The organism is Allobosea sp. NPDC055353, from assembly GCF_053644975.1.
Genome location: NZ_JBSHMC010000002.1, coordinates 275,704 through 330,964, shown reverse-complemented (window position 1 = coordinate 330,964; position 55,261 = coordinate 275,704). Strand labels below are relative to the sequence as shown.

Below are 55,261 nucleotides of genomic sequence, written 5' to 3'. Positions count from 1 at the left end.
CCGGCCCAGTAGGACACCCAGAAGCCGCTGCCCGCGCCGAGCGAGGCCGCCAGCGCCAGGGGCACGAGATTGAGGCCCGAGGCGCCTGCGACGGCACCGAAGGTGGTGAAGAACACCGTGGCCGGGACCAGCCAGGAGAGAATCGCGACGCATTCGGCGAAGGCGACGGCGAAGACGATCGGCACGGCCCATTGCTGGTGGACCCGCATGAATTCGACGAGCGCCTGCATGGCTTGTTCGAGTTCGGCCATGGGATCGTGTCGGCTCCAGCGGTCGGGGTCGGCTGAGGCCATATGGCCGGGCCGAACGCGCGATGCAAGCGGTGGGCGGTCACAGGCCGGTCGTTGCCTTCCCCGGGCGATCGCCTATTAATTCCGGCAACGCGGAAAAGCTGGCGGCCCGGCACGGCGCCTGACGGGGAAACGGATTTCATGGAGTTGCAGGATCGCCCGCACCAGGGTGCGGGAGCAGGGACGGGTCCGTCGGGCGATCCGGCGGTCAAGCTCGGCGGTGTCGACATCACCTTCCATCTCGCCGATGGCGGCCGCTACCAGGCGGTCAAGGGCATCGATCTCAAGGTTCATCCCGGCGAGTTCGTCTCGATCGTCGGGCCGACCGGCTGCGGCAAGTCCACGCTGCTGAACGCGGCGGCGGGGCTGCTCTCGCCCTCGGCCGGTTCGGTCGGGATTTTCGGCAAGCCATTGTCCGGGCTGAACCGGCGCGCCGGCTATCTCTTCCAGCAGGATGCACTGATGCCGTGGAAGACCGCGCTGGACAACGTCAAGGTCGCGCTGGAACCGATGGGCGTGTCGAACCAGGAGGCTGACCAGCGCGCCCGCGAATGGCTCGGTCGCGTCGGCTTGAGGACCTTCGTCGACCGCTATCCCCACATGCTCTCGGGCGGGCAGCGCAAGCGCGTCAGCCTCGCGCAGATGCTGATCCGCAATCCCGAGATCCTGCTGATGGACGAGCCCTTCGGGCCGCTCGACGCGCAGACCCGGCAGATCATGGGCAATCTCCTGCTCGACCTGTGGTCGCGCGACCGCAAGGCGCTGATGTTCGTGACCCATGATCTCGAGGAGGCGATCGCGCTCTCCGACCGGGTCGTGGTGATGTCGGCGGGGCCCGCGGCGGGGATCGTCGCCGACTACAAGGTCGACCTGCCGCGCCCGCGCGACATCGCCGATATCCGGCTGGAGAAGGCTTTCCACGAAATCCATCGCGACATCTGGTCCTCGCTGCGCGTCGAGGTGCAGAAGGCTTATGCGATGGGCGAGGGCCGCGAACTCGTCGGGGGAGACGCATCATGAAGCGGGTGAAGCTCATCTCGCTCCAGATCCTGGTGATGCTGGCCTTCCTGCTGGTCTGGCATGTCGTGACGACCACGAGCCTGTTCGGCGACGTCAAGACGATGCAGTTCTTCTTCTCGACGCCGGTCGCGGTGCTGACGCGCACCTTCAAGCAGCTCACCAGCGCCGATATCTACTGGCATCTCGGCATCACCCTGACCGAGACGGTGCTCGCCTTCGTCATCGGCTCGCTCGCCGGCATCCTGTTCGGCTTCGCCTTCGCCCGGCGCGAGCTGCTCTCGGCCGTGTTCGACCCCTATATCAAGGCGGCGAACGCCCTGCCGCGCGTCGTTCTGGCGCCGATCTTCGCGCTCTGGTTCGGTCTGGGCATCTGGTCGAAGGTCGCGCTCGGCTTCACGCTGGTTTTCTTCATCGTGTTCTTCAACGTCTATCAGGGCGTGCGCGAGGTCTCGCCGACGATTCTGGCCAATGCCCGCATGCTCGGCATGAACGAGCGCCAGCTCTTCAAGCATGTCTACTGGCCGTCCGCGCTGACCTGGATGTTCTCCAGCTTGCACACCTCCGTCGGTTTCGCGCTGGTCGGCGCGGTAGTCGGCGAATATCTCGGATCGTCGGCGGGGCTCGGCTACAAGATTCACGAGGCCGAGAGCGTGTTCGACGTCACCGGCGTGTTCTCGGGCATGCTGATCCTGACGATCTTCGTCATCGCGATCGATGCGCTGGTGACGCTGGTCGAGAAGCGCTTGCTGGTCTGGCGACCCGGCCAGAGCTCGACCACGGCGACCTGAAGGAGGGGGCGATGCGGATCCCGGCGCTGCTCCTGTCCTCCGCGGTGGTGGCCGGCCTGTGCTGCGCGACGCTTCCGGCGCAGGCGCGGACGGAGGCGATGCTCCAAGTCAATTCCGACGGGCGCGCCAACGCCAAGCGCAACCGCCTCGTGCTGACCAGCAAGGCGAGCGGCGGCCGCGACGTGATGGTTGTAATCTCCTGCCGCGTCGACGACATGTCGACTTATGGCGTCGCGCTCGATTTCGGAGCGGGCGCCGTCTGGGCGGTCGAGGGCGAGGACGTTACGATCTCGCGCGACGGGGGCGAGGACATCGTCCAGCACATGGACAGCCGGGACGACTACCTGACGCTGGGCGGGAGCAAGGCGATCGGGCTCTTCCGGCAGTTGCTCGCCGGCAAGTCGATGGCGTTCGCGGTCAAACGCAAGTTCACCGCCTCCTTCGACCTCGCGCAGGTTGAGCGCCATGTCTCGCGCTTCCGCCAATTGTGCAATCCCCGTTAGATTTCGCTCGCTTGCCGTGGACAAATGATCTCGCCTATCGTTACGGCGAGTGCGCCATCGAGAAGCGCCTTCTTCATTCGACCGGAGGTTTCGCCATGAAGTTTACCCGCCGCGGCGCATTGGCCGTGCTCGCTCTTTCCACCGCTCTCGGCGCTGCGCCGCATGCCGCGCTCGCCCAGAATGCCGAGAAGCCGAAGCTCACGCTCGGCGTCGGCGGCAAGCAGCTCCTCTATTATCTCCCGCTGACGGTCGCGGAGAGGAAGGGTTATTTCAAGGACCAGGGCCTCGATGTCGAGATCAACGATTTCGGCGGCGGAGCGAAATCGCTGCAAGCGCTGGTCGGCGGCTCGGTCGATGTCGTGACCGGTGCCTATGAGCACACGATCCGCATGCAGGCGAAGGGCCAGGACATCCGCGCCGTGATCGAACTCGGGCGCTTCCCGGCCATCACCATCGCCGTGCGCAAGGACCTCGCCGACAAGGTCAAGTCGGCGGCCGACTTCAAGGGCCTCAAGATCGGCGTCACGGCGCCGGGCTCCTCGACGGCACTGACCGCGCAATATGCCATGGTCAAGGCGGGCCTGAAGGCGACGGATGCGGCGATCATCGGCGTCGGCGCCGGTGCCAGCGCGGTCGCTGCGATCAAGCAGAAGCAGGTCGACCTGATCTCGCATCTCGATCCCGTCACCTCGAAGCTCGAGGCCGATGGCGACATCGTCTCGCTGATCGACACCCGCACCGAGGCCGGCACCAAGGCGCTGTTCGGCGGCTCGAACCCGGCGGCGGTGCTCTATCTCAAGAACGACTTCGCCGAGAAGAACCCGGTCACGACCCAGAAGCTGGTCAATGCGCTGATGAAGTCGCTGAAATGGCTCGAGACCGCCAAGCCCGAGGATGTCGCGGCACTGGTGCCGGAAGAGTATCTGCTCGGCGACAAGGCGCTCTACATCCGCGCGGTCAAGAACTCGCAGGAGAGCTATTCGCGCACCGGTATCGCCACGCCCGACGCGATGAAGAGCATGTATGACTCGCTCAAGCTGCTCGACCCCGAGCTGACCAACTCGAATGTCGACCTGTCGAAGACCTTCATCGACAGCTTCGCCAAGAAGGCCGCCTCCGGCTCCTGATCGCATGCCTGAGCGCGGCGCCTGTCTTTTGACGTCGCGCTCGGTCTGCGTTCCGTGCATGGTGCGCGGATTCGCGCTGGGGGAATCACGTGAACGGCGAAACCGGCTTCCTGGACGGCGGCGGCGCGATGGCTGCTGCCATCCGGGCGCATGATTGGAGTTCCACGCCGCTAGGGCCGATCGCCGGCTGGCCTGCCGCGCTGAAGATCGCCGTCGGCATGATGGTCAATTCGCGCTTTCCCAAATGTATCGTCTGGGGCGCGGACCTGATCACGATTCACAACGATGCCTTCCAGCCGATCCTGGGCGACAAGCCCTGCGCGCTCGGCCGTTCGTTCCGCGACGTCTGGTCGGAGGTCTGGGACGATATCGGGCCGCTGATCGACAATGCGTTTGCGGGCGAGGCGATCTTCATCGAGGATTTCCCGCTGACCACCGATCGCTACGGCCACCCGGAAGAGGTCTGGTTCACCTTCTGCTACAGCCCGATCCGCGACGAGAACGGCCGGGTTCTCGGCATCATCGACACGGTGATGGAGACGACCGGCAAGATGGAGGCGGAGCGCAATGGCCGCCTGCTCAATGCCGAGCTCGCCCATCGCATGAAGAACACGCTGGCAATGATCGCGGCGATCGCCAGCCAGACCTTCCGCTCGGCGGAGACGCTTGAAGAGGCGCAGTCGATCCTCAGCGACCGCATCGCGACCTTGGGCGAGGCGCACAACATCCTGACCCGGTCGAGCTGGAGCAGCGCGCCGATCCGCACCGTGATCGACGGGGCGCTGGCGCCGCATCGCTCGGATATCGGCACGATTCGCATCGACGGGCCGCCGCTGCAACTGACGGCCGACCAGGCGATGACACTGGCACTGGCGGCCAATGAGCTTGCGACCAATGCGGTCAAATACGGCGCGCTCTCGGTCGAGACCGGCGAGGTCGCGATCCGCTGGTCCGTCGGCCGGCCGCAGACCGAGGATGTCTTCCGCTTCGAATGGATCGAGAGCGGCGGGCCGCCGGTCGCGAAGCCACGGCGGCAGGGCTTCGGCTCGCGGCTGGTGGAGCGCGTCATGGCGCAGAAATTCCAGGGCGAGGTCGAGCTGGATTACCGGCCGGAAGGCCTGCGCTATGTCCTGACCACGACAATGGCCAACATCGCTCCGCGGGAATAGCCGCTCTGCGCGAGCGATCGGTTCCTTCACCGCTTTCGATTTGCGCCTCGCGCCGGAGCCGTTAGGTTCGCGCTCCCACCGCGAACGGGGTATCGCTTCGGACCATGAATATTCTCTCGATCCAGTCCCATGTCGCCTATGGCCATGTGGGTAACGCCTCCGCAACCTTTCCGATGCAGCGGCTCGGTGTCGATGTCTGGCCGATCCATACGGTGCAGTTCTCAAACCATACCGGCTATGGCAGCTGGAAGGGCCGCGTCTTCGACGGCGGCATGATCGACGAGGTGATGGAGGGCATCGCCGAGCGTGGCGTGCTCGCCAATTGCGATGGTGTGATCTCCGGCTATATGGGCTCGGCCGATATCGGCCATGCGATCCTCTCGGCGGTGGAGCGGGTGCGGGCAGCCAATCCCAAGGCGCTCTATTGCTGCGACCCGGTGATCGGCGATGTCGGGCGCGGCGTCTTCGTGCGGCCGGGCATCCCGGAGTTCATGCGCGAGCAGGCGGTGCCGGCCGCCGATATCGTGACGCCGAACCAGTTCGAGCTGGAATTGCTGACCGATGTCGAGATCAAGACCCTCGCCGACGCGCATCGCGCCGTGGAAGCGCTGCGCGATGCCGGCCCGAAGGTCGTGATGGTGACCTCGCTCGTCACCGAAGAGACGCCCGCCGACTCGATCGACCTGATGGCGGCGGATGCCAAGGGGAGCTGGCGTGTGCGCACGCCCAAGCTCGATGTCAGCGTCAACGGCGCGGGCGATGCGATCGCGGCGCTGTTCTTCACCCATTACCTGCGCGAGGAATCGGCGGCGGCTGCACTGTCGAAGGCGGCATCCTCGATCTACGGGCTGCTGAAGCGCACCAAGGAGGCGGGCTCGCGCGAGATCCTGACGGTGGCGGCGCAGGACGAGTTCGTCACGCCCTCGCAGGTCTTCGCGCCGGAAGCGATTTGAGCGCCTCGCGATGAAGCTGCGCGTCGGCACCTTCAATGTCGAGAATCTGCTGACGCGCCATCGCTTCGAGCCGGGCGGGCGCACCGAGACGGCAGCGGCGATGTCACTGTTCCATTTCCCGCGCGCCGACGAGCGCGACGCCGTGGAGCGTTCGCTTGCGGTCGCGCTCGAGGACGACAAGCGCCAGATGACGGCGCTCGCCATCGCCGAGGCACGGGCCGATCTCTGGATGCTGCAGGAGGTCGATTCTCTCGCCAGCCTGCAGGCCTTCTTCGCCAACTATGTCCACCGCATTGCCGACCACCGCTACGGCCATTTCACGCTGATCGACGGCAATGACCGCCGCAGCATCGATATCGGCTTCGCGGCGCGGCGCGACCTGTTCGGGCAGGGGCAGGTCACGGTGCGCTCGCACAAGGACCTCACCTTCGCACAGGCCGGCGTGCATGACCGCGAGCTCGCCCTGTTCGGCATCGGGCCGCAGGCCAAGGTGTTCGCGCGGGACTGCCTGGAGGTGGAGCTGACGCTCGACGGGCGACGGCTCAGCCTGTTCGGCTGCCATCTCAAGTCGATGAACAACGGCCGGGAGGACGGGCGGACGGCGACGCTGCCGGTGCGCCGCGCTGAAGCGCGGGCCGTGCGCTGGCTGATCCAGCAGCGCTTCGGCGGCGGCTGGCGCGAAGCCAACTGGATCGTGCTGGGCGATCTCAACGGTTATCGCCATGGCCTCGGCCCACGTGCCGAACTGGTCGATGAGGGCGATAGCGGCATCGAGCCTTTGCTCGATGATTTCGCTGTCGATCCGATGGAGACGCTGCCGGCGCATGAGCGCTGGACGCATTTCCGGCGCTACTGGTCGGAAAGCCAGGAGAGGCTGGTCGACAGCCATATGCCGCTCGACCGCATCCTGCTCTCGCCTGCGCTGGCGGCGGTGAACCCGAAGCCAGCCATGCAGATGATCCGGCGCGGACTGCCTTACCGCGTGCCGCTCGATCCGCGCGAGCCGGACCGCTCGATGGCGAAGCTCGCGACCTGCGCCAACCGCTATCCGCGCGTCGGCTGGGACCGGCCCAAGGCCTCCGACCATTGCCCGCTCACCATCGATCTCGACATCCCGGAAGGGTGACCTGATGAAACGCCGCTTCGTCACGCTCGACGTCTTCACCACGCGCCGCCATGCCGGCAATCCGCTGGCGGTGGTGCTCCAGTCGGAAGGGCTCGACACCGAGGCGATGCAGGCCATCGCCCGGGAGTTCAATCTGTCCGAGACGGTCTTCGTCGCGCCGCCGGAGAAACCGGAGCACCGCGCCTCCGTCCGCATCTTCACGCCGGGAGGCGAGCTGCCCTTCGCCGGCCATCCGACTGTCGGTACGGCGGTCTGGCTGGCGCTGACCGACGAGGCCGAGGGCAAGCCCGCCGACATGCTGGTGCTGGAGGAGAAGGTCGGGCCGGTCTCCTGCGCGGTCTCGATCAAGGGCAGCCATGCCGGCCATGCCACCTTCACCCTGCCGCGCCTGCCGGAGCAGCTCCCGCAGTCGGTCACGGAGGCACAACTGGCGGAGGCGCTCGGGCTCGATCCGGCCGATCTCGGCTTTGATGCGCATCGACCGAGCGTCTTCTCGGCTGGCGTCGCCTATACGATCGTGCCCGTCGCCGGCCGCGAGGCGATCGCCAAGGCGAGGATTTCCGGTGCTTTCGAGCGGGTGATGGCGGCGACGCCGAACGGCAACACCTTCGTCTACTGCCGCGAGACTGCCGAGGTCGGGCATCACTACCATGCCCGCATGTTCTGGCCGGGCGCCGGGGTCGTCGAGGACCCGGCGACGGGCAGTGCGGTCGCAGCCTTCGCCGGCGCGATCATGGCCTATGACAAGCCCGAGGATGGCGACCACCGCCTCGTCATCGAGCAAGGTTACGAGATGGGCCGGCCGTCGCAGATCGCGCTGGAACTGAGCGTGCGCGGCGGCATGCTCGCCTCCGCACGGATCGGTGGCTCGGCAATCGTGGTGAGCGAGGGCGTGCTGCTGTGAGCGATGGTGTCGAGAACGGCACGATCGTCTTGCTGTCGCGTGTCGATGCCCTGGTCGAGCCCTATGACTGGGCCTTCGCGCGCGAGAATGCTGCGCTGATCGCGGCGCATTGGACGAAGATCAGTGCCGGCAAGCCGGCGATGTTTAACGGCCGCATCATGCTCCAGCATCGCGCCGCGATCCGCGACGGCGTGTTCGAGGCCGGCTATTTCGAGACCGATTATGCGGCCTTCATGACCTGGCGCGATGTTGGCCATCCGGGGCCCGTCATCCGCAACGGCTTCGCCATGGCGGCGCTCAGGGCCAATGACGATGCCTTCCTCTGCGGCAGGATGGGCGACCATACCGCCAATGCCGGCAAGGTCTATTTCGCTGCCGGCACGCCGGACCGCGAGGACGCCCGCGCCGACGGCACGCTCGACCTTGCCGGCAGCGTCACCCGCGAGCTCGCCGAGGAGACCGGCCTGCGCGTCGAGGAGCTCCAGGTCGGCGAGGGCTGGACGGCTCTGGTCGAGCAGGGCCGCATCGCCTTCATGCGCGAAGTCCGCATCGATCTTCCTGCCAATGAAGCGCGGGCGCTGATGCTGGAACGGATGAAGCACCTCGAAGAGGAGGAGCTTTCCGACATCGTCATCGTGCGCGATCTCACTGATACCGAAAAGCACGACATGCCGCCCTTCATGCGCCGCTATCTCGCACATATCTTCGACGGCGAGTGATCCTGCCTGTCTGACGAGAGTGATCCGATGAATTCTGCCGCGACCGCCTATCCCGAAGCCTTGCTGCTGCCGGCGGAGAACCCGTTTGCTACGCGCTGGGAGACGCCGTTCCGATTGCCGCCCTTCGCTGCGATCAAACCGGAACATATCCGCCCGGCTTTCGAGGCGGCGCTGGCCAAGCATAAGGATGAGATCGCGGCGATCGTGGCCGACAAGGCCACGCCGGACTTCGCCAACACGATCGAGGCGCTGGAGCGGGCAGGGCGCGCGCTCAGCCGCGTCGGCGGCGTGTTCTACAACCTCACCGGCGCCGATACGAACGAGGCCTTGCAGGCGATCGAGCGCGAGATGTCGCCGATCACCTCGCGGCACTGGTCGGCGATCATGATGGACGAGGGGCTGTTCGCTCGCGTCGATGCGGTCAATGCCAAGCGCGATGGGCTCGGCCTGAACCCGGAGCAGGCGCGCCTGCTGGAGCGCAGCTACAAGGGTTTCATCCGCTCGGGTGCGAAGCTCGATGTCGAGGACAAGAAGCGGCTTGCCGCGATCAATGAGTGCCTGGCCGGGCTCGGCACGCAGTTCAGCCAGAACGTGCTGAAGGACGAATCCTCCTATGCGCTCTTCATCGAAGACGAAGCCGGGCTTGCCGGCTTGCCGGAGTTCGTGAAGGTAGCGATGGCGCGCGCCGCCGCCGACCGCGGCAAGCCCGGCCAGCATGCGGTGACGCTGTCGCGCTCGATCATCGAGCCGTTCCTGACCTTCTCGACCCGCCGCGACCTGCGCGAGGAAGCCTTCATCGCCTGGAGCAAGCGCGGCGAGAATGGCGGTGAAAGCGACAACCGCGCCATCGTCGCCGAGATGGTGAAGCTCCGCGCCGAGAAGGCGAAGCTCCTGGGTTATCCGACCTTCGCGCATTTCAAGCTCGACGACGCCATGGCGAAGACGCCGCAGCATGTGCGTGATCTGCTCGAATTGGTCTGGAAGCCGGCCAAGGCGCGCGCAACCCGCGAGGCCGCGGATCTCGCGGCGCTGGCGCAGAGCGAGGGCGAGAACGGCCCGATCCATCCCTGGGACTGGCGCCATTATGCCGAGAAGGTCCGGCAGAAGACCTATGCGCTCGATGAGGCCGTGCTGAAGCAGTATCTCCAGCTCGACCGCGTCCGGCAGGCGGCCTTCGACGTCGCCGGCAAGCTGTTCGGGCTGTCCTTCGCGGAGCGGCCGGAGCTGAAGGGCTATCACCCGGACGTGCGCATCTTCGAGGTGACGGAGAGCGCTAGCGGGCGCCATATCGGCCTGTTCGTCGGCGATTATTTCGCGCGCGCCTCGAAGCGCTCGGGCGCCTGGATGAGTGCCTTCCGCGGCCAGCGCAAGCTCGACGGCGAGACCCGGCCGATCATCGTCAATGTCTGCAATTTCGCGAAGCCCGCCGAGGGCAAGCCGGCGCTGCTCTCGCTCGACGATGCGCGCACGCTGTTCCACGAGTTCGGCCATGCGCTGCACGGCCTGCTCTCGGACGTGACCTATGGCTCGCTCGCGGGCACCTCGGTTGCGCGCGATTTCGTCGAGCTGCCCTCGCAGCTCTACGAGCACTGGTTCCTGACCCGCGAGGTGATGCGCGAATACTGCCACCATGCGGAGACCGGAGAGCCGATTCCGGAAGCGCTGATCGAGAAGATCGAAAAGGCACAGACCTTCAATCAGGGCTTCGCCACGGTGGAATACACCTCCTCGGCGCTGGTCGATCTCGCCTTCCACTCACTGGAGGCGCCCGCAGAGGTCGATCCGCTTGCCTTCGAGGCGGCGGAGCTCGCGCGCATCGGCATGCCCAGCGAGATCACGATGCGGCACCGCACGCCGCATTTCACCCATGTCTTCTCGGGCGACGGCTATTCGGCCGGCTATTACAGCTATCTCTGGTCCGAGGTGATGGATGCCGACGCCTTCAACGCCTTCACCGAGACGGGCGACGTGTTCTCAGCCAAGGTCGCGGAGAAGCTGAAGCGCTACATCTACTCGGCCGGCGATACCCGCGATGCGGCCGAGGCCTATACGCTCTTCCGGGGGCGGTTGCCGACGCCGGATGCGTTGCTGGAAAAGCGGGGGCTGGCGGCGTAGGGAATTCCTTCTCCCCTCGGGGGAGAAGGTGTCTGCGAAGCAGACGGATGAGGGCAGTCTTGACTGCGCCTCACCCGGTCTTCCCTCATCCGACCCGGCTACGCCGGGCCACCTTCTCCCCCAAGGGGAGAAGGGTTCAGCCCGGATAACCGAACTTCGCCTTGGTGGCGCGGATCTGGCCGGTCGCGCCGGCATCGTTGCCGGCCGAGCAGGCCGAGCGGGCACGCGAAATCTCGCCGCTGACCCGGTCATGCACGCTCTTGGTCGTGTGGCCGGTATTCAGATCGTTGTCGATCACCGCCTGGAAACGCTCGACCTCGCCGGAGCAGCCGGTGCCCGAGGGCATGTGGAAGGTGCTCGGCGTTACGCCCGGCGCGGCCTGCGACGGTGGCGGAGCCGGGGGCGGGCCGCCGGACGGCGTCTGGCAGGCGGAGAGCAGGAGCGCGGCGAAGGCCGGGACGAGGACGGTTGAGGCGCGCATCGGGGAGGCTCCGGCTGATCAAGCTGGAAGCATGCCCGATTCCGCGGGTCCGGCAAAGCCGCGGTCAATCGGGCTCGGGCATGAAGAGCGCCACGATCGTGAAGAGGGCGGCGGCGCCTGCTGCCAGCCAGACCGCATCGAGCCCGATGCGGCCATGGGCGACAGCGCCGGCGATGGCGCCGCTGAGCAGACCGAGCCAGAGAACGAGGTGGCGCAGGAAGGCGAGCTTCGGCCCGCTGAGCAGGGCGCCGGCGATGCGCTGCCCCATCTTCACCAGCGTGCCGGTCATATAGGTCAGGCCGATCGTGACCTCGCCGTCGCGCTGGAAAACGCCGTTCTCCGCGCCCATCGCCATGGCCAGGACACCGGCGCCGGCCATGCCGAGCCCGATGGAATCGAGACCGGCCGAGAGCAGCAAGGCGAGCGTGACGAAGGCCAGAACCGCCGCCTTGCGCTGGCGCCCGGCAAAATGCCCGGCAAGCGAGCCGCCGACCACGCCGAGCACGAAGAGCCCAAGGGTCATGGCCGCGAGCGCGATGCCGCCGGCATGGCGGCCGGCGAGCTCGATGGCGAAGCGGGTGGTGTTGCCGCTCATGAAGGAGACGAAGAACCCGCCGAGGCTGAGGAAGCCGAGCGCATCGACGAAACCCGCGAGGCCCGACAGGCAGAAGGCAAGCCCGATAACAGGCCGGTCATAGCGCATCATGGTGCGGTGCTCCGCTATTCCACGCCGGCTGCCAGTATCCCGCGACCGCCGGCCGAATCGCGCTGCGCCATCCTAATTCACAGGAGCCGTCTGTTCTTAATTCAAATCGGCATGCGACATATGCTTGCGCTGGACCCTGTGCTTCGGTTACATCCTGTCCTGTCGATGTGAGGAACGCCCGTGGTTTCGACCGCCCGCCATGACCAGACGAAGGACTGCGCCGCTGCGCAGGTCGTCGGCATGCGCGCTCGCGCTCCGTTCTCGCTTCTTGGCCTTCTTCTCCTTAGCTGCCCCTGAGGGCCGGCCGGGCATGCTGCCTGGGCGCTCAGGGGAGTGACGAGAACCGCCGACAGAAAACCCAGCGCCCGCCTTTCCCAGAATTCCGCGGCGCGCCGACACCCGGAAGCAGAACCATGACCAATCCGACCCAGTCCGGCTCCGTCCAGAAGCCCTCGGACAAGGACCGCGTCCTGATCTTCGACACCACCTTGCGCGACGGCGAGCAGTGCCCCGGCGCCACCATGACCTTCGAGGAGAAGCTGGAGATCGCCGAGATGCTGGACGCCATGGGCGTCGACATCATCGAGGCCGGCTTCCCGATCGCCTCCGACGGCGATTTCGAGGCGGTGTCCGAGATTGCGCGCCGCCTGAAGCGCGCGACCGTCGCCGGTCTCGCCCGCGCGATCAGCGCCGATATCGCCCGGGCCGGCGAGGCTGTGCGCCATGCGGTCAAGCCGCGCATCCACACCTTCGTCTCGACCTCGCCGATCCATCTGGAACACCAGATGCGCAAGACGCAGGAGCAGGTGCTGGAGATCATCACCGCGACGGTGACCCAGGCGCGCAATCTGGTCGAGGACGTCGAGTGGTCGGCGATGGACGCCACCCGCACGCCGATCGACTATCTCTGCCGCACGGTCGAGGCCGCTATCAGGGCGGGCGCGACCACGATCAACCTGCCTGACACGGTCGGCTATGCCACGCCGGACGAGTACCGCGCTATGTTCAAGGCCGTACGCGAGCGCGTGCCGAACGCCGACAAGGCGATCTTCTCGGCGCATTGCCATAACGACCTGGGCCTCGCCGTCGCGAATTCGCTGGCGGGGATCGAGGGCGGCGTCCGGCAGGTCGAGTGCACGATCAATGGCATCGGCGAGCGCGCCGGCAATGCGGCGCTGGAGGAGATCGTGATGGCGCTGCGTGTGCGCGGCGACGCGATGCCCTACGACACCGGCATCGACGCGACGCAGTTGATGCGCGTCTCCAAGGCGGTCTCGACCGCCTGCTCCTTCCCGGTGCAGTACAACAAGGCGATCGTCGGCCGGAACGCCTTCGCCCACGAGAGCGGCATCCACCAGGACGGCATGCTGAAGAACAACACCACCTACGAGATCATGACGCCGGAATCGGTCGGCGTGACCAAGACCTCGCTGGTAATGGGCAAGCATTCGGGCCGCGCCGCCTTCCGCTCGAAGCTGAAGGAGATGGGCTACGACCTGGGCGACAACCAGCTCGAGGACGCCTTCACCCGCTTCAAGGCGCTGGCCGATCGCAAGAAGCATGTCTACGACGAGGATATCGAGGCGCTGGTCGACGAGAACATCGCCACCGCCCATGACCGCATCAAGCTGGAATCGCTGACCGTGATCGCCGGCACGCGCGGCCCGCAGCGCGCCACCATGAAGCTCGATGTCGAGGGCAAGCACGTCACCGAGGAGGTCGAGGGCAATGGCCCGATCGACGCGATCTTCAATGCGATCAAGGCGATCGTGCCGCATGAGGTGACGATGGAGCTCTACGACGTCCATGCCGTGACCGAGGGCACCGACGCGCAGGCGGAGGTTTCCGTTCGGCTGTCGCGGGACGGCTCGTCGGTCACCGGCCGTGGCGCCGATCCCGATACGCTGGTCGCCTCGGCCAAGGCCTATCTCGCTGCGCTCAACAAGCTGATCGCGCGGGGCGGGCGCCTGCACGCGCAGGCGGCGGAGTAGGCGAGGGGGCGACTGGAGGGCGTCCTTGGGGAAAGGGTGTCATCCCGTGCGCGCTGCAGCGTGAAACGCTGCTGCGCAGACACGGGACCGCGTGACCAGTAAGGCGTCCTTTCTTCAAGCTCTCCGTCAGGCAGTCTCTTCCGGAGAACGGTCCCGTGTCTGCGCCGCGGCATTGCATGCCGCAGCGCGCACGGGATGACAGCGTTGGCCGCGTACGCCACGCGCCCCCTTCGATTCCGGTGGATGACGCCGGCGCGATCTGGCGCCGGCTCGCGTTTTGCTCTCATCTGCACGTCCGGTGCGGTCGCTCCCCCGGCGACCCTGGGGAGCGCGATGCCGATGGGCTATTTTCCGAACTGGACACTGAAAACCTCCGGCGCCGTGATGCCGGACGAGCGGCTGCCGACCGGCCAGACGGTCGTGGCCGGCCTGCAGCATGTCGTCGCCATGTTCGGTTCGACAGTGCTGGCGCCGGTGCTGATGGGCTTTGACCCGAACGTCGCGATCTTCTTTTCGGGCATCGCGACGCTGCTGTTCTTCGTGATTACGCGGGGGCAGTTGCCGAGCTATCTCGGCTCCTCCTTCGCCTTCATCGGCGTCGTCATCGCGGCGACAGGCTATGCCGGCTCGGGCCCCAACCCGAATATCGCGGTCGCGCTCGGCGGCATCATCGCCTGCGGCGCGGTCTATGCGGTGATCGGCCTGATCGTCCAGGGCGTCGGCACGGCCTGGATCGAGAAATTGCTGCCGCCGGTCGTGACCGGCGCTGTCGTGGCCGCGATCGGCCTCAACCTGACCTCGGTCGCGATCAGCATGATCTCGGCCAGCCCCTATACCAAATGGATCGCGCTGTTCACGGTCGTCGCGGTCGCACTGGTCGCGGTCTATGCGCGCGGGCTGCCGCAGCGCCTTCCGATCCTGATCGGCGGGCTTGCCGCCTACATCCTCTACGCGCTGACGGCGTCGAGCTTCGGTGCGCCGGTGATCGATTTCGGCAAGATCGGCGCTGCCGCCTGGTTCGGCCTGCCGCAATTCGTGGCGCCGGTCTTCGAGATGAAGGCGATCACGCTGATCGTGCCGGTCGCGATCATCCTGGTCGCCGAGAATCTCGGCCATATCAAGGGTATCTCGGTGATGACCGGGCGCAATTTCGACCGCCTGATCGGTCGCGGCTTCTTCGCCGACGGTCTCGGCACCATGATCGCCGGCTCGGGCGGCGGCACGGGCGTCACCACCTATGCCGAGAACATGGGCGTGATGGCGGTGACGCGGGTTTACTCGACGCTGGTCTTCGTCGCGGCCGGCATCATCGCGCTCCTGCTCGGCTTCTCTCCGAAATTCGGCGCGGTGATCGGCACGATCCCCGTCGCGGTGCTGGGCGGTCTCGCGGTCGTGGTCTTCGGCCTGATCGCGGCGACGGCCGGCCGGATCTGGGTCGAGAACAAGGTCGACTTCTCCGAGCCGAAGAACCTGATCACGGTCGCGACCGCGCTGATCCTCGGTGCCGGCGACCTGAAGCTGCCGATCTTCGGCTACGAGCTCGGCGGAATCGGCACCGCGACCTTCGGTGCGATCGTGCTCTATCACCTGCTGAACCGCCGTACGGCCTGACAATCCACAGCGCGGCCGGGCCATTTCGGCCGCCTATGAAAAATCTGTCACAGATGGGTGGACAGGGGGCGGGGCCTTTGCTACACGCCCCCTGCCTGACGCGGCTGACGCCGCTGACCGGCGGCGCTTCGTGGCGTATGGGTGATTAGCTCAGTTGGTAGAGCAGCTGACTCTTAATCAGCGGGTCGTAGGTTCGAGCCCTACATCACCCACCACGATCTTTCTTTTAAAATCAGATAGTTAGATGCGGTGGCCGGGTTCGGTCGCCGGAACAGGGCGCGAACATCGCGCCCTTTTTCATGTCGTAAAGTCGCACGGCGTCGCGAGCGGCTGCGCGTGGGGCGCAACCGCCCGCTCCGCATCGTGCCGGGCTCAGCGGGCCGCGGCGAGGGCTGCGATCATGCCCGTGATGCTGTTGATCAGGATGAACTGATTATCGACCCTGACCCAGCGCTGGCCGCGGCCTGGCGCACGCAGATGGTAGCGGTGATAGTCCCGCACATAGCTCTGCCGGTACTGCCGGGGCAGGGCATGCCCGCGCGCCCAACGATCCTTGCGGATGATGACCTTCTTCGTCACGTGCTTCTCGACATGGACCGGGCCGTGACGAGCGGGGCCGTGATGCTGTGCCCGGTAAGACTGAGCGAAGCTGGGGGCGGTTGCTCCGAGTAGAAAAGCGCCCGCGATTGCAGAGGCGATAATTTTCTTCATGGCGATATCTCCTGTTCTCGGTGGAGTTATCGTGAAGCATCGTCATTAAACGGGAGATGAATAGTTAGATTAATTCTCTGTAATGTTCCTGTAAGCTGTAATGAGTTTTTCAATTTTGATCGTTGCTTGCTTGCGCTTGGCGTTGCTCTGACGGAGTAGCGTTTTTCGGAGTGGGAGGGAGCCTTTCGGCGGCTCGGGCGTTCCTGACCGAAAGGACAGGTTCGCATGATGCAAGTCGATCACGGCCTCACCGCCGCGCCTGGCAATACGCCGGCCATCCCCGATCCGCCGCCGGAGGCGCCGCCGCTGACGCCGGGCGAGGTTCCGCCGGCTCCGCCGGTCGAATCGCCGCCGGACGAGGAGCCGCAGGGCATTCCCACCGAGCCGCCGCCCGAATTGCCGCCAAATGCACCGCCGGAGGCTCCCCCGGCGACGCCGATTGATCTGCCTCCCGGTCGCAATCCGCGCCAGCCGCAGGAATAGTCGCGCTCAGACCTTCGGGGCGTTGCCCGAGCCGATATCCCAGTAGAGCCCGGCCATGGCGGTCAGGCCTTCACGGGCGATGGCGGCCGGCAGGTGCTCGTCCGGGGCGTGCTGCGAGCAGCCCGGATAGGAATGCGGCACCCAGATCGTGCGTAGCTTCAGGATCTCGGCGAAGATGTCGTTCGGCAGCGAGCCGCCGAGATTGGGCAGCAGGGCCGGCTTCTTGCCGGTGCTCTCGGCGATCGACGCGATGGTGAAGCGGACCCAGGCATCGTCGGGATCAAGCCGCGTCGCGCCGAAGCGCTCGGTGCCGGGCATGACGATCTCGACCATGTCGAAGCCGTGGCGGTCGAGATGGCGGCGCAAGGCCGGGGCGACGTCGCGCGGGTCGATGCCGACGACGAAGCGCAGGGCGACGCGCGCCCAGGCGCTCGGCGGCACGGCATTGACCGGCGTTTCCGGGACGCCCGACTTCATCGCCAGCACGTCGAAGGAGCACCAGCCGAAGACCTGCTCGGCCGGGGAGAGGCCGGGCTCGCCCCAGTTCGGGTCGATGGCCGGGCCGCCCGGGCCGCCGTCGATCTCGCAATCGGCGAGCGCGCGGCGCACGCCGTCGGGCAGCTCTTTCGGCACCCATTCATGGATGCGAATCTGGCCGGTGGGCGAGGTGATCGAGGCGATGGCATGGGCGAGCTGGATCGCCGGATCGGAGAGGATGCCGCCCCAGTTGCCGGAATGATGGCCGCCGTCGCGCGCGGTGATCTGCAGGTCGAAGGTGATGACGCCGCGGGCGCCCAGAAAGACGGTGGGGCGCTCGGCATTGAGGCGCGGCCCATCCGAGGCGATCAGGATATCGGCCTTGAGCAGTTCCGCCTCGTCCTCGCAGAGTTCGCGCAGGCCCGGCGAGCCGGATTCCTCGCCCATCTCGATCAGGTATTTGGCGTTGAAGCCGAGCTTGCCGCGCGTCTCCAGCACGGCGCGCAGGCCGTTGATGTTGATGAGGTGCTGGCCCTTGTTGTCGACGACGCCGCGGCCGTACCAACGGCCGTCACGCTCGACGAGCTTCCACGGCGAGAGGCCTTCGCTCCACTGGGCGTCTAGGCCGCGGATGACGTCGCCATGGCCGTAGCCGATGATGGTCGGCAGGGCGGGGTCCTCGATGCGCTCGGCATAGAGGAAGGGGCCGCGCGCTTTGGCATGGGTCAGGACGCGGCAGGTGAAGCCGAGGGATTCGAGCAGGGGCTGCATTTCCTTGTCAAGATATTCGCCCAGCACCGGGGCACGGTCGGGATTCTGGCTTTCGGTGGGGATCGCGACGAGCCGGCCGAGATCGGTCTTCATCCGGCCTGAATCGAAATAGTCCTGAGCTTTCGCGATCGCCTGCGCGCGGGTCATGGTCTTGTGGTCTCCCCAATAGGTGCCGGCACAGTGCCGGTGGACGGAAGCGAACGCCAGTGCCAAGAGAGCCGGGCGCGCCATGCCTGCCGGGCAGGGCGGGCGCCGCGCCGACCGACAGGGCTCCTCCGACCGCATGACCATGATCCCGCATCCGCACCAGCTCGTCGCTCGCGACGCCATCCTGGCGGCGCGGGCCAAGGGCGCGGCCGGCTTCCTGCTGGGCGACCTCACCGGCCTCGGCAAGACGCTCTCGGCCTGGCTCGCGCTTTCGGCGATGCCGGAGCAGGAGGTGCTGGTGATCTGCCCGAAAGGCGCGATCCCGCAATGGCGGCGGACCATGGCGCTGTCGGGCCTGCCGGCGAAGCGCGTGACGCTGATGAATTTCGAGAAGACCAAGTCGCTGCTTGCGCCCGTCGCCGACAGCAAGAAGCGCTCGACGCGGGCGAAGAATAACGAGATCGCCAAGCATGGCCGGCCGAAGCGCGCCTGGCCGCTCGTCGTGATCGACGAGGCGCATCGCATCCGCAATCCCAACTCGCAGCAGGGACTGGTCTGCCGGCAGATGGCGGAAGCCGCCGATTTCACGATCTTCATGAGCGCGACCGCCGGGCAGTCGCCGCATGAACTGTCCTATCTCGCGGGGTTGCTGGCCAAGGCCGCCGGAATGCCGACCGCCGATCTCGACGGGTATCGCGTGCTGATGAAGCGATTGAAGATCGGCCGCGCCAAGGGCCGCTGGAAGAACTGGAGCTGGGAGCCGAACGAGGCCGACCGCAAGGTGATGGCCGATCTGCTCTATCGCGGCGCGAATGCCATCGGCCTGCGCCGCCGGCCGGAGGAGATCGCCGGCTGGCCGGAGGTGCAGCGGGAACTGGCGCCGGTCGCGCTCGATACGGCTGCGCGCAAGCTTTATGACGCGACCTGGCGCGAGTTCCGCAAGGAGTTGGGGCTGGCTGGCGGCTCGACGCGCAAGCCGCAGGGCTGGGCCGCTGATCTGCGCTTCCGCCAGAAGGCGAGCCTGCTGCGCATCCCCGGCACAGCGGATTTCTGCGAGGACCTCTTGGGCAATGACGAGCAGGTCGCGATCTCCGTCGCCTTTCTCGAGACCAGTGCGATGCTCGCCGAGACGCTCAGGGGGCGGGGCTGGCGCACGGCCGAGATCAATGGCGAACGCTCGGGCGCGCAGAACGAGGAGACCCGCATCGCCTTCCAGACGGGGCAGCTCGACGCGGTGATCTTCACCGTGACCGAGTCGATCTCATTGCATCGTGGCGAGATGCCGGGCGGCGAGCGCGAGCGGGCGCTGGTCATCCACGACATGCGCCACAGCGCGATCCAGCTCCAGCAGATCGAGGGCCGCTGCCATCGCGACGGCCAGCACGCGACGATCTTCTATGCCTATGCCGAGGATACGGTGGAGGAGGCGATCGCCGGCACGGTGATCCAGCGCATGGCGGCGATGGAAGGGCTGGCCGGCGACGACACGCGGATGCTGGAGGCGATCGCGGGTATCGTCGAGGGCAAGGCGGCCGCGTAAGGCGCCTCAGTTCCGCGCGCGCTCGCCGAGTTCCTTGGCGCCCTCGACCGACGAGCCGGTCAGCCGCACAATGCTGTTCCAGGCGTCGCGCGTATAGGCGCCCTGATGGACGACCGCGTCATAGCCGATGACCAGCACGATAATGATCAGAAGCAGGCGGAACACGAACGAAAACCCTCCTCGATAGCGACGCATCAACGCCGCGATCGAAGGAGGGTTCCGGTTTGGCCGTGCCTCAGCCCGCTGGCAGCAGTTCCTTCAGCCGGAACAGCGCGATCTTCTCGACCTCGGCGAGCGCTGTCGTGACTTCCTGCTCCGGCGTGTTCTTCAACCGCGCGTCGAAGGCGGCGAGGATCTGGGGCTTGGTCGCGCCCTTCACCGCCATGATGAACGGGATGCCGAAGCGGGCCTTGTAGGCCTCGTTCAACGCGGTGAAGCGGACACGCTCGTCGCTGGTCAGGCGGTCGAGCCCGGCGCCGGCCTGTTCCTGCGTCGATTCCGGCGTGAGTTCGCCCGCCGCCGCGAGCTTGCCGGCAAGGTCGGGATGGGCGGCGAGCAGGGATTTCTGCTGCTCGGGCGAGCCCTTGCGCACGCTTGAGACCATCGCCGCGTGTAGGCTTTCCGCCGCGTCGTTACTCGCGCCGATTCCGGCATCGTAGGCCGCGTCGGCGACCCAGGGCGAATGCTCCCAGACACGGCCGAAGACCTCGGTGAACAGCGCCTTCGGCAGCTTCGAGGGGACATAGCCGCCCTGAGGCGGCTGCGTCCTGACCCAGTGGCGGGCGATGTCGAGCCGGGTCGCGACCCAGACCCGATCATGGCACTGCACATAGTCGAGGAAGCGGGCGAGCGCGGCGGCGCGGCCCGGCCGACCGACGAGGCGGCAATGCAGGCCGATCGACATCATCTTCGGCGCGGTCTCGCCCTCGGCATAGAGCGTGTCGAACGAGTCCTTGAGATAGGTGAAGAACTGTTCGCCGGTGTTGAAGCCCTGCGGGGTGGCGAAGCGCATGTCGTTGGCGTCGAGCGTATAGGGCACGGCGAGCTGCGGCCCCTTCGGCCCGCTCAGCCAATAGGGCAGCTCGTCAGCATAGACGTCGGCCGTGTAGAGAAAGCCGCCTTCCTCCATCGTCAGGGGAATGGTGTTCTCGGAGCTGCGGCCCTGATAGCAGCCAAGCGGGCGCTCGCCGGTGAGTTCGGTCTGGATGCGGATGGCCTCCAGGATATCGGCGCGCTCGCGCTCCTTGGCCACGTCGCGATAGTCGATCCATTTCAGGCCGTGGGTGGCGATCTCCCAGCCGGCCTCCTGCATCGAGCCGACGATCTCGGGATAGCGGGCGAGCGCGCTGGCAACGGCGAAGACGGTCACCGGCATGTTGCGCTGCGTGAACATCCGCCAGAGCCGCCAGTAGCCGGCGCGGGAGCCGTATTCGTAGGTCGACTCCATGTTCATGTGGCGCTGGCCCGGCCAGGGCGCGGCGCCGACGATCTCGGAGAGGAAGGCCTCGGAGGCGGCATCGCCATGGAGGATGCAGTTCTCGCCGCCTTCCTCGTAATTGATCACGAACTGGACGGCGATGCGCGCCTCGCCCGGCCAATGCGGATGGGGCGCCGCGCGGCCATAACCCTTCATGTCGCGCGGATAGGTGGTCTGGCTCATGATGGTCTAGCTGCCGCGATAGGTGGAATAGCTCCAGGGCGAGGCCAGGAGCGGGACGTGATAGCGCCCCTCGGGCTCGGCGATGCCGAAGCGGACGGGAACGAGATCGAGGAAGGCGGGCTGCGGCAAGGCGGTGCCGAGGCCGCGGAAATAGGCGCCGATCGCGAAGGTCAGTTCATAGGTGCCAGGCACCAGCGTTCCCGAGAGCAGGGCTGAATCGGTGCGGCCATCGGCATTGGTCACGGCCTCGGCCAGCCGCTCGCGCGTGCCGTCGGCACTGATCCGGTCCAGCGCCACGGCGATGCCGACGCCCGGGCGACCGTTGACCGTGTCCAGCACATGCGTCGAGAGATGTCCCATGCGCCGGCTTCTCCTGAAGGCGTCGATATCCGGCGGGCGCCGATTCCGGCGTGGCCACGGACCTTCGCGACTGTAAAGCGACCGGCGCGAAAATCGATATCAGCATTTTCGCCAAGGTCATCTTCCCGGAAGGCCGGCGCCGGGACGATTTCAGAGACGGCGAAAGCAGGTTAGTTTCTGCCTTCGAAGCCGCATCTTCCGGATTCGGGACGATCATCAGCCCTCGCGGAGCGCAGCGCCATGCTTGCAGCTTATCTGATGGAATGGGGCGGCATGATGCTGCGTTGGCTCCATGTCATCACGGCGATCGCCTGGATCGGAGCCTCCTTCTTCTTCATCCATCTCGATGCCTCGCTGAAACCGGCCGAGGACATTCCGCCCGGCACCGGCGGCCGCGCCTGGCAGGTGCATGGCGGCGGCTTCTACGAGATGCGGAAATACATGGTCGCGCCGGCCGTGATGCCGGCCGAGCTGACCTGGCACAAATGGCAGAGCTACTGGACCTGGATCTCCGGCTTCTTCCTGCTGGTCTGGGTCTATTATGCGCAGTCGGAACTCTATCTGATCGATCCGGCGGTGATGCAGCTTTCGCCCTTGGCGGCCGGCGCCATCGGCATCGCGGCGCTGGTGATCGGTTGGCTGATCTACGACCTGCTATGCAAGTCGCCGCTCGGAAAGCATGACGCGTGGCTGGGCCTTGTCGGCTTCGGCTACGTCGTCGCCGCGAGCTGGGCCTTCGCCAACGTATTTTCCGGACGCGGCGCGCTGATCCATACCGGCGCGCTGATGGCGACGATCATGACCGCCAATGTCTTCTTCAACATCATGCCGGGCCAGCGGAAGGTCATCGCGTCGCTCGTCGCTGGAGAGATGCCCGATCCGAAATACGGCAAGGCCGCCAAGCAGCGCTCGACGCATAACAACTACATCACCCTGCCGGTGCTGTTCCTGATGTTGTCGAACCACTACCCGGTGACCTATGCCAATTCGAGCGTGATCCCGCTGCTGGTGGCGCTGGTGATCGTGGCCGGGGCACTGATCCGGCATTTCTTCAATGTCCGGCACTCCGACCACGCGAAATCGCCCTGGTGGTGCTGGGCGGTGGCGATCCTGGCGCTCTGGCTCGCCTTCTGGGTGGCGATGTCGTCCTCGCCCGGCGGGCGCGAGCAGCTTGGCCTGAAGGCTGGCGAGGCGGCGAAGCCCGTCCTGCTGGCGGGCATGACACTGCCGCCGGTCGAGGTCTCGAACATCGTCACCGGGCGCTGCGCCATGTGCCATGCGCCGGAGCCGTCCTGGCCCGGCATCCAGATCGCGCCCAAGGGCGTGATGCTCCACGAGCCCGAGCAGATCGCCATGCATGCTCGCGCCATTCGGACCCAAGCCGTGATGACCCATGCGATGCCGCCGAACAACCTCTCCGGGATGACCCCGGCCGAGCGGAAGGCATTGGCGGGCTGGTTCGCTGCCGCGCGCTGAGGCGTTGCGCCGTCATGCTCGCCCTTGTGGCGAGCATCCACGCCTCGAATGCATCCTTTGAACAAGGAAGACGTGGATGGTCGGCACAAGCCCGACCATGACGGAGATGTGCTTCGGGGCGCCGTAACCCCGTCCTTCGTACATCCCATTTCCGCTTTCTTCAGCCTGTCGGCATCCCCGCTCACGGATGCGTGATCGCGTTCAGATTCGGTTCAGGTACGCGGCGTCATGGTCCGGCCACTGACAGGGCTGGAGACAGGTTCCCAGAACGGGGCCGTTCGTGCCGAGGACCGTGGGGGTCCAGTTTGAGACGCGTTGATGCAAGGGGCGCCGGCTACCTGCTGGCGGCCATCGGTTTCGTCGTGGCATGGGGCATCCTGTGCTGGCCCTGGCTTTCGGGGGCGGTGACGATTCCGTTCGACGCCAAGGCGCATTTCCAGGCGCAGGTGCAGTTCCTCGCCAACGCGATCCATACCGGGCAGTCTCCGTTCTGGAATCACAACGTCTTTGCCGGCTCGCCGCAGATTGCCGATCCGCAATCGCTGATCTTCTCGCCTGCGATCCTGCTCGCGCTGATCTCGCCTGCGCCGAGCTTCCGCGAGGTCGATGCCTATGTGCTGGCGCATCTGCTCGCCGGTGGGCTCGCGCTCATCCTGTTCTTCCGCGATCGCGGCTGGCATGCGGCCGGCGGCCTGATGGCGGCGCTGGTCTTCGCCTTCGGTGCCTCGGCGGCCTGGCGCGTCCAGCATGTCGGGCAGATCGCGAGCTATGCCTTCTTCGCCATCGCCTTCTGGCTGACGGCGCGGATGCTGCAGCGTTCATCCGTCCTGTCCGGTGTCTTCGCCGGCCTCGCCGCCGGCATGATGGTGCTGGAGCCGGACCAGGTCGCGCTGCTCGCCTGCTATGTGCTGATCGCCATGGTGGTGGCGCATTGGGTCTCCGGCGGCTGGGCGGCCTTCAAGGCGAGCCTGCTGCCGATTACGGCGGCGAGCGTGGTCGGCCTCGCCGTCATCGCCATGCCGCTGATCTGGACCTGGCTCTTCGCCGAGGCGACGACGCGGCCCGAGATCGATTTCGCGTTCGCGGGCCGCGGCTCGCTGCATCCGGTGTCGCTGCTGTCCGCCTTCATCGGAGATCTGTTCGGCGCCAAGGACCCGGCCGTCGAATTCTGGGGGCCGTACGGCAATCCGCAGGTGCTCTATCTCTCCCAGAACATGGCGCAGGTCTATTTCGGCGCGCTGCCGCTGCTGCTGCTGCTGGCGCCCGGCCTGACGCGCGGCTGGCTCTGGGACAAGTCGGTTCGCCCGCTGACGCTGATGCTGGCCTTCATGGTGCTGTTCGCGCTCGGGCGCTACACGCCGCTGTTCCATCTCGCCTACGAATACCTTCCGGGCGTGAAGCAGTTCCGCCGGCCGGCTGACGCGACCTTCCTGATCGGTGGCATCGCGGCGATCCTTTCGGGCTATGTGCTGCATCGCATCCTGACGGCGGAGGCGGGAACCTCGTTCCGCCGCGACATGCTGATCGGGGCGGGGCTGGTGCTCGGCACGCTCGTGCTCGCGCTCGCGGTCTCGCGCGGCTGGGGGCATCTGGCCGATGCCTGGAAGCCGGTCGCAATGGCGCTCGGCTGGTTTGCGGTCGCGGGCGGAGCGTTCTTCATCCTGCAGCGCTGGCGCGGCGCGCTCGGCACTGCCGCCGCGGCGGTCCTGGTCACCGGCGTCGTCGCCGCCGATCTCGGCGTCAACAATGGCCCCAACGAATCGACCGCGCTCGCGCCGCAGCTCTACGATGTGCTGGAGCCGGGCACGAAGAACGACACCATCGCACTCCTGAAGCACCTGACCTCCCAGCCCGAGGGCTCCCCGCGCCGCGACCGGGTCGAATTGCTTGGCATGGGCTTCGAATGGCCGAATGCCGGCATGGTCCACGGCTTCGACCACACGCTCGGTTACAACCCGCTGCGGCTGGAGGATTTCTCGGAGGCTGTCGGCACGGGCGACGGCATCGCCAGGCCAGCCGACCGCAAGTTCACGCCGCTCTTCCCGTCCTATCGCTGCCGCCTCGCGAACCTGCTGGGCTTGCGCTACATCGCCTCGCCGATTCCGATCGAGCAGGTCGACCACAGCCTCGGCGAGAACGATCTCACCCTGATCGCCCGGACGAAGCAGGGCTATGTCTACGAGAACCCGCGGGCCCTGCCGCGCGTGCAGTTCGTCGGCGGCTGGCAGTTTGCCGATTTCGAGAGCATGAAGCTGTCGGGCCGCTGGCCGGAGACCGACCCGACGCAGGCCGTCCTGCTCGATGTAGAGCCACCCGTCGTGACGCCGGAGGGGCCGGTCGCGACCCAGGCCGAGGTCAAGCTGACGCGCTATCGCAATGCGCGGGTCGAGATCGAGGTCACGACGCCGGTCGCCGGCTTCGTCGTGCTCAACGACATCTGGCATCCTTGGTGGAAGGCCGAGGTCGACGGCGTCGAGAGCGAGATCCTGCGGGCGAATGTGCTGTTCCGCGCCGTGCAGGTGCCGGCCGGCACGCACAAGGTGCGTTTCAGCTTCCAGCCGCTCTGGGGCGCGCTGGCCGAGCTCAAGGCGCGCATCGAACCGCAGGAGCCGGATGACATGCTGCCGCCCGCTCCAAGGCATGACGAGCCGCAGATCGTCACCGCGCCGGGCGAGATTCCGAGGCTGGCAGGGCCGTCCGAAAGCGTGCGCAATTCGCTCGGCCTCGGCACGGGCAATGGCCAGCCGGCGCGCAACGGCACGGCCGCCGCGCATATTCCCGGCGACGCCATCGCGCATTGAAAAAGCTGCGGCGGGAGCCGCGGCGTTCAAGGACGGGGCGTCATCCCGTGCGCGCTGCGGCATGGAATGCCGCTGCGCAGACACGGGACCGTCCCCCGGAAAAAGGCGCCCTTGCGGAGGCTGTGAGGACGGGAGTTCCAAGCGGGACGCGGTCCCGTGTCTGCGCAGCAGCGTTTCACGCTGCAGCGCGCACGGGATGACACGCTTCCCCCTAGAAACGCTCAGGCGACGCCGAGCTTCTTCTGCAGGCTGCTGGAAGAGGTCGTGTACTGGAAGGTCAGCCGCTTTTCCGGATAGACGTAGCGGTGGACCTTCTGGGCGCAGAGCGCAGCCTCGTGGAAACCCGAGAGGATGAGCTTGAGCTTGCCCGGATAGGTGTTGATGTCGCCGACGGCGAAGATGCCGGGCACGCTGGTCTCGAATTTCTCGGTGTCGACCGGGACGAGGTTCTCGTTGAGGTTCAGGCCCCAGTCGGCGATCGGGCCGAGCTTCATGGTCAGCCCGAAGAAGGGCAGCAGCGTATCGCAGGCGATGTCGAAGGGCTCGTTGTCGGTGCCGCGGCAGACCACCGCCTCGAGCTTGCCGTTCTCGCCCTTCAAGCCCGTGACCTGGCCGAGCTTCATGTCCATCTTGCCCTCGGCGACGAGGCTGCGCATCTGCTCGACCGAATGCGGCGCGGCGCGGAAATCGTCGCGGCGATGCATCAGCGTGACGCGATTGGCGATCGGCTGGAGGTTCAGCGTCCAGTCGAGGGCGGAATCGCCGCCGCCGACGATCAGGATGTTGCGGCCGCGGAAGGCCTCCATCTTGCGCACGGCATAGAAGACCGAGCCGTTCTCATAGCCTTCGATGCCGGGGATCGGCGGCTTCTTCGGCTGGAAGGAGCCGCCGCCGGCGGCGATGATCACGCTCCTGGTGTCGAAGACGGTGCCGGCATCGGTGGTGACGCGGAAGCGCGGCGCCTCCGGCGTGCCGGTCGGTTCGACCGCCTCGATCATCTGGTTGAGATGGAAGGTCGGCCCGAACGGCTTGATCTGCTCGAGCAGGTTGTCGACCAGCGCCTGGCCGGTGACCATCGGGAATCCCGGAATGTCGTAGATCGGCTTCTCCGGATAGAGTTCCGCGCACTGTCCGCCGACCTTCGGCAGGATGTCGACGAGATGCGCGCGGATATCGAGCAGGCCGAGCTCGAAGACGGCAAAAAGGCCGCAGGGGCCGGCGCCGACGATGACGACGTCGGTGGTGATGACTTCGTTTTCGTTGGCGGCAGCCGCGTCGCTCATGATCCTACCTTCGAGCCGGTCCAAGCTGTCCGATTTAACGAACTCGCGCGCAGGACATGAGGCTTCGAAGGCCGGTTTGCAAGTGCAAAATGCTGAAACAGCGGAGCGACCGGGGGGAGGGGAAAAGCCTTCTCCTTCCCCCGGTCGCGGCAGTGGAATCAGGCTCCCGTATCGGCCTTGAGCCCGGCGGCAGTGATGCCGGCGCAGGCGGCGGCCTCGTCATTGTCGGAGGTGTCGCCGGAGATGCCGACCGCGCCAAGGACCGCGCCCTCGGGCGAGCGGACCAGCACGCCGCCGGGCACCGGCACCAGCGAACCGCCGACGGCATGGGTCGCCGCTTCGATGAAGTAGGGCCGGTCCAGCGCCATCTTGTGGAGCGCGCGCGAACCCAGGCCGAGCGCGACCACGCCATGCGCCTTGCCGAGTGCGATCTCGCCGCGCTTCAGGCTGGTGCCGTCCTGCGCGGCGAAGGCCTTCTGCGCGCCGCGCGCGTCGAGAACGGCAATGGCGAGCGGCTTGAAGCCGGCGGCTTCGGCGTGGGCGAGGGCGGTCTGGAGGATCGTCTGGGCCTGGGCGAGGGTCAGCATGGGGGAACTCCGGTTTCGTCAGCGACGTTCTTGCCAGCCGCGAGACGTGCGGGAAAGGCCGGTCGGGCCCGCTTTGCGCAATCGGTGCTAGCCGGCAAGCAAAACACCTTTTCCGTAGCGACTTGCATAGGACGGCGCGACAGGGCTTGATAGCGCTGCGACAGGAGGAGGTTTGTTCATGGGTCTGTTCAGTTTCATCAAGGAAGCCGGCGCCAAGATCTTCGGCGGCTCGGCCAAGGCGGCGACCGCCGACGATCTGCAGAAGGAACTCGCCGGGCATGGCTTGCCTGCCGACGTCAACATCCAGATCGACGGCGACAAGGTGAAGGTCTCCGGCAAGGCCGTTTCGACGGAAGAGGCCGAGAAGATCATTCTCGCGCTCGGCAACACCACGGGCGTGGCCCAGGTCGAATCGGACCTCGCCGTGACCAAGGAAGCCGCGGCCGCCGTGTTCTACACGGTGAAGAAGGGCGACACGCTCTGGAAGATCGCCGAGGAGCATTACGGCAAGGGCCAGGGCGCGAAATACACCGAGATCGTCAAGGCCAACACGCCGCCGGTCAAGAATCCCGACCTGATCCAGCCGGGCTGGGTCCTGCGCATTCCGCCGAAGGCCTGAGGGCTTTCCGTGACAGGGCAGCCGCGCGCCTCGTGCACGCGGCTGCTTTTCGTTTCTGGCATCCTGAGGCGCGACCGAACGGTGGCGCTTGCCTGGTTGCCGACCTATCTCAACGGCTCGCCTGACCGAGCTGGAGTGGCCTGCCCATGATCGTGAACGACCTCGATATCGACGCCGTGAAGGCGGGCCTTAGCGACGGCTCGATCCTGCTGGTCGACGTGCGCGAGCCGCATGAGTTCGCCGCCGGACATATTCCGGGCTCGGTGTCGCGTCCGCTGTCGCAATTCGATCCTGCCGACCTGCCGAACCAGCCGGGCAAGCGCATCGTGCTCTCCTGCGCAGCGGGCGTGCGCTCGCGGCGGGCGCTGGAATTCGCCCAGTCGGCCGGGCTCGACATCGACAGCCATTATGCCGGCGGCTTCAAGGACTGGCTGATGCACGGCGAGCCGGTGACGCAGGATTGAGGCCCAACGCCCGATCCGCGCCCTGCGCCGCCTGTAGACGAAGGATAAAACCATGCTGACCCGAGCTTTCTTCCTGAGCGCCGCCTACGCCGCTGCATTGCTGCTGGCTGCTCCGGGAGCCGGCTGGGCACAGAGCGCCGCGACCGTTCCCGCCGGCAGCGCCAGCAAGGCCGCCGATGACGATCTCCAGGCCGCGATCACCAAGTCAAACGCCTATACCGGACTGATGAACCGCACGCTGCGGGCGATCCAGTCCTGGGAGCGCTATGACAGCTGGGTCGACATGAAGAAGGGCCCGACCGGCAAGGAGCGCTACATCACCTACGGGCTCTACAGCCTTTACGACGTCAACAGCGAGATCAAGAAGGCCGAGGAGGCGATGGCGCGCGAGCCGAAGCTGCCGGCGATCGACGAGACCATGGGCCGCTATATCAAGGCCTATCAGGAGCTGGCGCCGCTGATCACCAGGGCCGAGCGCTATTATGACCGCAAGGACTATCGCGACGACAATCTCGCGGAGGGCCAGAAGCTGCACGCGCTGATGGTGCCGGCGGCGAAGACCTTCCTCGAGGAGCGGGCCAAGGTCGATGCGCTGATGCGCGTCTACAAGCGCGGGCTCGACCAGCGCGAGCTCGCCTCGGTCGAGCAGCGCGAGGGCAAGTCGGCCCGCTGGCAGGTGCGCAACATCATGATCAATGCGCGTGCCGTGATGGACCTGATGCCGAGCAACGAGAGCCCGATCGTCGACCTCAAGTCCTTCAATGCCGCGATTGCCGACTATGCCGCCGCCGTCCGCGAGATGGATGCTTTCAAGGACAAGGAGCCCAAGGGCGTGCCCTTCATCGAGAGCCAGGCGAGCTCCTGGCTCGGCAAGCTGCGCGATTTCAGCGACAAGCTCGCCAAGAGCAAGGGCGATGTCCGGCGCGGCGCGGCCAATGACGCCAACTGGATCGTCAACAACTACAACACCATGGTCTCGCTCTCGGAGACGGCCATCCGCATGTCGCGCTGAGGTCGATGCACGCGGCGCATTCCCGGCGCGTGGTCCGCCGGGGCTGACGTGGCGCGTTTTATGCTCCAGTCTTTCATGAGATAATTTCTTGATTGGATGGGGTCGTCATTGCGAGCGTAGCGAAGCAATCCAGAGGCGGCAGAGCTCTACGTCTCCCTGGATTGCTTCGTCGCTTCGCTCCTCGCAATGACGGTACCTGCGTCCTCCTGACCGGAATGCGCTTTAGACCTAACTGAGGATATGCCTCATGCGTCCCATGAAATTCGGTTTCGGCCAGCCGGTGCGGCGGGTTGAGGATCAGCGCCTGACGACCGGCGCCGGCCGCTATACGGATGACATCGCGGCCGAGGGTGCCCTGCACGCCTTCGTGCTGCGCTCGCCTTACGCCCATGCCCGCTTCGCCGTCGCCGATGTCGAGACGGCCTGCAAGATGAAGGGCGTCAAACTCATCCTGACCGGTGCGGATGTCTCGGGGTATGGCGATCTGCCATGCAAGGGGCATGTGAAGACGACCTCCGGCGAGATGTCGGAATCCCTGCCCGTTCCGGTGCTGCCGACCGACACGGTGCGCCATGTCGGCGAGGCCGTCGCTTTCATCGTTGCGGAGACGCTGGCGCAGGCGCGTGATGCGGCCGAGGCCATCGCGATCGACTGGGACCCGCTGCCGGCCGTGACCGGCATCGCCGAGGCGCTGGAAGCGGATGCGCCGCAGGTCTGGCCCGACCGCAAGGGCAATGTCGCTTTCGAAGCCGAGCAGGGCGACCGCGAGCGGACCGAGAAGGCCTTCGCCAAGGCGGCGCGCACCGTTTCGCTCACCGTCGTCAACAACCGGCTCGCCTCCAACTACATGGAGACACGCGCCTGCATCGCCGAATATGACAAGGCCGACAAGCGCTGGACCCTGACATTGGGGAGCCAGGGTAGCCACGGCATGCGCGACCTGATCGCGACCTATGTGCTCAAGGTCGATCCCAAGCGCATCCGCGTGGTGACGCCGGATGTCGGCGGCGGCTTCGGCACCAAGATCTTCCTCTATCGCGAATATCCGCTGGCGATGATCGCGGCCGAGAAGCTGAAGCGTCCGGTGCGCTGGGTTGCCGATCGCAACGAGCATTTCCTCGCCGACACGCATGGCCGCGCCAATCTCGCGACGGCGACGATGGCGCTCGACGCCAAGGGCAAGTTCATCGGCCTCAAGGTCGATCTCTCGGCCGAGATGGGCGCCTGGCTCTCGCAATATGGGCCCTTCATCCCCTGGGTCGGCACGACGATGACGCCGGGCTGCTACAATATCCCGGCGGTGCATGTCGTGTTCCGGGGCGTGCTGACCCATACGACGCCGGTCGATGCCTATCGCGGCGCGGGTAGGCCCGAGGCCGCCTATCTGATCGAGCGGCTGGTCGACGCGATCGCACGCGAGACCGGCAAGGCGCCGGAGGCGGTGCGCGCCCAGAACTTCGTCAAGCCGACGGAAATGCCGCACAAGACGCAGACCGGCCCGGTCTACGATTCCGGCGATTTCGCTGGCCATATGCGCCGCGCCATGGATGTCGCCGACTGGAAGGGTTTCAAGGCCCGCCAGAAGGCCTCGGCCAAAGCCGGCAAGATCCGCGGCATCGGCATGGCCAGCTATATCGAGGCCTGCGGCGGCGGCGGGCCGGAAAGCTCGACCGTGATCCTGGAGAAGGACGGCACCGTCACCGTGCTGATCGGGACGCAGTCGAACGGGCAGGGGCATGAGACCGCCTATTCGCAGCTCGTCTCGCAGCATCTCGATATCCCGATGGACCGCATCCGCGTCGTGCAGGGCGACACCGACCGGGTCGAGACCGGCTCGGGCACTGGCGGCTCACGCTCGATTCCGGTGGGAGGGGCCGCGCTCGACAAGGCGACGGGCATCCTGACCGACAATCTCAAGCAGCTCGCCTCGGAGAAGCTCGAGGCGGCGGTCGGCGATCTCGAGATCACTGAGGGCGCAGTGCGCATTGTCGGCACCGACAAGTCGCTCGACCTCGCCGCGATCGCGGCGCTGCCGGGCGCGACGCCGGCCATGCTCAAGGTGCACCAGAGCTGGCAGCCGCCGGAGGCGACCTATCCGAACGGCACGCATGTCTGCGAGCTGGAGATCGATCCCGGTACGGGCGGGACGGAGATCCTGAACTATGTCGTGGTCGATGATTTCGGCGTGACGCTGAACCCGCTGATGCTGCAGGGCCAGGTCCATGGCGGCTCGGCCCAGGGCATCGGCCAGGCGCTGATGGAGGAGATCCGCTTCGACCCGGACGGGCAGATGCTGACCGCGACCTTCATGGACTATGCCCTGCCGCGCGCCATCGACATCCCGAACTTCCATTTCGAGACGCGCAATGTCCGCTGCCTGACCAACGCCATCGGCGTGAAGGGCGCGGGCGAGGCCGGTGCCATCGGCGCCTGCCCGGCGGTGATGAACGCGATGGTCGATGCGCTCGACCGTGCGGCCGGCATCAAGGCGATGGATATGCCGGCGACGCCGCTCAAGGTGTTCACGGCGCTGAAGGAGGCCGGATATCGGCTTTGATGCAAGGGCGGGCTTGCGGTGTTGCAAGCCCGCTCACGCAAAAGCGACTGGCTTAGGTTGCGATCATCGTTTGATCTGGACGAGTTCAAAACAGCGCCGGATGGCGCGAACTTGTCTGTGAGGGGAACTGAATGATCCGCACCGCTCTCGTTCTTGCCGGCCTCGGGCTCGGCCTTACCGCCGTGATGGCGCAGTCGAACCCGATCGCGGAGCGCCAGCAGACGATGAAGGGCGTCGGCGGGGCCACGCGCGAGGGGGCGGCGATGGCCAAGGGCGAAGCCGCCTTCGATGCCGCCAAGGCGCAGGCGATCTTCAAGACCTATGCCGATGCGGCCAAGAAGATGCCCACCCTGTTCCCGGATTCCTCCAAGACCGGCGGCGAGACCACGGCTGCTCCGAAGATCTGGGAGGACCAGGCCGGCTTCAAGGCGGCCTTCGCCAAGTTCGAGACCGATGCCGCCGCTGGTGCGACCGTCGCCAATCTCGATGGTTTCCGCACCGCCTTCGGCGCGGCCACGAAGAACTGCGGCACCTGCCACGAGGTCTACCGCATCAAGAAGTGACCGGTCTCGCGGCCGGTTCCGGAAGCGGGCGCCAGCGATGGCGACCCGCTTTTTCGTGGCTGAGGGAGCTTTTGGCCGCTCACGGGCGTTGAAAACGGGCCAGTCTGGAATTGCTGCGATTTCAGGGTTGCCGATGACGTGCCAGCCCGTCCAATCTGCCGGACGTGCTGACGGGAGACCTCGATGCTGTTGCTGCGCCGCCTTTTCGTGACCCTCGTCCTTCTGGCGGTCGTCGCTTTCGCGGGCTTCTACGTGCTGACCGACCCGCGTGTGGTTTCACCCTCGCCGGAGATCGGGGCGTTGCCGGCGGCGGATGTCGAGAACGGCAAGCTGCTGTTTTCGGCCGGTGGCTGCACCTCCTGCCATGCGACGCCCGGACAGGACGACAAGCTCAGGCTCGGGGGCGGGCTTGCGCTGGCATCGCCTTTCGGCACCTTCCATGCGCCCAACATCTCGCCGCACACGCGTGACGGCATCGGCAACTGGGGCGTGCAGGATTTCGTCGATGCGATGGCGGCGGGCGTCTCGCCCTCCGGGCAGCATCTCTACCCGTCCTTCCCCTATACTTCCTACCGGCTGATGCCGCCGAAGGCGCTGGCTGATCTCTTCGCCTATATCCGCACGCTGCCGCCGGTCGAGGGCAAGGCAGCGGCACATGATCTCCGCTTCCCCTTCAACATCCGGCGGGTCGTCGGCGGCTGGAAGCTGCTGTTCTTCGAGGGCGCTCCGTTCCGGCCCGATCCGGGCCAGAGCGAGGCCTGGAACCGCGGCGCCTATCTGGTCAATGGCCCCGGCCATTGCGCCGAGTGCCATTCCGCCCGCAACGCGCTCGGCGCCATCGTCCCGGCGACCCGCTTCGCCGGCGGTCCCGATCCCGAAGGCAAGGGCTGGGTGCCGAACATCACGCAATCTGAGAACGGTCTCGCCAAGTGGTCGAAGGAGGAGATCGCAGAACTGCTGAAGACCGGCTTCACGCCGGATTTCGACAGCGTCGGCGGCTCGATGGCGTCGGTCGTGCGCAATATCGCGCAGTTGCCCGAGGCCGATCGGATGGCGATGGCGGAATACCTGAAGTCGCTGCCGGCGGTGGAAGGGCCGGCGCGGCCGCAGGCCAAGGCGCCCTGAAGCGCCGCAGCGAGGCGGCATGCGCTTCAAGGCCGTCATGGTCGATGTCGATGGCGTCGTGATCGTACACCCCGATCCCCGGGGATGGGCCGCCCATCTCGAATGCGATCTCGGCCTGTCGCCGGCGCTGCTCCAGTCGGCGTTCTTCGAACCGCACTGGCAGGACGTCATTCTCGGGCGTGCGGGTTTGCGGGAGCGCCTCGCACGGGTGTTGGCTGAGATCGCGCCGGGGCTCGGGGTCGACCGGCTGATCCGCTACTGGTTCGAGAACGATGCCCATCTCGATCAAGGGCTGTTGGCGCAGCTCGCGCCGATCCGGGCAGGCGGGGTGAAGCTGCATCTCGCCACCGTGCAGGAGCATGAGCGCGCCCGCTACATCTGGGACGCGCTCGCGCTGAAGCAGCATTTCGACGGGATGCACTATGCTGCCGAACTCGGCTGGGCCAAGCCTAAGGCGGAGTTCTTCCAGGCCGCGGCGGCACGATCCGGCTTCGCGCCTGACGAGATCTTCTTCATCGACGACAAGCAGACGAATGTCGACGCGGCGCGCGGGGAAGGATGGAGCGCGGCGCTCTGGGACGGAACCCGGCCGTTGGCCGGCCTGCTGGCAGAAGCGGCGAGAAACCGGTAGCGGCAGTCCCAGTTCGGGGGCGTTAAGCTGCCCTGGCGACCGGTTCGAGCTTCGTAATCTCGATGCGGTTGCGGCCGAGCATCTTGGCCCGATAGAGCGCGCGATCGGCGGCGGCCAGAAGCGCGATCAGGTCGGCCTGCTCGCCGCTGGCCTCGGCGAGGCCGATGCTGACGGTCGCTGCAATCCCGAGGCCCTCGTGCTGCGCGGCCGTCTCGGTGAAGCGCCGGGCGATGCTCTGCCCGATCGCATGGGCGTCGGGACCTTTGGTGTTCGGCAGCAGGATCGCGAATTCCTCGCCGCCGAGCCGCGCGCTCATGGCCTGCGGCCCGGCGATTTCCCGCGCGATGTCGGCGAAATGCTTGAGGACCCGGTCGCCTGCATCATGGCCGTAGCGATCGTTGATGGCCTTGAAGTGATCGAGATCGAAGGCGAGCAGGGAATGCGGCATATCCCTCCCGGCGCTGCTCAAATGGCGGGGAGCAAGCTCGAAGAAGCCCTGCCGGTTGTTCAGCGCGGTCAGGAAGTCGGTACGGGCCGTCGCCAGGAGGTTGGCCCTGTCCTCCTCGCGCACGAGCGCCAGAAGCGACATCGGCATCGCGACCGTGAAGAGCACGGCCTCGTACATTGTGATCTCCGCCACGAGCGCGAGCACGTCGTCGCCATGGATCGACGCGATGACCGGGACGACGAAGGTGCGGGCGGCATAGAACAGGGCGTGGCCGGCAAAGACCGCGACGGCGATCGGGCGGGAGCGTAGCGCCTGAACGGTCAGGCTGCGCAGCAGCACGAATGCGGTCAAGCCGCAGACGACCGCGATCGGAAACGAGCTGACGTGATTCCAGAGGAGACCCACCGCACTGACGCCGGCAGCGAACCAGGCGATTCCCGTGACGGCCAGCCAGCCGAGGATCAGGGCGGGGTGCAGCCTACGGCCGTCCAGTGCCAGGGCTCCCTGGAGCATCAGGAAATAGCCGAGCATCATGATGATGTTGGTGACGGCGGAGCCGGAGACGCCGGGGAACGCATCCCGGTTCATCGCCACGATGCAGCCCGCGGCAAACACGACATAGGCGACCGCCCAAAGACCGAGCTCGTGCGAGCGCTGGGCCTGCGCCTTGCGCTCCCAGAGGGTCATGATGGCTGCGATGAGCGCCGTTCCGGTGGTGAGATACCAGAGGGTTGCGAGATCCATCGGTATCGCCGTCAATGCTGCCAGCGTTCGGCTTCAGGCATGATCAACTGCTCCCCATGCGCCCAAGCCAAGGTTCTATCTAGCCCAGAGAAGTTAACTCCAGCTTGTGCCGATGCGTGACAAGGCGGGGTATCCGGGGGCAGGAGGAAGGAGACCCGCGACATGAGCGATGACGAACGGGCGATCCGGCAGGTGGTCGACACCTGGATGACGGCGAGCCGCAGCGGCGACCTCGACACCATTCTCGGCCTGATGACCGAGGACGTGATCTTCATGGTCCCCGGGCAGGAGCCCTTCGGCAAGGAGGCTTTCGCGGCCCTCTCGAAGGGAGCGGCCGGCGGCCGGATCGATGGCACCAGCGAAATCGTTGAATTGCGGGTCCTCGGGGACTGGGCGTTCATTCGCAATCGCATTGCGATGCAGGCGATGCCGCCGGGCGGCGAGCCTGTTCGCCGGGCGGGCTATACGCTGACCCTGCTGCACAAGGAGGCCGACGGCCAATGGCGGCTCGCGCGGGATGCCAACCTGCTGGCGCTACAGGACTGAAATCCGGCGCGGTTGGGCGGGAGCGTGACTACTCCATCACCGCGGCCTTGAGGATGCAGACCATCAGAGCGGTTCCGGGCTCGGCTCCGACACAGCGAACGACATGGCGGCGATCGCAGCGATAGCGCAGCGTCTCGCCGGCCTTGGCGCGCTGGATGATGTCGCCGACCTCGACCTCGAACTCGCCCGAGGTCACCGAGAGCGATTCGATCGAGCCGCGCTGATGGCCCTCGGAATCGAGCTCGCCGCCGGGCTCGGACGAGACCTCGTACCATTGCAGCCATTCGACCGTCTTGATCCAGCCGACGATGGCGAGGCGCAGCTTGCCGTCCTCGGAGACCAGGATCGGCGTGTCGGCGCGAGTGGTCTTGTCGATGAAGGGCTCTTCCTCGCCGCTGGAGAGGACGCGCTCGATCGAGATGTCGAGCGCCTGCGACAGCCGCCAGATCGTCGCCAGCGTCGGATTGGTCTCGTTGCGCTCGATCTGGCTGATGATCGACTTGGCGACGCCGGACTGCTCGGCGAGGTCGGAGAGCGAGAAATTGTAGGCCTTGCGCAGGCGCTGGATGGTCTTGCCGAGCTGGCCCGAGATGACCTGAGCCCCGGATTCAAGCTCCCGCCCGCCGCGCTCTTTCGTCTCGATTCCCATGCATCCGGCCCCTTTTCGACTGTGGCGTCGTTTGTAACGGCGGACGATCGTTTGAACAAGCGAACTGTGCCCGCGTCCAAGCGATGTCGTCAGGTCATGCGGCTGGGGCCGACCTCGCGCTGCTCGCGGCGGGCAAGGCCGAGCTGGCGTTCGCGCAGGATCACGTAGATGCCCGAGGCGATGACGATGGTCGCACCGATCAGGATCGCCAGAGCCGGCCATTCGCCGAACCAGAACCAGCCGATCGCAACCGCCCAGAGCATGGTCGAGTATTCGAAGGGCGCGATCAGCGAGGCGTCGCCGTAGCGATAGGCCTGGACGATCAGGATCTGGCCGAGGCCGCCGAGGATGCCGATCAGGACCATCATCACCGCATCCTGAAGATTGGGCATGTTCCAGCCGAGCAGGATGGTCGAGAGGCCGAGCAGGCTGGTCAGCAGCATGAAGTAGAAGACGATGGCACCGGTGCGCTCGGTCGCGGTCAGGAGGCGCACCTCGACCGAAGCGAAGGCCGAGCAGAAGGCGCCAGCCAAGCCCAGCATGGCTCCAAGCGCCGCATTGCTGCCGACAGGATGAGCGCCGGCGCCGAGATGCGGCGAGAGCATGATGAGCACGCCGACGAAGCCGATCGTCACCGCGCTCCAGCGATAGATGCGCACCCGTTCCTTGAGGACGAGCGCGGCCAGCACCACGACGGCCAGCGGGGCGGCATAGCCGATCGCGACGGCCTCCGAGAGCGGCAGGAACTGCAGCGCCGCGAAGCCGCAGAACATACCGGTCGAGCCCATGATGCCGCGTTTGAGATGGCCGCGCAGATTGTCGGTCTTCAGGGCGGCGGGCAGCTCGGAGCGCCAGGCCAGCCAGATGAGCAGCGGGATCATCGCGAAGAAGGAGCGGATGAAGACGATCTCGCCGGTCGGATAGCGCGTCGAGATCGACTTGATCCCGGCCGACATCAGCGTGAAGGCCAGCGCCGAGACCAGCTTGAGGGTGATGCCGAGAAGAGGGGACAAAGCGCGCGGCCGAGGAGCTTAGGATGGTTTCGAGCGAAACCGTTCGCTCCTTAGATCATGTCGAAGCCGGGAAGCGAAGCGTGAACGTCGCAACCCGGCTAGGTCATTGGCGTGGGACTGCCCTCAGAAGGTGCCGCGGAAGGCGCCGCCGTCGATCAGGAAGTTCTGGCCGGTGATATAGCCGGCATGGGCGCTGGCGACGAAGCCGCAGAGCTTGCCGAACTCGTCGGGCGTCCCGAGGCGGCCGGCAGGTACCGCGGCGAGCCGGTTCTTGGTGGCCTGCTCGATGCTGATGCCCTGCATCTCGGCGACCTTGTTGGTCGCGGTCTTGATCCGGTCGGTGTCGAAGACGCCGGGCAGGATGTTGTTGATGGTGACGTTGGCATGCGCGACCTCGCGGGCGACGCCGGAGAGGAAGGCGGTGAGGCCGGCGCGCGCGGCCGAGGAGACGTCGAGCCCGGTCAGCGGGGTTACGACGCTCGCCGAGGTGATGTTGATGATCCGGCCGAAGCCGCGCTCGACCATGCCGTCGATGACGCGCTGCACCAGCTCCAAGGGGGTCGCCATGTTCTGGACGACGCCTTCGAGCAGGCCCTCGCGCGTCACCTGACGGAAGGGCTTGGGCGGCGGGCCGCCATTATTGTTGACGAGGATATCGGGATTGGGGGCGGCGGCCAGCAGCGCGTCCTGGCCGGCCCTGGTCGAGACGTCGGCGACGACGGCGATCACGGTTGCGCCGGTCGCGGCGCGAATCGCGGCGGCGGTGGCTTCCAGGGTGGTGGCGTCGCGGCCGTTGATGACGACGGTGCAGCCGGCCTGTGCCAGCGCCTCGGCGCAGCCGCGGCCCAGCCCCTTGCTGGAGGCGCAGACGATGGCCGTGCGGCCGGCAATTCCAAGATCCATGGTGGTCTCCGATCAGCGTGGAGGCATTCGAGGCGTACACCCTGAGCACGGATCGGCCGCGCCGTCATCAAAGCGCAACGCAAATCAGACACACGGCCCTCGCATCGCAGCAGCAGGGGCTTTCCGGCATGAGCGACGAGGATAACAGCAAGCGGGTCCGCAGCATCTTCATCTCGGATCTGCACCTGGGCACCCGCGGGGCCCAGGCCGATCTCGTGCTGGAATTCCTGCGTGCCTATGATGCGCCGCAGATCTATCTCGTCGGCGACATCATCGACGGCTGGCGCCTGAAGAGCGGCTGGTATTTCCCGCAGGCGCATAACGACGTGATCCAGAAGCTGCTGCGCAAGGTGCGCAAGGGCTCGAAGCTGATCTACGTCACCGGCAACCACGACGACTTCCTGCGCGACTTCACCGGCCTGCAGTTCGGCGGCATCACCCTGGTCGACGAGATCGTCCACGAGACCGCCGACGGCAAGCGCATGCTCGTCATCCATGGCGACCTGTTCGACCTCGTGGTGCGCAACGCCAAATGGCTCGCGCTGCTGGGCGACTGGGCCTACACGGTCGCGCTCGCGCTCAACATGGTGATCAACCGGGTGCGCCGCGTCCTGCGTCTGCCGCACTGGTCGCTCTCGGCCTGGGCCAAGGCCAAGGTCAAGAACGCGGTGAACTATATCGGTGAGTTCGAGGGCTGCCTTGCCGCCGAGGCGCGCCGCCACAAGGCCGATGGCGTGATCTGCGGCCATATTCACCATGCCGCGCAGCGCGAGATCGATGGCCTCACCTATATCAACACCGGCGACTGGGTCGAAAGCTGCACCGCCTTCGTCGAGCACGAGGACGGCCGCTTCGAGCTGATCCGCTGGCCGCAGGGGCGGCTGAAGACGATGCCTGCCGAGCCGGTGTCGATGCCGGTGCGCCCGGCTCCGGTCCGGGACCTGATCGAGGCCGCGTGATGCGCGTGCTGGTCGCGACCGATGCCTGGCGGCCCCAGGTCAACGGCGTCGTGCGCTCGCTGGAGCAGATGATCGCGGCGGCCCCCGGGCTCGGCATCACGGCGCGGGCGCTGACGCCGGAAGGGTTCCATCAGGTCGGCCTGCCGAGCTATCCCGATATTCGCCTGGCGCTGGCGACGCGCCGGGCGCTCGCGGCGCGCATCGCCGATTTCGCGCCCGATCATATCCATATTGCGACCGAAGGGCCGATCGGCTGGCTGACGCGGGCGGCCTGCCTGGCCGAGAAGCGGCCGTTCACCACGAGCTACCACACGCGCTTTCCGCAATATGTCGCGGCGCGCTGGCCGATCCCCGAGAGCTGGAGCTACCGGCTGCTGCGCCGTTTCCATGGCCCGGCCGCCGCGGTGATGGTTTCGACCGGGACGGTGGAAGAGGAGCTGCGCCAGCACGGCTTCGAGAAGCTGGTGCGCTGGGGGCGCGGCGTCGATCTCGGCCTGTTCCACCCGCGCCCGCAGAGCCTGCTCGACCTGCCGCGGCCGATCTTCCTGTATGTCGGGCGTGTCGCGGTCGAGAAGAATGTCGAGGCCTTCCTGTCGCTCACGCTGCCGGGCAGCAAGGTCGTGGTCGGCGACGGGCCGGCGCGGGCCGATCTCGCGCGCGCCTTTCCCGAGGCCCGCTTCCTCGGCCTGAAGGAGGGCGAGGAACTGGCCGGAATCTACGCCTCCTCCGATGTCTTCGTCTTCCCGAGCCTGACCGACACCTTCGGCATCGTCCTGCTGGAAGCGGCGGCGAGCGGGCTGCCGGTCGCCGCCTTTCCGGTCCAGGGGCCGCGCGATGTCTTCGCCGGCAGCGGTGCGGCCGTGCTCGACGAGGACCTGCGCCGCGCTGCCATGCAGGCGCTCAGGGTGCCGCGCGCGGCCTGTCTGGAACTGGCGGCCCGCCATAGCTGGGCAGCGAGCGCCGCGCAGTTCTACGGCCATATCCGGCGCGTGGCGCGCGAGGCCGGCTACCTGCCGCGCGAGGCTGAAGGCTCGACCGTTGCGCTTACAGCCTTCGCGAGCGGGCGTGGCGGGGAAGGGCGCGGGCTGCCGCGGCGCCTGATGGCTTGAGCTGGGCGCGGAAGCCGTCGCGACGTTCATGGACCGAAGCGATGACGAGGCCCATGGGCACGCCGAGTCCGACCAAGGCCGCTTCCGACAATTGCAGGCTGGCCTCGATGGTTTCGGGGACCGCGTCGTTCACGCCGAGCTCATAGAGATGGCGGGCATGGGCCGCATCGCGCGCGCGGGCGACGATGACGATGTCGGGGCGTAGCGAGCGGGCGGCGAGGACGATGGCATCGACAGCGCGGGGATTGTCGATCGTCACGATCAGCGCGGTTGCTTCCTCCAGGCCGCAGAGGCGCAGGAATTCCGGCTTGGTCGCGTCGCCGTAATAGGTGGGGCGCCCGGCGCGGCGTTGCGCGGTGATCAGCGAGGCATCGGAGTCGATGACGATGTGGGACTTGCCGTGCTCGTCCAGCATCGAGCCGACGAGGCGGCCGACCCGCCCGCCGCCGACGACGATGGCGCGCGGCGTGCGATCGTCCGGCGGCAGCACGGCGGCCTCATCGGGAAGCGTGACCGGGGCTGCGAGCTTCTGGCCGAGATTGCGGGCGATCCGGGCCAGCAGCGGCAGCGCGACCATGGTGAGCGAGACGGCGGCGAGCACGATGCTGGTGGCAGCGGGATCGATCAATTGAGCGCCGGTCGCGGCATTGAGCAGCACGAAGGCGAATTCGCCGCCGGGCGCGACCAGGATCGCGGTTTCGAGCGCGGTTGCCGTGGCGAGGCGGAAGCGGCGTGCCAGCACGAAGATAATGGTGCCTTTGACCAGGATGAGCCCGGCCGCGCCGCCGAGGATCGCGAAGGGATGAGCTGCGATGTCCGCCGGGTTCACGCCCATGCCGACGGTGAGGAAGAAGACGCCAATCAGCAGCGACTTGAACGGGTCGATCGTGACCTCGATCGCGCGGCGGAACTCGGTCTCGGCCAGCAGCAGCCCGGCGATGAAGGCGCCCAATCCCATCGACAGGCCGGCAGCCGCGGCAATGAGGCCAGTTCCGAGTGCGACCAGCAGCGTCGCCGCCATGAAGCTCTCGGTCGAATCGGTCGAGGCGACCAGGCGGAACAGCGGACGCAGCGCCAGCCGGCCTATGACGACGATGGTGGCGATCGCCGCGAAGGCCTGGATGAAGGCCTGCGCCAGGCCGGCGAGCAGCGAGCCCGAGCCGTTCTGTGCGTCGAGCACGCTGATCAGGAAGAGCAACGGGATGACGGCGAGGTCCTGGCAGAGCAGGATCGCGAAGCTGGAGCGGCCGGCCGAGGTCGTCATCCGCTTCTTCGCCGCCAGCAATTCGACGACCATCGCCGTCGAGGACAGGGCGAGGCCGAAGCCGATGATGAGGGCTGCCGCGGCCGGCTGGCCGAGCGCGTAGGCGGCAAGCCCGATCGCGGCGGCGCAGAGCCCGACCTGGCCAAGGCCGAGACCGAAGACCAGACGCTTCATCGTCATCAGGCGCTCGAAGGAGAGCTCCAGCCCGATGACGAAGAGCAGGAAGGCGACGCCGAGCTCGGCCGGGCCGGCCAACGCCTCGGCATTCGAGACGGTGATCGTGCTCAGCAGCGGAAGCTTGGCTGCGAGGCCGCCGAGGCCGAACGGGCCGAGCAGCGCGCCGCAGGCGACGAAGGCGATGATCGAGTTGACCTTGAGGCTCTTGGCCAGCGGCACGACCACGCCGGCCGTCGCGAGCACGACGACGGCGTCCTTGTAGACGGAAGGGTCGACTGTTCCGGCCAAAGGGCGGACCTTGCGATTCGGGGGCTGCGGGATGCGCCGGCAATTCTTGCGGTTTGCGGCGGCGCAGCACAACCTTGGAATCGCTGCGGCGGAAAGAAATTCGCCTTGCGGCGCGAGCCTTTAGGCGAGGCCGCTCAGATGCCGCCGGCAAAAAGCGGTTTCCGCGCCCGCAAAGGATGGGCTAGCGTCCCGCCATTGGCTCAGAAGGACCGTACATGCGTTTTGCCGGCACCGAAAACTACGTTGCGACCGAGGATCTCACCGTCGCCGTCAATGCCGCGATCCGGCTGGAGCGCCCGCTGCTGGTGAAGGGCGAGCCCGGGACGGGCAAGACGGTGCTGGCCGAGGAAATCGCGGCGGCGCTCGGTGCGCCGCTGATCACCTGGCACATCAAGTCGACGACCAAGGCGCAGCAGGGCCTCTATGAATACGATGCGGTGAGCCGCCTGCGCGACAGCCAGCTCGGCGACCCCCGCGTCTCCGAGATCGGCAACTACATCAAGCGAGGCAAGCTCTGGGAGGCCTTCGCCGCGCCGGTCAGGCCGGTGCTGCTGATCGACGAGATCGACAAGGCCGATATCGAGTTCCCGAACGACCTGCTGCTCGAGCTCGACCGCATGGAATTCCATGTCTACGAGACCGGCGAGACCATCAAGGCGGGGCAGCGGCCGGTGATGATCATCACTTCCAACAACGAGAAGGAGCTGCCGGACGCCTTCCTGCGCCGCTGCTTCTTCCACTATATCCGCTTCCCCGATGCCGAGACGATGCAGCAGATCGTCGAGGTGCATTTCCCCGGCATCAAGAAGCGGCTGATGGAAGAGGCGCTGCGCCTGTTCTTCGAGGTTCGCGAGGTTCCCGGCATCAAGAAGAAGCCCTCGACCTCCGAATTGCTCGACTGGCTGAAGCTGCTCGTCGCCGAGGATATCGGGCCGGAGGTGTTGCGCGAGCGCGACCCGCGCAAGCTGATCCCGCCTTTGCACGGGGCGCTGCTCAAGAACGAGCAGGACGTCTCGCTGTTCGAGAAGCTCGCCTTCATGACGCGGCGGGAGAGTCGCTGAGCGCGAGTTTTCAGTCGGGCTTCATGCGCAAGGGGCCGCCCAGATGACCATGGAAGAGGTCTCCTTCGCTGCAAGAGTGCTCCGCAAGGAGGAATTCCTGCCCCGCTATATCGTCGTGAAGCCCGAACATGTCCGGGGGCGTACGCGCGCTTTTTCCGCTGACGTGATGTTGAACGATGCAGGGCCGTTCAGGCGAAATATCCGTCCTTGGGGTAAGGGATCGGACGTTTTCTTCTTCAACCTGACCGCGCCTCAATGCGACAAGGCGGGGCTCGGCACGAACGATATGTGCACGGTCACGATCGTCGCCAAGGACTGAGCTGCTGGACGACGGGTCTCCGCTTGGCCCACGGATGTATGCTGCCCCTCGCAAATCGATGCCACCATCGCTAGGTTCTCTCCATGCGACGCCTCATGTTACTGCGCCACGCCAAGTCCCACTGGCCCACGGGTGTGGCCGATCGCGACCGACCGCTCGCGGCGCGCGGGCGCGAAGCTGCCCCGGTGATGGGGCGTTATCTCGCCGATGAACTGCTCCTGCCCGATCTCGTGCTGGTCTCGCCGGCCAAGCGCACGGTCGAGACCTGGGAGATGGTTGCGCCGATGCTGCCGGAGCGGCCGCCGGTTCAGTTCGAGCCACGAATCTACGAAGCCAAGACCGAGAGGCTGCTCGATGTCGTGCAGGAGATCGAGGGCGACGTCCGCACGCTTCTGCTCATCGGCCACAATCCCGGCTTCGAGGAACTGGCGCATCTGCTGACCGGCCATGGCGATCGCTATGCCGCAGCCCGGATGAGCCAGAAATACCCGAGCTCAGGGCTCGCGGTGATCGATTTCGCCACCGAGCATTGGCACGCGGTCGCGGCGCGGGAGGGCCGACTCGACCGTTTCGTGACCCCGGGTTCGCTTGGCGAAGGCCCGGACGAGTGAGCGCCGCGGCGCCGTGAGCGACACCTCCTATCTCGACAGTGCCCGCAATGCGGCTCTCGCTTTCAGCGACAGCCTGCTCGGGTTTGCGCGCCCGCGCCTGCGGGTCGGCGTCACCGGGCTGTCGCGCTCGGGCAAGACGGTCTTCACCACCGCCCTGATCCAGAACCTGATCGAAGGCGCCAAGCTGCCGGTGCTGAAGGCTTCATCCGAGGGGCGGATCGCCCGCGTGCGACTTGTGCCGCAGCCCGATCCGGACGTGCCGCGCTTTCCCTATGAAGCGCATCGCGCGGCGATGAACGGGCCGGATCGGCGCTGGCCGGAATCGACCCGGCGGATCTCCGAACTCAGGATCGAGATCGATTACGAACGAGCTGCCGGCTGGTTCAAGGGGCCGGCGACGCTGACGCTCGATATCGTCGACTATCCCGGCGAGTGGCTGCTCGACCTCGCGCTGATCGGGCAGGACTACAAGGCCTGGTCGGCGCAGGCTGTCGCCGACGCCCGCAAGGCGCATCGGCGCGAGGCCGCGGCGGAGTGGCTTGCGGACCTGCCGGGGCGGGACCCGGACGGCGCGCCGGACGAGCTGGCGGCGGAAGCCGCGAGCGACCTGTTCAAGAGCTACCTCGCCCGTTTGCGCGCCGATCCTGAAGCGGTCGCGGTGACGCCGCCGGGGCGCTTCCTGATGCCGGGTGATCTCGAAGGCTCGCCGGCACTCACCTTCGCGCCTGTTGATCTCGGCCATGACCGGGAGGTGCGGCCGGGCACGCTCGCAGCGCTGATGGCGGAGCGCTTCGAGGCCTATAAGCGGGTCGTGGTGACGCCGTTCTTCCGCGATCATTTCGCAAGGCTCGATCGGCAGATCGTGCTGGTCGACGTGCTGGCCGCGCTCGATGCCGGGGCACCGGCCCTGGCCGATCTCGAAACCGCCTTGGGGCAGGCGCTCGCGGCCTTCTCGGTCGGGCGCAATTCCTGGCTGTCGAGCCTGTTCGCGCCGCGCATCGAGCGCGTGCTCTTCGCCGCGACCAAGGCCGACCATATCCACCATTCGAGCCATGATAGGCTGGCGGCGGTGATGTCGCATCTCGTCGGGCGGGCGCTGTCACGAGCGCAAGGGGCCGGCGCGCGGGTCGAGGCGATGGCGCTCGCGGCCGTGCGGGCGACGCATGAGGTCCGGATCAAGGAAGGCCGCGAGGAATTGCCGGCCATCGCCGGCGTACCGGAGGCCGGCGAGACGATCGACGGGCAGGTCTTCGACGGGATCGCGGAAGCGGCTGTCTTCCCCGGCGAATTGCCCGAGCGGCCCGAGGCGATCTTCGATCCGAAGGCACACTGGCAGGTCCGGGCGCCGCGGTTTCGACCACCGCTGGTCGAACCTGATGCGGGCGGGCGCCTGAAGCCTCCGCCGCAGATCCGCCTTGACCGTGCGCTGGAATTCCTGATCGGCGACAGGCTGGCGTGAGGATGTCGGCATGAACGGGTTTTCGCGATGAGCAAGGCACCGCGCGCCATCCGCCTCGATAGTCCGCAGCCGGGCGAACCGGTCGGCGAGATGCCGTTGCGGCAAGGCGATCTCGCGATCCTGCCCGAGAGCGAGCCGATCGATGCCGCCGTGCCGGTCGCCCCTGTAAAGCCCAGGCGTCGTTTCTCCTGGGGCTCGCTGTTCGTGGCCGGGCTGTCCGGCTTTCTGGCGCTGGCGGCCGGCGTCTGGGTCGAGAACACCATCCGCGCGCTGATGAGCCAGAATCCGGCGCTGGGCTATGCCGCGCTGGCCTGTGCGGCGATCGCGACGCTGGCGCTGCTGGTCATGCTGGCACGGGTGCTGCGCGACATCCTGCGCGAGCGCAAGGTCGAGGCGTTGCGCGAGCGCGCCGTCGCGGCGCTGACAGGGGGCACGCCCGACGAGGGCCGGGCGATCGCCGACGAACTCGTCTCGCTTTACAAGGGGCGGGCGCAGACGGCTCAGGGCCGTGCCGCCCTGCAGGAGGCCTTGCCGCAGCTCTTCGCGGCGCGCGACATGCTGACGGTGGCGGAACGCAGCCTGCTCGCACCGCTCGATGCGCTGGCCACCGCCCAGATCGCGTTAGCCGCGCGGCGCGTCTCGCTGGTCACTGCGGTCAGCCCGCGGGCGCTGGTCGATGTCGTCTTCGTGCTGGTCGCCTGCGCGCGATTGCTGCGCTCGATCGCCGGCATCTATGCCGGGCGGCCCGGCACGCTCGGCCTGCTCCGGCTGGCCCGGCAGGTGATGAACCATCTCGTCCTGACCGGCGGCATGGCGGCGGGCGATGCCGTGATCCAGCAGGTGGTGGGGCAGGGGCTCGCCGCGCGGCTTTCGGCCAAGCTCGGCGAGGGTGTGATCAACGGCATGCTGACGGCCCGGATCGGGCTCGCGGCGCTCGCGGTGTGCCGGCCGCTGCCTTTCGTCGAGGTGGCGGCGCCGACCCTGTCCGATGTCGCGGGCGATCTCGGCGGATGGCGTGGCGACAAGGATGGGGAAGCCTGAGCCCGGCAGATTCTGCCGGCCCAGCGGTTTCTGCCCGGCTCCGACTGCCGTTTTACCTTTCGTAAACGATCCAACCCCTTGAAATAGCACGGTTCTGCGCATGGCACGCCCCGTGCAGATACCGCCTCGAAGTTGTGGGCCGCCCTTGGGGGGCTGCCGGTCGAGGTGAGGGTTCCATGGGTGTTTTCAGTGCGCTGACCACGGCGGTTTCGGGAATGACGGCGCAGTCCTATGCGCTCGAGAACATTTCCGGAAACATCGCCAACTCGCGGACGGCGGGCTACAAGCGCGTCGATACCGCCTTCGCCGATCTCGTGCCTGACGCGGCGCTGAACCGCCAGGTCGCCGGCTCGGTCGCGGCCTTCAGCCAGGCGACGAACTCGATCCAGGGCGATCTCAACCCGACCCGCATCGACACCAATATCGCGATCAACGGCGACGGGTTCTTCGTGGTCGACCAGCGCCAGAGCGGCGTCGGCGCCAACACCCAGTTCTCCAACAGCAACCTCTATACGCGGCGCGGCGATTTCGACTTCGACGCCAACGGCTACCTCGTCAACGGCGCGGGCTACTACCTCAAGGGCCTGAAGATCGACCAGGTGACCGGCCAGCTCGTCGGCACGCAGCCGGACGTGCTGCGCATCACCAAGGAGCAGTTCCCGGCCAAGGCGACCAGCTCGATCGAGTACCGCGCCAATATCCCGGCCGTGCCGGCGACGACGCAGAAAAGCCAGGGCGGCACCGAATTCCTGAACCCTGCCTCGGTCACGGCGGCGGGCGCGGCGCCGAACCCCTATGCCGGCAACGCCGCGGTGATGGGCAACAATATCAGCAGCTTCCTGGCGACCTCGATCCCGGGCGGCTCCGTGACCGTCTATGACGAGCTCGGCAAGGCCACCAGCGTCGAGATGCGCTGGGCCAAGATCGACAACGGCAACCCGGCCGCGGTGCCGCCGACGACGGGCACCTGGGGCCTCTTCGTCGCGCAGGATACCGGCGCGACCGCGGCAGGCGACGTCGCCTATGTCCAGGCCGGCCAGAACGTCACCTTCGGCGCCACCGGGCAGATGGTTTCCCCGGCCAGCGGCGACATCACGCTGCCGACCATGACGATCAACGGAACCACCATCACCGGCATCAACCTGACGACCGGCGGCAATGGCGTGACCCAGAACGGCGATGTCAGCGGTCAGATCGACGCCCGCAGCATCCGTCAGGATGGCTACACCGCCGGCACACTCGATCGCGTTTCGGTCTCGGCCGAGGGCGCGGTGATCGGTACCTTCAGCAATGGCCAGGTCGTGGCGCTGGCCCAGGTCTCGGTCGCCCGCTTCAATGCCGACAACTCGCTGAAGCGGCTCGACGGCGGCGCCTTCGAGGAGACGATCGAATCCGGCCCGCCGATCATCGGGCTGGGCACCTCGCAGATGGTCGGCGGCAGCGTCGAGCAGTCGAACACCGATATCGCCGACGAATTCTCCAAGATGATCGTCACCCAGCAGGCCTATTCGGCCAATACCAAGGTCATCACCACAGCCCAGGAGATGCTGACCGCGGTGTTCAACATCATCCGCTGAACGGCGCATCTGCCTAAGCTGCGGCCCAGGAGGGCCGCATCTCGCAACAGGAGTTGACGATGGGCCTGAGCACTTCCCTGAACACCGCGATCGGCGGCCTCAACGCTGCGCAGGCCGGCATTGGCATCGTTTCGCAGAACGTCGCCAATGCGGGAACGACGGGCTATGTCCGCCGGACCGTCTCGACCGCCGACAGCCTGAGCGGGCTGACGGTCGGCGTGCAGAGCACGCAGGTCCAGCGTCTCCTCGACAAGATCGTCCAGCATCAGCTCTGGCAGGAGGCTTCGGGGGCGGCCTATACGTCGACCCGCGCGAGCTCGCTGTCCAATCTCGACAAGCTCTATGGCGCGCCGGGCAGCGCCACGGCGCTGGATACGATCTTCAACAAGTTCACCGGCGCGCTGCAATCGCTCCAGAACGATCCGTCGTCCTACAGCCTGCGCGCGCAGGTGCTCGACAATGCGACGCAGCTGGCGCGCCAGCTCAACACGCTCTCCAACGGCGTGCAGTCCCTGCGCAGCCAGGCCGAAAGCGGCATCGCCACCGCGGTCACCAAGGTCAACGACCTGCTGGGCGCGCTGTCCAAGGTCAATACCCGCATCGTCGGCAGCCCGAACGACAGCGCGACGGCCGGCCTGAAGGACCAGCGCGACCTGATCCTGTCCGAGCTGTCGCAATATGTCGACATCAAGACGACGGAAGACGCGCGCGGCTCGGTCAGCGTCGTGACCGGCTCGGGCACGCAGCTCTTCGACGGTACGGCTGCCGTCACCTTCAAGTTCGACGAGCATGCCGGGCTGGGGCCGGACGACCAGTGGGATATCGACCCGGCCAAGCGCAGCGTCGGCACGATCAAGATCATCGATGCCTCCGGCAACGCTTCGGACGCCATCGCCAACCGGATCTTCCGCTCCGGCGAGATCGCGGCCAATATCGAATTGCGCGACAAGACGCTGGTCCAGGCCCAGGCGCAGCTCGACGAGATCGCCGCGCAGATGTCGAAGGCGCTTTCGGAGAATTCCCTCCAGAGCGTGGCCTACCCGCCGTCACCGGCGGCGCAGACCGGCCTCGATCTCGATCTCGGCTTCGATCCCGCCAAACAGCGCCTCAACACGCTGACCTTCGACTACACGCCGACACCTCCCGGTCCGACGCAGCGCTTCACCTTCGTCAATGCGCCTGCGGGAACGGTCCTGCCGATCGGCAGCGACCCGTCCAACAAGACGATCGCGATCGATTTCTCGGCCGGCCCCGCTTCGGTCGCCGCGCAGATCCAGAATGCGCTCGACACGAACGGTGCGACGGGTTTCACGGTGGGCAATCCCAGCGGCTCGCTGCTGCGGATCACCGAGCCGGGCGGCCGGGTCTCCGGGCTCGGCGCCAAGACCGGTGTGCTCGCCGCCGATTCCGCGACCTCCGGGATGCCCCTCTTCGTCGACGCGGACAACAAGCCCTTTGTCGGCTCCTATGACGAGGCCACGCGCAAGGTCGGCCTGGCGGGCCGCATCGCGGTCAATGCCGATGTCATCCGGAACAGCGCGCTGCTGGTTGGTCCGGCCGGTACGGCGGCTGGCGATGCGACGCGGCCCAAGGCGCTGCTCGAGAGCCTGACGAGCAGCGTCCGCAGCTTCGACAATTCGTCCTCACCAGACGGGGCGACGGCATCCTTTTCCGGCACGATCACCAATTTCGTTCAGCGCGTGGTCTCCTCGCAGGGGCAGGCGGTCGAGGCTGCCAAGCGCCTCGACGAGGGCCAGCAGGTCGCGCTCGCCTCGATCCAGAGCCGCTTCCAGACGACATCCCAGGTCAATGTCGACCAGGAGATGTCGATGCTGATCGAACTCCAGACCGCCTATGCCGCGAATGCCCGCATCATCTCCACGATGAAGGAGATGATGGACGTGCTGATGAGAGTGTGAGGCCGCGATGACCATCACCGCTTACGGAACCGGCGCCTATCGCGCGGCGAAGCCCAACGAATTCGTTTCGACCCGGGCCCAGTTCGACGATCTCCAGCGCCAGCTCGACACCAAGCAGCGCAGCACGAGCTATGGCGACCTCGGCATCGACCGGCGCGTCAGCCTCGATCTCAACGGCAAGGTTTCGCAGCTCGATTCCTGGCTCAGCGGCATCGAGCTGACCAATGTGAATCTCAAGCTGTCGTCGCAGAGCGTCGAGAACTTCGCCCAGCTCGCCAACGAGACACGCACCGATACCCGTTCCAACAGCTATGTGCCGAGCGCCAGTGGCCGCTCTGCGCCGCAGCTTCTGGCCGAGGAGAAGTTCAAGCAGGCCCTCGACCTGCTGAATACCGCGGTCAACGGGCGCTATCTCTTCTCGGGCAAGACCTCCGATACCGAGCCGACTGTGGGCTTCGACGAGATCATGAACGGAGACGGGGCCGGCAAGGCCGGGCTCAAGCAATTGATCGACGAGCGCAAGCAGGCCGATCTCGGCTCCGGTCTCGGACGGCTGACGACCGGCATCTCCGGCACGACGAGCGTCACGGTCGCCGACGAGAACCATGTTTACGGCTTCAAGCTGGCCGGAGCCACGTCGAGCTCCTCGGCCCTTGCCGTGACTTATAATGCGGGTACGCCGGCGAACCTGGCCGTCGACGTGACGGCTCAGCCCCAGCCGGGCGACAAGGTGACCCTCAAGCTGACCTTGCCCGATGGAACGCAAGAAGAGGTGACCCTGACCGCCCGGGCCGCCGGAACCGATGGCTCGGCCGCCGACAGCTTCCAGATCGGCGCGACGCCGGCCGATACCGCAGCGGCGCTGAAGGCCTCGATCGACGCCGCCCTTGGCAGGGAAGCGAAGACGACGCTCCCTGCCGCCTCCGCGCAGGTGGCGGCCGAAGATTTCTTCGCCGGCAGCCCAAGCAATCCGCCGAAGCGGGTGCCGGGCCCGAACTTCGCGACGGCGACCGCCCCGCCGAGCAATGCCGGCACGGCTGCGACGACGGTGACCTGGTATCGCGGTGATGACGGCAGCGACCCTGCCCGCAATACGGCGACGGTCCAGATCGACCAGGGCCAGGTCGTGGGAACAGGCGCGCGGGCCAACGAGCAGGCCTTCCGCGTCGGCCTCGCCCAGTTCGCGATCATGGCGACCGAGACCTTCCCGGCCAGCGACACGAATGCGCAGGCAGGTTACGAAGCGATGGCGTCGCGGGTCGGCGACAAGCTCGGTTTCGGCGACTCCGTCCAGAAGCCGGCTGAGATCATCACCGAGCTCGGCTCGGCCCAGACCGCGCTCGCCAGCGCCAAGGAGCGCCACCAGAGCACCAAGAACTACCTGATCTCGACACTCTCCGGCGTCGAGAACGTGACGACGGAGGAGGTCGCGACTCAGATCCTGTCGCTGCAGACGCAGTTGCAGGCGAGCTATCAGGTCACCTCGATGCTGTCGAAGCTGTCCCTGACCAACTACCTCTGAGGACAGGGAGATATGGAAACAGAAACGCCGCCCATCGGGCGGCGTTTCTGTTTCTCGGGTCTTTCACGGAAAGGTATCAGCGGCCGCGTAAGCCTGCCGCGATCTCCCGGTTGATGCTGATCAGCGCGCCAAGGCCCTGCGGCTGCGGATCGGCCGAGATCTTGAACGTCTGATTGAAGATGAAATTGGCCAGGCCGAGGATGTTGGTCTTGATGCCGACCGGCAGAGGGTTGTCCTCGGCGATCATGGCGGAGACCAGCAGGGTCCAGAGGCGCCGGTTGTACGTGAGGGCTTCGTCGATATCCCGCCCGCGCGTCTCCCAGTCATCGGCGACGGCCTGAAGCCGGGTCGCGGCCTTGATCAGCAGGGAGGCTTCCAGTTCGCGGGGCGAAACGACGGATTGGGCAGTCTTGGCCGCAGCGGCGTAGGCGTTAAACCCGTTTTGCATTCTCGATCAATTCCGCTTCATAGGCGATCAGCTTTCTGGCCGCCTTCAGAGCCTTGTACAGGTCGTCGCTTAAGATGCGGTTATTGATCTCATGAACATGCGGCAGAGCGCTGGGCGCTGCATTGATGAAATCGCGCACGAGCTGGAAATAGGTCTCATGCTCATGCGTCGGGTCCTGCGCCAGGTACATCAGCTGGATGGCGAGGTAGATCTTCTTGGCCGGGGTGTCGGCGCTGGCTGCGGTGAGAATGTCCTTCTCGCGCAGGATGGGCGCATCGCCCTCGATGAAGAAGCGCGTGCGCTGCTCGTCGTTGCGGATCACCACCTGGCCGATGATGATGCGCTCCTTGGGCTTGAGCTCGACCTTGAGGGCCATGTCTTGTCCTTGCCTTCTGGCGGAGGGGAGGGCTGTGCCGTCTTCGGCGTCAGCCGAAGAGGCGGAGCACGCCCTGGTCGGCCTGCGAGGCCAGCGACAGCGCCGTCTGCGAGAGCTGCTGGCGGGTGTTGAGCGCGAGCAGCTTGGCGCCTTCCTCGTTGGAATCGGCGAGAACGAGGTTGTCGGCGCCGATGGTCAAGGTGTTGATCATGTTCTTGGTGAAGTCCTGACGGGTCTGGACGACCGAGAGCTGCGAGCCCATGCTCGACGCGGTGGAGCGCAGCGAGGTCAGGGCACTGGTCAGTGCGTCGGCCGTTGCGATAAGAGCTGCGTCGTCCTGGAAATCGATGCCGCCTGTGCCGCCCGCGAGACCGATGCCGAGATTGGTCGCCGTGATCTCCTCGCCCTGGATGTCGAGCTTGTTCTGTGACGTCCCGGTCTTCTCGTTGAAGACGACCGAGAGCGCATCGCCGGCGAGCAGGTTGATGCCGTTGAAGCCGGAGTCCTTGGCGAGTTCGTCGATCTGCGTCCGGATCTCGTTGAACTGATCAATGAGATTGGAGCGGACGTCGGAGTCGATGTCGGCACCCGTATGGGCGGCATCGAAGCCAGTTCCGCCGGTGATCGTGTCAGCGCCGGCGATGGTGAGTTCGGCGGAGCCGACGCCTTTGATGATCAGTTCGCCGGCATTGTTGATCGAAGCCGTGGCAACGCCCGAGTCGTTGACCTTGTTGACGAGGTCACGGAACGTATCGGTCGCGGTGATCGTGACGGTGGCGGCAGTGCCTCCGGTCGGTGTCAGCGTGATCGTGCCGGCGGCGGCGACCGTATCGGCGAGGACGCCCGACTTTGTGGTCTCGGTCGAACCTGTGGCTGCGGTGAAGGTCGGACGGTTCTGGGCGGCGTCGGCCTGGGCCTGCTTGATCGTCGACTGGGCCGACTGGACCAGCTTCACGATCGCGTCGATGCCCTTCGAGGCGGCCTGGATGGTCTGGATCCCATTGGAGATGCCGTCGAGCAGTCCGCCCAACTGGTTGGAACGGTCGTTGAGGCCCGCCGCGGTGAAGAAGTTGATCGGGTTGTCGATCGCCGAATTGACGCGTCGACCGGTCGCCAGGCGATTCTGGATCGCACCCTGCTCCGATGTGGTCTGCTGCAATGTGAGCAGGTTGTTGCGCACGCCACTGGAAAGAATCGTGTTGGCCATCTCTCGGTCCCCTGAAAGCGCGGCGCTACGCCTGCCCGGATTACTTTGGACCGATCATCATTTGTTAAGGCTAACAAACGGTTAATCGCAGCGGAGATTCCCTGCTTGCAACGAGAAGGCGGCGGAGCTTGCGCTCCGCCGCCTTCTTTTGTCTTCGGCCCACATTCTGTGGGCAAGCCCGCTTCTGCGGACGAAGGATCAGAACAGGCGCAGCACGGCCTGATCGGCCTGGCTCGAAAGCGACAGGGCGGTCTGGGAGAGCTGCTGGCGGGTCTGCAGAGCGAGCAGCTTGGCGCCTTCCTCGTTGGTGTCGGCCAGCACCAGGTTGTCCGCACCCTGGGTCAGGGTGTTGATCATGTCCTTGGTGAAGTCCTGGCGGGTCTGGACAACGCCCAGGCTGGAGCCCAGCGACGAAGCCGTCGAGCGCAGCGAGGTGAGGGCGTTGGTCAGGGCGTCCGCAGCCCCAGAGAGAGCGGCATCGTCCTGGAAGTCGATCGCCGTGCCGGCCTCGTCGATTCCGAGGTTGGCCGCCGTGATCTCCTCGCCGCGGACGTCAAGCTTGTTCTGGTCGGTGCCGGTCTTCTCGTTGAAGACGACCGAGAGCGAGTCGCCGGCGAGCAGGTTGATGCCGTTGAAGCCGGCGTCCTTGGCGAGCTCGTCGATCTGGTCGCGCAGGTCATTGAACTGATCGACGAGATTGGAGCGGACGTCGGAGTCGATGGCGTCACCCGTATGGGCGGCGTCGAAGCCAGTTCCGCCCGTGATCGTGTCAGCGCCCGCGATGGTGAGTTCGGCGGAGCCGACGCCCTTGATGGTCAGTTCGCCGGCATTGTTGATCGAAGCCGTGGCAA

53 protein-coding genes and 1 tRNA gene (2 of these 54 running past the window's edge) are annotated in these 55,261 nt (G+C 66.5%); 35 read left to right on the top strand and 19 right to left on the bottom strand.

All coding sequences use genetic code 11. The annotated features are described in order from the left end of the window. A protein-coding gene (locus ACWIEX_RS14890; protein WP_454033806.1) for a DedA family protein crosses the window boundary here: on the bottom strand, positions 1–251 show its beginning. The gene continues 274 nt to the left of window position 1, outside the view; 251 of the gene's 525 nt are visible here — the first part of the coding sequence; it begins with the start codon at positions 249–251; the stop codon falls past the left edge of the window. Positions 252–431: 180 nt separating this feature from the next. Here ACWIEX_RS14890 and ACWIEX_RS14885 point away from each other — a divergent pair, with 180 nt between their 5' ends. The 10 genes from ACWIEX_RS14885 (at position 432) to ACWIEX_RS14840 (ending at position 10,714) form a co-directional block, all read left to right on the top strand. Beyond that, on the top strand, positions 432–1,310 hold the full coding sequence (locus ACWIEX_RS14885) for an ABC transporter ATP-binding protein (protein WP_454033805.1): 879 nt from the start codon (positions 432–434) through the stop codon (positions 1,308–1,310). Further along, positions 1,307–2,098, top strand: coding sequence for an ABC transporter permease (locus tag ACWIEX_RS14880; RefSeq protein ID WP_454033804.1), 792 nt, complete (start codon positions 1,307–1,309; stop codon positions 2,096–2,098). The genes ACWIEX_RS14885 and ACWIEX_RS14880 overlap by 4 nt, the downstream gene beginning before the upstream one ends. 11 nt (positions 2,099–2,109) lie before the next feature. Continuing rightward, entirely contained in the window at positions 2,110–2,601 is a 492-nt protein-coding gene (locus tag ACWIEX_RS14875; RefSeq protein WP_454033803.1) for a hypothetical protein, read from the top strand. A gap of 95 nt (positions 2,602–2,696) precedes the next feature. Then, positions 2,697–3,728, top strand: coding sequence for an ABC transporter substrate-binding protein (locus ACWIEX_RS14870; protein WP_454033802.1), 1,032 nt, complete (start codon positions 2,697–2,699; stop codon positions 3,726–3,728). Positions 3,729–3,817: 89 nt separating this feature from the next. Next, positions 3,818–4,897, top strand: a complete 1,080-nt coding sequence (locus tag ACWIEX_RS14865) for a sensor histidine kinase (protein ID WP_454033801.1) — start codon at positions 3,818–3,820, stop codon at positions 4,895–4,897. Between the two features lie 104 nt (positions 4,898–5,001). Further along, the gene (gene pdxY / locus ACWIEX_RS14860; RefSeq protein ID WP_454033800.1) at positions 5,002–5,850 is read left to right on the top strand and encodes a pyridoxal kinase PdxY; all 849 of its coding nucleotides are present in this window, start codon (positions 5,002–5,004) and stop codon (positions 5,848–5,850) included. Positions 5,851–5,860: 10 nt separating this feature from the next. After that, positions 5,861–6,976: an endonuclease/exonuclease/phosphatase family protein gene (locus tag ACWIEX_RS14855; RefSeq protein ID WP_454033799.1), complete on the top strand. Its 1,116-nt coding sequence runs from the start codon at positions 5,861–5,863 to the stop codon at positions 6,974–6,976. Between the two features lie 4 nt (positions 6,977–6,980). Continuing rightward, positions 6,981–7,880 (top strand): PhzF family phenazine biosynthesis protein, encoded by a 900-nt coding sequence (locus ACWIEX_RS14850; protein ID WP_454033798.1) that lies wholly within the window; start codon positions 6,981–6,983, stop codon positions 7,878–7,880. Beyond that, positions 7,877–8,599 (top strand): NUDIX hydrolase, encoded by a 723-nt coding sequence (locus tag ACWIEX_RS14845; protein WP_454033797.1) that lies wholly within the window; start codon positions 7,877–7,879, stop codon positions 8,597–8,599. Before ACWIEX_RS14850 ends, ACWIEX_RS14845 begins: the two co-directional genes overlap by 4 nt. 27 nt (positions 8,600–8,626) lie before the next feature. After that, the gene (locus tag ACWIEX_RS14840; protein WP_454033796.1) at positions 8,627–10,714 is read left to right on the top strand and encodes a M3 family metallopeptidase; all 2,088 of its coding nucleotides are present in this window, start codon (positions 8,627–8,629) and stop codon (positions 10,712–10,714) included. 136 nt (positions 10,715–10,850) lie between these two features. Here the strand turns inward: ACWIEX_RS14840 and ACWIEX_RS14835 are convergent, their stop codons facing one another. Together ACWIEX_RS14835 and ACWIEX_RS14830 are read right to left on the bottom strand one after the other, a co-directional pair. After that, positions 10,851–11,195 carry a hypothetical protein gene (locus ACWIEX_RS14835; RefSeq protein ID WP_454033795.1) on the bottom strand — a complete coding sequence of 115 codons (345 nt, stop codon included), beginning with the start codon at positions 11,193–11,195 and terminating at the stop codon, positions 10,851–10,853. 64 nt (positions 11,196–11,259) lie between these two features. Beyond that, positions 11,260–11,901 (bottom strand): YoaK family protein, encoded by a 642-nt coding sequence (locus tag ACWIEX_RS14830; protein WP_454033794.1) that lies wholly within the window; start codon positions 11,899–11,901, stop codon positions 11,260–11,262. A gap of 413 nt (positions 11,902–12,314) precedes the next feature. Between ACWIEX_RS14830 and ACWIEX_RS14825 the strand changes: the two genes are divergently transcribed. The 3 genes from ACWIEX_RS14825 to ACWIEX_RS14815 all read left to right on the top strand — a co-directional run bounded on the left by ACWIEX_RS14825 (position 12,315) and on the right by ACWIEX_RS14815 (position 15,718). Then, positions 12,315–13,892 (top strand): 2-isopropylmalate synthase, encoded by a 1,578-nt coding sequence (locus tag ACWIEX_RS14825; protein ID WP_454033793.1) that lies wholly within the window; start codon positions 12,315–12,317, stop codon positions 13,890–13,892. A gap of 333 nt (positions 13,893–14,225) precedes the next feature. Further along, on the top strand, positions 14,226–15,503 hold the full coding sequence (locus ACWIEX_RS14820; RefSeq protein WP_454033792.1) for a solute carrier family 23 protein: 1,278 nt from the start codon (positions 14,226–14,228) through the stop codon (positions 15,501–15,503). Positions 15,504–15,642: 139 nt separating this feature from the next. Next, a tRNA-Lys gene (locus ACWIEX_RS14815) sits at positions 15,643–15,718 on the top strand. Positions 15,719–15,875: 157 nt separating this feature from the next. On the opposite strand, the gene ACWIEX_RS14810 is transcribed toward ACWIEX_RS14815, so the two are convergent. Beyond that, positions 15,876–16,214, bottom strand: coding sequence for an RcnB family protein (locus ACWIEX_RS14810; protein WP_454033791.1), 339 nt, complete (start codon positions 16,212–16,214; stop codon positions 15,876–15,878). A 225-nt stretch (positions 16,215–16,439) separates the two neighbouring features. Here ACWIEX_RS14810 and ACWIEX_RS14805 point away from each other — a divergent pair, with 225 nt between their 5' ends. Then, a complete protein-coding gene (locus ACWIEX_RS14805; protein WP_454033790.1) occupies positions 16,440–16,697 on the top strand; it encodes a hypothetical protein in 258 nt (85 codons plus the stop codon). Between the two features lie 6 nt (positions 16,698–16,703). On the opposite strand, the gene ACWIEX_RS14800 is transcribed toward ACWIEX_RS14805, so the two are convergent. Next, positions 16,704–18,092: a M20 family metallopeptidase gene (locus ACWIEX_RS14800; RefSeq protein WP_454033789.1), complete on the bottom strand. Its 1,389-nt coding sequence runs from the start codon at positions 18,090–18,092 to the stop codon at positions 16,704–16,706. Positions 18,093–18,174: 82 nt separating this feature from the next. On the opposite strand from ACWIEX_RS14800, the gene ACWIEX_RS14795 reads away from it, so the two are divergent. Beyond that, the gene (locus tag ACWIEX_RS14795) at positions 18,175–19,632 is read left to right on the top strand and encodes an SNF2-related protein (RefSeq protein ID WP_454033788.1); all 1,458 of its coding nucleotides are present in this window, start codon (positions 18,175–18,177) and stop codon (positions 19,630–19,632) included. 6 nt (positions 19,633–19,638) lie between these two features. Here ACWIEX_RS14795 and ACWIEX_RS14790 read toward each other — a convergent pair whose 3' ends face one another. The 3 genes from ACWIEX_RS14790 to uraH all read right to left on the bottom strand — a co-directional run bounded on the left by ACWIEX_RS14790 (position 19,639) and on the right by uraH (position 21,652). Next, on the bottom strand, positions 19,639–19,797 hold the full coding sequence (locus ACWIEX_RS14790; protein ID WP_454033787.1) for a hypothetical protein: 159 nt from the start codon (positions 19,795–19,797) through the stop codon (positions 19,639–19,641). Between the two features lie 70 nt (positions 19,798–19,867). Beyond that, positions 19,868–21,292, bottom strand: coding sequence for an allantoinase PuuE (gene puuE / locus ACWIEX_RS14785; protein ID WP_454033786.1), 1,425 nt, complete (start codon positions 21,290–21,292; stop codon positions 19,868–19,870). Positions 21,293–21,298: 6 nt separating this feature from the next. Beyond that, the gene (gene uraH, locus ACWIEX_RS14780) at positions 21,299–21,652 is read right to left on the bottom strand and encodes a hydroxyisourate hydrolase (RefSeq protein ID WP_454033785.1); all 354 of its coding nucleotides are present in this window, start codon (positions 21,650–21,652) and stop codon (positions 21,299–21,301) included. 240 nt (positions 21,653–21,892) lie between these two features. On the opposite strand from uraH, the gene ACWIEX_RS14775 reads away from it, so the two are divergent. Together ACWIEX_RS14775 and ACWIEX_RS14770 are read left to right on the top strand one after the other, a co-directional pair. Beyond that, the gene (locus ACWIEX_RS14775) at positions 21,893–23,128 is read left to right on the top strand and encodes a urate hydroxylase PuuD (protein WP_454033784.1); all 1,236 of its coding nucleotides are present in this window, start codon (positions 21,893–21,895) and stop codon (positions 23,126–23,128) included. A 305-nt stretch (positions 23,129–23,433) separates the two neighbouring features. After that, complete coding sequence (locus tag ACWIEX_RS14770; protein ID WP_454033783.1) at positions 23,434–25,929, top strand: hypothetical protein; 2,496 nt, start codon at positions 23,434–23,436, stop codon at positions 25,927–25,929. A gap of 221 nt (positions 25,930–26,150) precedes the next feature. Here the strand turns inward: ACWIEX_RS14770 and ACWIEX_RS14765 are convergent, their stop codons facing one another. Both ACWIEX_RS14765 and ACWIEX_RS14760 read right to left on the bottom strand, forming a co-directional pair. Continuing rightward, positions 26,151–27,212, bottom strand: a complete 1,062-nt coding sequence (locus tag ACWIEX_RS14765; RefSeq protein WP_454033782.1) for an NAD(P)/FAD-dependent oxidoreductase — start codon at positions 27,210–27,212, stop codon at positions 26,151–26,153. A 158-nt stretch (positions 27,213–27,370) separates the two neighbouring features. Beyond that, the gene (locus tag ACWIEX_RS14760) at positions 27,371–27,799 is read right to left on the bottom strand and encodes a GlcG/HbpS family heme-binding protein (RefSeq protein ID WP_454033781.1); all 429 of its coding nucleotides are present in this window, start codon (positions 27,797–27,799) and stop codon (positions 27,371–27,373) included. A 178-nt stretch (positions 27,800–27,977) separates the two neighbouring features. Here ACWIEX_RS14760 and lysM point away from each other — a divergent pair, with 178 nt between their 5' ends. From lysM to ACWIEX_RS14725, 7 genes are all read left to right on the top strand, one after another. Continuing rightward, on the top strand, positions 27,978–28,418 hold the full coding sequence (lysM, locus tag ACWIEX_RS14755) for a peptidoglycan-binding protein LysM (protein WP_454033780.1): 441 nt from the start codon (positions 27,978–27,980) through the stop codon (positions 28,416–28,418). 146 nt (positions 28,419–28,564) lie between these two features. After that, on the top strand, positions 28,565–28,882 hold the full coding sequence (locus ACWIEX_RS14750) for a rhodanese-like domain-containing protein (protein WP_454033779.1): 318 nt from the start codon (positions 28,565–28,567) through the stop codon (positions 28,880–28,882). A gap of 52 nt (positions 28,883–28,934) precedes the next feature. Continuing rightward, on the top strand, positions 28,935–29,894 hold the full coding sequence (locus tag ACWIEX_RS14745) for a DUF3829 domain-containing protein (RefSeq protein WP_454033778.1): 960 nt from the start codon (positions 28,935–28,937) through the stop codon (positions 29,892–29,894). A gap of 247 nt (positions 29,895–30,141) precedes the next feature. Then, complete coding sequence (locus tag ACWIEX_RS14740; protein ID WP_454033777.1) at positions 30,142–32,451, top strand: xanthine dehydrogenase family protein molybdopterin-binding subunit; 2,310 nt, start codon at positions 30,142–30,144, stop codon at positions 32,449–32,451. 131 nt (positions 32,452–32,582) lie between these two features. Next, positions 32,583–33,014 carry a c-type cytochrome gene (locus ACWIEX_RS14735; protein ID WP_454033776.1) on the top strand — a complete coding sequence of 144 codons (432 nt, stop codon included), beginning with the start codon at positions 32,583–32,585 and terminating at the stop codon, positions 33,012–33,014. A 183-nt stretch (positions 33,015–33,197) separates the two neighbouring features. Next, entirely contained in the window at positions 33,198–34,139 is a 942-nt protein-coding gene (locus tag ACWIEX_RS14730) for a c-type cytochrome (protein ID WP_454033775.1), read from the top strand. Positions 34,140–34,158: 19 nt separating this feature from the next. Beyond that, positions 34,159–34,770 (top strand): HAD-IA family hydrolase, encoded by a 612-nt coding sequence (locus tag ACWIEX_RS14725; protein WP_454033774.1) that lies wholly within the window; start codon positions 34,159–34,161, stop codon positions 34,768–34,770. A gap of 22 nt (positions 34,771–34,792) precedes the next feature. On the opposite strand, the gene ACWIEX_RS14720 is transcribed toward ACWIEX_RS14725, so the two are convergent. Next, positions 34,793–35,962 carry a GGDEF domain-containing protein gene (locus tag ACWIEX_RS14720; RefSeq protein WP_454033773.1) on the bottom strand — a complete coding sequence of 390 codons (1,170 nt, stop codon included), beginning with the start codon at positions 35,960–35,962 and terminating at the stop codon, positions 34,793–34,795. A 162-nt stretch (positions 35,963–36,124) separates the two neighbouring features. Between ACWIEX_RS14720 and ACWIEX_RS14715 the strand changes: the two genes are divergently transcribed. Further along, positions 36,125–36,508 (top strand): YybH family protein, encoded by a 384-nt coding sequence (locus ACWIEX_RS14715; protein ID WP_454033772.1) that lies wholly within the window; start codon positions 36,125–36,127, stop codon positions 36,506–36,508. A 28-nt stretch (positions 36,509–36,536) separates the two neighbouring features. Here the strand turns inward: ACWIEX_RS14715 and ACWIEX_RS14710 are convergent, their stop codons facing one another. The 3 genes from ACWIEX_RS14710 to ACWIEX_RS14700 form a co-directional block, all read right to left on the bottom strand. Further along, positions 36,537–37,157 (bottom strand): helix-turn-helix domain-containing protein, encoded by a 621-nt coding sequence (locus ACWIEX_RS14710; protein WP_454033771.1) that lies wholly within the window; start codon positions 37,155–37,157, stop codon positions 36,537–36,539. A gap of 89 nt (positions 37,158–37,246) precedes the next feature. Further along, complete coding sequence (locus ACWIEX_RS14705; protein ID WP_454033770.1) at positions 37,247–38,170, bottom strand: DMT family transporter; 924 nt, start codon at positions 38,168–38,170, stop codon at positions 37,247–37,249. Positions 38,171–38,293: 123 nt separating this feature from the next. Continuing rightward, on the bottom strand, positions 38,294–39,073 hold the full coding sequence (locus ACWIEX_RS14700; RefSeq protein ID WP_454033769.1) for an SDR family oxidoreductase: 780 nt from the start codon (positions 39,071–39,073) through the stop codon (positions 38,294–38,296). A 128-nt stretch (positions 39,074–39,201) separates the two neighbouring features. On the opposite strand from ACWIEX_RS14700, the gene ACWIEX_RS14695 reads away from it, so the two are divergent. Next, on the top strand, positions 39,202–40,032 hold the full coding sequence (locus ACWIEX_RS14695; RefSeq protein WP_454033768.1) for a UDP-2,3-diacylglucosamine diphosphatase: 831 nt from the start codon (positions 39,202–39,204) through the stop codon (positions 40,030–40,032). Beyond that, the gene (locus ACWIEX_RS14690; RefSeq protein WP_454033767.1) at positions 40,032–41,141 is read left to right on the top strand and encodes a glycosyltransferase family 4 protein; all 1,110 of its coding nucleotides are present in this window, start codon (positions 40,032–40,034) and stop codon (positions 41,139–41,141) included. The genes ACWIEX_RS14695 and ACWIEX_RS14690 overlap by 1 nt, the downstream gene beginning before the upstream one ends. Here ACWIEX_RS14690 and ACWIEX_RS14685 read toward each other — a convergent pair. Further along, entirely contained in the window at positions 41,077–42,870 is a 1,794-nt protein-coding gene (locus ACWIEX_RS14685) for a cation:proton antiporter domain-containing protein (RefSeq protein ID WP_454033766.1), read from the bottom strand. The two genes, ACWIEX_RS14690 and ACWIEX_RS14685, sit on opposite strands and share 65 nt — an antisense overlap. A gap of 215 nt (positions 42,871–43,085) precedes the next feature. Between ACWIEX_RS14685 and ACWIEX_RS14680 the strand changes: the two genes are divergently transcribed. The 8 genes from ACWIEX_RS14680 (at position 43,086) to ACWIEX_RS14645 (ending at position 52,379) form a co-directional block, all read left to right on the top strand. Then, a complete protein-coding gene (locus ACWIEX_RS14680) occupies positions 43,086–43,931 on the top strand; it encodes an AAA family ATPase (protein ID WP_454033765.1) in 846 nt (281 codons plus the stop codon). Positions 43,932–43,974: 43 nt separating this feature from the next. Continuing rightward, positions 43,975–44,250, top strand: coding sequence for a hypothetical protein (locus tag ACWIEX_RS14675; protein WP_454033764.1), 276 nt, complete (start codon positions 43,975–43,977; stop codon positions 44,248–44,250). Between the two features lie 95 nt (positions 44,251–44,345). Next, entirely contained in the window at positions 44,346–44,861 is a 516-nt protein-coding gene (locus ACWIEX_RS14670) for a SixA phosphatase family protein (RefSeq protein ID WP_454033763.1), read from the top strand. Between the two features lie 13 nt (positions 44,862–44,874). Continuing rightward, positions 44,875–46,320: a YcjX family GTP-binding protein gene (locus ACWIEX_RS14665; RefSeq protein ID WP_454033762.1), complete on the top strand. Its 1,446-nt coding sequence runs from the start codon at positions 44,875–44,877 to the stop codon at positions 46,318–46,320. A gap of 27 nt (positions 46,321–46,347) precedes the next feature. Then, positions 46,348–47,361 (top strand): YcjF family protein, encoded by a 1,014-nt coding sequence (locus ACWIEX_RS14660; protein ID WP_454033761.1) that lies wholly within the window; start codon positions 46,348–46,350, stop codon positions 47,359–47,361. Positions 47,362–47,537: 176 nt separating this feature from the next. Continuing rightward, entirely contained in the window at positions 47,538–48,938 is a 1,401-nt protein-coding gene (locus tag ACWIEX_RS14655) for a flagellar hook protein FlgE (protein ID WP_454033760.1), read from the top strand. Positions 48,939–48,997: 59 nt separating this feature from the next. Further along, positions 48,998–50,857, top strand: coding sequence for a flagellar hook-associated protein FlgK (flgK, locus tag ACWIEX_RS14650; RefSeq protein WP_454033759.1), 1,860 nt, complete (start codon positions 48,998–49,000; stop codon positions 50,855–50,857). 7 nt (positions 50,858–50,864) lie between these two features. Next, complete coding sequence (locus ACWIEX_RS14645) at positions 50,865–52,379, top strand: flagellin (RefSeq protein ID WP_454033758.1); 1,515 nt, start codon at positions 50,865–50,867, stop codon at positions 52,377–52,379. Positions 52,380–52,455: 76 nt separating this feature from the next. Here the strand turns inward: ACWIEX_RS14645 and flaF are convergent, their stop codons facing one another. From flaF to ACWIEX_RS14625, 4 genes are all read right to left on the bottom strand, one after another. Beyond that, positions 52,456–52,827, bottom strand: coding sequence for a flagellar biosynthesis regulator FlaF (gene flaF, locus ACWIEX_RS14640; RefSeq protein WP_454033757.1), 372 nt, complete (start codon positions 52,825–52,827; stop codon positions 52,456–52,458). Further along, the gene (flbT, locus tag ACWIEX_RS14635; RefSeq protein WP_454033756.1) at positions 52,811–53,203 is read right to left on the bottom strand and encodes a flagellar biosynthesis repressor FlbT; all 393 of its coding nucleotides are present in this window, start codon (positions 53,201–53,203) and stop codon (positions 52,811–52,813) included. The genes flaF and flbT overlap by 17 nt, the downstream gene beginning before the upstream one ends. A gap of 49 nt (positions 53,204–53,252) precedes the next feature. Continuing rightward, positions 53,253–54,410: a flagellin N-terminal helical domain-containing protein gene (locus ACWIEX_RS14630; protein WP_454033755.1), complete on the bottom strand. Its 1,158-nt coding sequence runs from the start codon at positions 54,408–54,410 to the stop codon at positions 53,253–53,255. A 198-nt stretch (positions 54,411–54,608) separates the two neighbouring features. Further along, positions 54,609–55,261: the 3' portion of a flagellin N-terminal helical domain-containing protein gene (locus tag ACWIEX_RS14625; protein ID WP_454033754.1), read on the bottom strand. It continues 499 nt past the right edge of the window; 653 of the gene's 1,152 nt are visible here — the last part of the coding sequence; its start codon lies off the right edge, out of view — the gene reads right to left on this strand; its stop codon occupies positions 54,609–54,611.

Excerpts from the sequence above, each read along its gene's own strand:
- ACWIEX_RS14825 (WP_454033793.1), top strand. The coding sequence starts at position 12,315 with ATGACCAATCCGACCCAGTCCGGCTCCGTCCAGAAGCCCTCGGACAAG.
- ACWIEX_RS14715 (WP_454033772.1), top strand. The coding sequence starts at position 36,125 with ATGAGCGATGACGAACGGGCGATCCGGCAGGTGGTCGACACCTGGATG.
- flaF (WP_454033757.1), bottom strand. The coding sequence starts at position 52,827 with ATGCAAAACGGGTTTAACGCCTACGCCGCTGCGGCCAAGACTGCCCAA.
- ACWIEX_RS14660 (WP_454033761.1), top strand. The coding sequence starts at position 46,348 with ATGAGCAAGGCACCGCGCGCCATCCGCCTCGATAGTCCGCAGCCGGGC.
- ACWIEX_RS14745 (WP_454033778.1), top strand. The coding sequence starts at position 28,935 with ATGCTGACCCGAGCTTTCTTCCTGAGCGCCGCCTACGCCGCTGCATTG.
- puuE (WP_454033786.1), bottom strand. The coding sequence starts at position 21,292 with ATGAGCCAGACCACCTATCCGCGCGACATGAAGGGTTATGGCCGCGCG.
- ACWIEX_RS14810 (WP_454033791.1), bottom strand. The coding sequence starts at position 16,214 with ATGAAGAAAATTATCGCCTCTGCAATCGCGGGCGCTTTTCTACTCGGA.
- ACWIEX_RS14710 (WP_454033771.1), bottom strand. The coding sequence starts at position 37,157 with ATGGGAATCGAGACGAAAGAGCGCGGCGGGCGGGAGCTTGAATCCGGG.
- ACWIEX_RS14875 (WP_454033803.1), top strand. The coding sequence starts at position 2,110 with ATGCGGATCCCGGCGCTGCTCCTGTCCTCCGCGGTGGTGGCCGGCCTG.
- pdxY (WP_454033800.1), top strand. The coding sequence starts at position 5,002 with ATGAATATTCTCTCGATCCAGTCCCATGTCGCCTATGGCCATGTGGGT.
- ACWIEX_RS14725 (WP_454033774.1), top strand. The coding sequence starts at position 34,159 with ATGCGCTTCAAGGCCGTCATGGTCGATGTCGATGGCGTCGTGATCGTA.
- lysM (WP_454033780.1), top strand. The coding sequence starts at position 27,978 with ATGGGTCTGTTCAGTTTCATCAAGGAAGCCGGCGCCAAGATCTTCGGC.
- ACWIEX_RS14675 (WP_454033764.1), top strand. The coding sequence starts at position 43,975 with ATGACCATGGAAGAGGTCTCCTTCGCTGCAAGAGTGCTCCGCAAGGAG.
- ACWIEX_RS14750 (WP_454033779.1), top strand. The coding sequence starts at position 28,565 with ATGATCGTGAACGACCTCGATATCGACGCCGTGAAGGCGGGCCTTAGC.
- ACWIEX_RS14795 (WP_454033788.1), top strand. The coding sequence starts at position 18,175 with ATGCCTGCCGGGCAGGGCGGGCGCCGCGCCGACCGACAGGGCTCCTCC.
- uraH (WP_454033785.1), bottom strand. The coding sequence starts at position 21,652 with ATGGGACATCTCTCGACGCATGTGCTGGACACGGTCAACGGTCGCCCG.
- ACWIEX_RS14690 (WP_454033767.1), top strand. The coding sequence starts at position 40,032 with ATGCGCGTGCTGGTCGCGACCGATGCCTGGCGGCCCCAGGTCAACGGC.
- ACWIEX_RS14740 (WP_454033777.1), top strand. The coding sequence starts at position 30,142 with ATGCGTCCCATGAAATTCGGTTTCGGCCAGCCGGTGCGGCGGGTTGAG.
- flgK (WP_454033759.1), top strand. The coding sequence starts at position 48,998 with ATGGGCCTGAGCACTTCCCTGAACACCGCGATCGGCGGCCTCAACGCT.
- ACWIEX_RS14835 (WP_454033795.1), bottom strand. The coding sequence starts at position 11,195 with ATGCGCGCCTCAACCGTCCTCGTCCCGGCCTTCGCCGCGCTCCTGCTC.
- ACWIEX_RS14695 (WP_454033768.1), top strand. The coding sequence starts at position 39,202 with ATGAGCGACGAGGATAACAGCAAGCGGGTCCGCAGCATCTTCATCTCG.
- ACWIEX_RS14760 (WP_454033781.1), bottom strand. The coding sequence starts at position 27,799 with ATGCTGACCCTCGCCCAGGCCCAGACGATCCTCCAGACCGCCCTCGCC.
- ACWIEX_RS14700 (WP_454033769.1), bottom strand. The coding sequence starts at position 39,073 with ATGGATCTTGGAATTGCCGGCCGCACGGCCATCGTCTGCGCCTCCAGC.
- ACWIEX_RS14800 (WP_454033789.1), bottom strand. The coding sequence starts at position 18,092 with ATGACCCGCGCGCAGGCGATCGCGAAAGCTCAGGACTATTTCGATTCA.
- ACWIEX_RS14880 (WP_454033804.1), top strand. The coding sequence starts at position 1,307 with ATGAAGCGGGTGAAGCTCATCTCGCTCCAGATCCTGGTGATGCTGGCC.
- ACWIEX_RS14855 (WP_454033799.1), top strand. The coding sequence starts at position 5,861 with ATGAAGCTGCGCGTCGGCACCTTCAATGTCGAGAATCTGCTGACGCGC.
- ACWIEX_RS14680 (WP_454033765.1), top strand. The coding sequence starts at position 43,086 with ATGCGTTTTGCCGGCACCGAAAACTACGTTGCGACCGAGGATCTCACC.
- ACWIEX_RS14775 (WP_454033784.1), top strand. The coding sequence starts at position 21,893 with ATGCTTGCAGCTTATCTGATGGAATGGGGCGGCATGATGCTGCGTTGG.
- ACWIEX_RS14630 (WP_454033755.1), bottom strand. The coding sequence starts at position 54,410 with ATGGCCAACACGATTCTTTCCAGTGGCGTGCGCAACAACCTGCTCACA.
- ACWIEX_RS14735 (WP_454033776.1), top strand. The coding sequence starts at position 32,583 with ATGATCCGCACCGCTCTCGTTCTTGCCGGCCTCGGGCTCGGCCTTACC.
- ACWIEX_RS14730 (WP_454033775.1), top strand. The coding sequence starts at position 33,198 with ATGCTGTTGCTGCGCCGCCTTTTCGTGACCCTCGTCCTTCTGGCGGTC.
- ACWIEX_RS14830 (WP_454033794.1), bottom strand. The coding sequence starts at position 11,901 with ATGATGCGCTATGACCGGCCTGTTATCGGGCTTGCCTTCTGCCTGTCG.
- ACWIEX_RS14805 (WP_454033790.1), top strand. The coding sequence starts at position 16,440 with ATGATGCAAGTCGATCACGGCCTCACCGCCGCGCCTGGCAATACGCCG.
- ACWIEX_RS14645 (WP_454033758.1), top strand. The coding sequence starts at position 50,865 with ATGACCATCACCGCTTACGGAACCGGCGCCTATCGCGCGGCGAAGCCC.
- flbT (WP_454033756.1), bottom strand. The coding sequence starts at position 53,203 with ATGGCCCTCAAGGTCGAGCTCAAGCCCAAGGAGCGCATCATCATCGGC.
- ACWIEX_RS14765 (WP_454033782.1), bottom strand. The coding sequence starts at position 27,212 with ATGAGCGACGCGGCTGCCGCCAACGAAAACGAAGTCATCACCACCGAC.
- ACWIEX_RS14655 (WP_454033760.1), top strand. The coding sequence starts at position 47,538 with ATGGGTGTTTTCAGTGCGCTGACCACGGCGGTTTCGGGAATGACGGCG.
- ACWIEX_RS14720 (WP_454033773.1), bottom strand. The coding sequence starts at position 35,962 with ATGGATCTCGCAACCCTCTGGTATCTCACCACCGGAACGGCGCTCATC.
- ACWIEX_RS14885 (WP_454033805.1), top strand. The coding sequence starts at position 432 with ATGGAGTTGCAGGATCGCCCGCACCAGGGTGCGGGAGCAGGGACGGGT.
- ACWIEX_RS14840 (WP_454033796.1), top strand. The coding sequence starts at position 8,627 with ATGAATTCTGCCGCGACCGCCTATCCCGAAGCCTTGCTGCTGCCGGCG.
- ACWIEX_RS14870 (WP_454033802.1), top strand. The coding sequence starts at position 2,697 with ATGAAGTTTACCCGCCGCGGCGCATTGGCCGTGCTCGCTCTTTCCACC.
- ACWIEX_RS14820 (WP_454033792.1), top strand. The coding sequence starts at position 14,226 with ATGCCGATGGGCTATTTTCCGAACTGGACACTGAAAACCTCCGGCGCC.
- ACWIEX_RS14670 (WP_454033763.1), top strand. The coding sequence starts at position 44,346 with ATGTTACTGCGCCACGCCAAGTCCCACTGGCCCACGGGTGTGGCCGAT.
- ACWIEX_RS14850 (WP_454033798.1), top strand. The coding sequence starts at position 6,981 with ATGAAACGCCGCTTCGTCACGCTCGACGTCTTCACCACGCGCCGCCAT.